General features: G+C 60.4%; 47 protein-coding genes and 1 pseudogene. 30 read left to right on the top strand and 18 right to left on the bottom strand.

Features of this window, described 5'->3' with window-relative positions; all coding sequences use genetic code 11:
- The first annotated feature begins 224 nt into the window (after window positions 1-224).
- Complete coding sequence (locus EN824_RS31925) at window positions 225-1,655, top strand: porin (protein ID WP_135933079.1); 1,431 nt, start codon at window positions 225-227, stop codon at window positions 1,653-1,655.
- A 328-nt stretch (window positions 1,656-1,983) separates the two neighbouring features.
- Here EN824_RS31925 and EN824_RS36325 read toward each other — a convergent pair whose 3' ends face one another.
- Both EN824_RS36325 and EN824_RS31915 read right to left on the bottom strand, forming a co-directional pair.
- On the bottom strand, window positions 1,984-2,256 hold the full coding sequence (locus tag EN824_RS36325) for a hypothetical protein (RefSeq protein WP_127275987.1): 273 nt from the start codon (window positions 2,254-2,256) through the stop codon (window positions 1,984-1,986).
- A gap of 93 nt (window positions 2,257-2,349) precedes the next feature.
- A complete protein-coding gene (locus EN824_RS31915; RefSeq protein ID WP_245521062.1) occupies window positions 2,350-2,934 on the bottom strand; it encodes an alpha/beta hydrolase in 585 nt (194 codons plus the stop codon).
- 50 nt (window positions 2,935-2,984) lie between these two features.
- On the opposite strand from EN824_RS31915, the gene EN824_RS36320 reads away from it, so the two are divergent.
- The 7 genes and pseudogenes from EN824_RS36320 to EN824_RS31885 all read left to right on the top strand — a co-directional run bounded on the left by EN824_RS36320 (window position 2,985) and on the right by EN824_RS31885 (window position 9,761).
- Entirely contained in the window at window positions 2,985-3,377 is a 393-nt protein-coding gene (locus EN824_RS36320) for a hypothetical protein (RefSeq protein WP_245521061.1), read from the top strand.
- Window positions 3,287-3,754, top strand: a complete 468-nt coding sequence (locus EN824_RS36315) for a DUF1214 domain-containing protein (RefSeq protein ID WP_245521060.1) — start codon at window positions 3,287-3,289, stop codon at window positions 3,752-3,754. Before EN824_RS36320 ends, EN824_RS36315 begins: the two co-directional genes overlap by 91 nt.
- Before the next feature lie 126 nt (window positions 3,755-3,880).
- Window positions 3,881-5,964, top strand: a pseudogene (locus tag EN824_RS31905) (mechanosensitive ion channel family protein); the annotation flags it as partial.
- Between the two features lie 128 nt (window positions 5,965-6,092).
- Entirely contained in the window at window positions 6,093-6,524 is a 432-nt protein-coding gene (locus EN824_RS31900) for a potassium channel family protein (RefSeq protein WP_127275975.1), read from the top strand.
- 208 nt (window positions 6,525-6,732) lie between these two features.
- The gene (locus tag EN824_RS31895) at window positions 6,733-7,701 is read left to right on the top strand and encodes a helix-turn-helix domain-containing protein (RefSeq protein WP_127275976.1); all 969 of its coding nucleotides are present in this window, start codon (window positions 6,733-6,735) and stop codon (window positions 7,699-7,701) included.
- A gap of 144 nt (window positions 7,702-7,845) precedes the next feature.
- Window positions 7,846-9,363, top strand: coding sequence for an aldehyde dehydrogenase (gene adh, locus EN824_RS31890; protein ID WP_127873536.1), 1,518 nt, complete (start codon window positions 7,846-7,848; stop codon window positions 9,361-9,363).
- 62 nt (window positions 9,364-9,425) lie between these two features.
- Window positions 9,426-9,761 (top strand): DUF779 domain-containing protein, encoded by a 336-nt coding sequence (locus EN824_RS31885; protein WP_127275978.1) that lies wholly within the window; start codon window positions 9,426-9,428, stop codon window positions 9,759-9,761.
- 103 nt (window positions 9,762-9,864) lie between these two features.
- On the opposite strand, the gene hemN is transcribed toward EN824_RS31885, so the two are convergent.
- Window positions 9,865-11,214: an oxygen-independent coproporphyrinogen III oxidase gene (gene hemN / locus EN824_RS31880; protein ID WP_127873535.1), complete on the bottom strand. Its 1,350-nt coding sequence runs from the start codon at window positions 11,212-11,214 to the stop codon at window positions 9,865-9,867.
- A gap of 162 nt (window positions 11,215-11,376) precedes the next feature.
- On the opposite strand from hemN, the gene EN824_RS31875 reads away from it, so the two are divergent.
- Window positions 11,377-12,105 carry a Crp/Fnr family transcriptional regulator gene (locus EN824_RS31875; RefSeq protein ID WP_127275980.1) on the top strand — a complete coding sequence of 243 codons (729 nt, stop codon included), beginning with the start codon at window positions 11,377-11,379 and terminating at the stop codon, window positions 12,103-12,105.
- A 2-nt stretch (window positions 12,106-12,107) separates the two neighbouring features.
- Here the strand turns inward: EN824_RS31875 and EN824_RS31870 are convergent, their stop codons facing one another.
- Window positions 12,108-12,518, bottom strand: a complete 411-nt coding sequence (locus EN824_RS31870; protein WP_127275988.1) for a hemerythrin domain-containing protein — start codon at window positions 12,516-12,518, stop codon at window positions 12,108-12,110.
- Between the two features lie 249 nt (window positions 12,519-12,767).
- On the opposite strand from EN824_RS31870, the gene ccoN reads away from it, so the two are divergent.
- The 10 genes from ccoN to EN824_RS31820 all read left to right on the top strand — a co-directional run bounded on the left by ccoN (window position 12,768) and on the right by EN824_RS31820 (window position 23,053).
- On the top strand, window positions 12,768-14,378 hold the full coding sequence (gene ccoN / locus EN824_RS31865) for a cytochrome-c oxidase, cbb3-type subunit I (protein ID WP_127275981.1): 1,611 nt from the start codon (window positions 12,768-12,770) through the stop codon (window positions 14,376-14,378).
- 11 nt (window positions 14,379-14,389) lie between these two features.
- Window positions 14,390-15,121, top strand: coding sequence for a cytochrome-c oxidase, cbb3-type subunit II (gene ccoO / locus EN824_RS31860; protein WP_127275982.1), 732 nt, complete (start codon window positions 14,390-14,392; stop codon window positions 15,119-15,121).
- A 12-nt stretch (window positions 15,122-15,133) separates the two neighbouring features.
- Complete coding sequence (locus EN824_RS31855) at window positions 15,134-15,283, top strand: cbb3-type cytochrome c oxidase subunit 3 (RefSeq protein WP_127275983.1); 150 nt, start codon at window positions 15,134-15,136, stop codon at window positions 15,281-15,283.
- A gap of 2 nt (window positions 15,284-15,285) precedes the next feature.
- Window positions 15,286-16,149, top strand: coding sequence for a cytochrome-c oxidase, cbb3-type subunit III (ccoP, locus tag EN824_RS31850; protein ID WP_127275984.1), 864 nt, complete (start codon window positions 15,286-15,288; stop codon window positions 16,147-16,149).
- A 178-nt stretch (window positions 16,150-16,327) separates the two neighbouring features.
- Complete coding sequence (ccoG, locus tag EN824_RS31845; protein ID WP_127873531.1) at window positions 16,328-17,887, top strand: cytochrome c oxidase accessory protein CcoG; 1,560 nt, start codon at window positions 16,328-16,330, stop codon at window positions 17,885-17,887.
- Window positions 17,884-18,381, top strand: coding sequence for a FixH family protein (locus tag EN824_RS31840; RefSeq protein ID WP_127275577.1), 498 nt, complete (start codon window positions 17,884-17,886; stop codon window positions 18,379-18,381). Before ccoG ends, EN824_RS31840 begins: the two co-directional genes overlap by 4 nt.
- Window positions 18,378-20,666: a cation-translocating P-type ATPase gene (locus tag EN824_RS31835; RefSeq protein ID WP_127275576.1), complete on the top strand. Its 2,289-nt coding sequence runs from the start codon at window positions 18,378-18,380 to the stop codon at window positions 20,664-20,666. The genes EN824_RS31840 and EN824_RS31835 overlap by 4 nt, the downstream gene beginning before the upstream one ends.
- The gene (gene ccoS / locus EN824_RS31830; RefSeq protein WP_127275575.1) at window positions 20,663-20,818 is read left to right on the top strand and encodes a cbb3-type cytochrome oxidase assembly protein CcoS; all 156 of its coding nucleotides are present in this window, start codon (window positions 20,663-20,665) and stop codon (window positions 20,816-20,818) included. Before EN824_RS31835 ends, ccoS begins: the two co-directional genes overlap by 4 nt.
- A gap of 205 nt (window positions 20,819-21,023) precedes the next feature.
- A complete protein-coding gene (gene nirK, locus EN824_RS31825) occupies window positions 21,024-22,130 on the top strand; it encodes a copper-containing nitrite reductase (RefSeq protein ID WP_127275574.1) in 1,107 nt (368 codons plus the stop codon).
- Window positions 22,131-22,183: 53 nt separating this feature from the next.
- Window positions 22,184-23,053, top strand: a complete 870-nt coding sequence (locus tag EN824_RS31820) for an SUMF1/EgtB/PvdO family nonheme iron enzyme (protein ID WP_127275573.1) — start codon at window positions 22,184-22,186, stop codon at window positions 23,051-23,053.
- Between the two features lie 57 nt (window positions 23,054-23,110).
- Here EN824_RS31820 and EN824_RS31815 read toward each other — a convergent pair whose 3' ends face one another.
- Both EN824_RS31815 and EN824_RS31810 read right to left on the bottom strand, forming a co-directional pair.
- Window positions 23,111-24,286: an NnrS family protein gene (locus tag EN824_RS31815; protein ID WP_127275572.1), complete on the bottom strand. Its 1,176-nt coding sequence runs from the start codon at window positions 24,284-24,286 to the stop codon at window positions 23,111-23,113.
- A gap of 99 nt (window positions 24,287-24,385) precedes the next feature.
- Entirely contained in the window at window positions 24,386-24,823 is a 438-nt protein-coding gene (locus EN824_RS31810) for a pseudoazurin (RefSeq protein ID WP_127275571.1), read from the bottom strand.
- A 150-nt stretch (window positions 24,824-24,973) separates the two neighbouring features.
- Here EN824_RS31810 and EN824_RS31805 point away from each other — a divergent pair, with 150 nt between their 5' ends.
- Window positions 24,974-25,675, top strand: coding sequence for a Crp/Fnr family transcriptional regulator (locus EN824_RS31805; RefSeq protein ID WP_127275570.1), 702 nt, complete (start codon window positions 24,974-24,976; stop codon window positions 25,673-25,675).
- A 3-nt stretch (window positions 25,676-25,678) separates the two neighbouring features.
- Here the strand turns inward: EN824_RS31805 and EN824_RS31800 are convergent, their stop codons facing one another.
- A complete protein-coding gene (locus tag EN824_RS31800; protein ID WP_127275569.1) occupies window positions 25,679-25,894 on the bottom strand; it encodes a DUF1858 domain-containing protein in 216 nt (71 codons plus the stop codon).
- Window positions 25,895-26,063: 169 nt separating this feature from the next.
- Entirely contained in the window at window positions 26,064-26,759 is a 696-nt protein-coding gene (locus EN824_RS31795; protein ID WP_127275568.1) for a VIT family protein, read from the bottom strand.
- Between the two features lie 331 nt (window positions 26,760-27,090).
- Here EN824_RS31795 and EN824_RS31785 point away from each other — a divergent pair, with 331 nt between their 5' ends.
- From EN824_RS31785 to EN824_RS31775, 3 genes are read left to right on the top strand one after another with little or no spacing between them, the layout of a single operon-like run.
- Window positions 27,091-27,852, top strand: a complete 762-nt coding sequence (locus EN824_RS31785) for an FMN-binding protein (protein ID WP_127275567.1) — start codon at window positions 27,091-27,093, stop codon at window positions 27,850-27,852.
- A gap of 25 nt (window positions 27,853-27,877) precedes the next feature.
- Window positions 27,878-28,600 (top strand): FAD:protein FMN transferase, encoded by a 723-nt coding sequence (locus EN824_RS31780; protein ID WP_245464236.1) that lies wholly within the window; start codon window positions 27,878-27,880, stop codon window positions 28,598-28,600.
- Window positions 28,597-30,108 (top strand): RnfABCDGE type electron transport complex subunit D, encoded by a 1,512-nt coding sequence (locus EN824_RS31775; protein ID WP_127275565.1) that lies wholly within the window; start codon window positions 28,597-28,599, stop codon window positions 30,106-30,108. Before EN824_RS31780 ends, EN824_RS31775 begins: the two co-directional genes overlap by 4 nt.
- A gap of 7 nt (window positions 30,109-30,115) precedes the next feature.
- Here EN824_RS31775 and EN824_RS31770 read toward each other — a convergent pair whose 3' ends face one another.
- The 3 genes from EN824_RS31770 to EN824_RS31760 are packed head-to-tail and all read right to left on the bottom strand — an operon-like array spanning window position 30,116 to window position 32,393.
- On the bottom strand, window positions 30,116-31,459 hold the full coding sequence (locus tag EN824_RS31770; protein ID WP_135918154.1) for a HAMP domain-containing sensor histidine kinase: 1,344 nt from the start codon (window positions 31,457-31,459) through the stop codon (window positions 30,116-30,118).
- Window positions 31,459-32,124 (bottom strand): response regulator transcription factor, encoded by a 666-nt coding sequence (locus EN824_RS31765; RefSeq protein ID WP_127275563.1) that lies wholly within the window; start codon window positions 32,122-32,124, stop codon window positions 31,459-31,461. Before EN824_RS31765 ends, EN824_RS31770 begins: the two co-directional genes overlap by 1 nt.
- A complete protein-coding gene (locus EN824_RS31760) occupies window positions 32,124-32,393 on the bottom strand; it encodes a hypothetical protein (RefSeq protein ID WP_245464237.1) in 270 nt (89 codons plus the stop codon). Before EN824_RS31760 ends, EN824_RS31765 begins: the two co-directional genes overlap by 1 nt.
- A 185-nt stretch (window positions 32,394-32,578) precedes the next feature.
- On the opposite strand from EN824_RS31760, the gene EN824_RS31755 reads away from it, so the two are divergent.
- From EN824_RS31755 to EN824_RS31745, 3 genes are all read left to right on the top strand, one after another.
- Window positions 32,579-32,812, top strand: a complete 234-nt coding sequence (locus tag EN824_RS31755) for a hypothetical protein (protein WP_127275561.1) — start codon at window positions 32,579-32,581, stop codon at window positions 32,810-32,812.
- A gap of 43 nt (window positions 32,813-32,855) precedes the next feature.
- Entirely contained in the window at window positions 32,856-33,395 is a 540-nt protein-coding gene (locus EN824_RS31750; protein WP_127275560.1) for a DUF2231 domain-containing protein, read from the top strand.
- 135 nt (window positions 33,396-33,530) lie between these two features.
- A complete protein-coding gene (locus EN824_RS31745) occupies window positions 33,531-34,229 on the top strand; it encodes a CBS domain-containing protein (RefSeq protein ID WP_127275581.1) in 699 nt (232 codons plus the stop codon).
- Window positions 34,230-34,960: 731 nt separating this feature from the next.
- Here the strand turns inward: EN824_RS31745 and EN824_RS31735 are convergent.
- The 3 genes from EN824_RS31735 to EN824_RS31725 form a co-directional block, all read right to left on the bottom strand.
- Window positions 34,961-35,230, bottom strand: coding sequence for a DUF6455 family protein (locus EN824_RS31735; protein WP_127275558.1), 270 nt, complete (start codon window positions 35,228-35,230; stop codon window positions 34,961-34,963).
- A 113-nt stretch (window positions 35,231-35,343) separates the two neighbouring features.
- Entirely contained in the window at window positions 35,344-37,962 is a 2,619-nt protein-coding gene (gene mgtA, locus EN824_RS31730; RefSeq protein ID WP_245521058.1) for a magnesium-translocating P-type ATPase, read from the bottom strand.
- Window positions 37,962-38,771 carry a universal stress protein gene (locus EN824_RS31725; protein WP_189343564.1) on the bottom strand — a complete coding sequence of 270 codons (810 nt, stop codon included), beginning with the start codon at window positions 38,769-38,771 and terminating at the stop codon, window positions 37,962-37,964. The genes mgtA and EN824_RS31725 overlap by 1 nt, the downstream gene beginning before the upstream one ends.
- Window positions 38,772-38,958: 187 nt before the next feature.
- Between EN824_RS31725 and EN824_RS31720 the strand changes: the two genes are divergently transcribed.
- Together EN824_RS31720 and fixJ are read left to right on the top strand one after the other, a co-directional pair.
- Window positions 38,959-40,515, top strand: coding sequence for a PAS domain S-box protein (locus EN824_RS31720; protein WP_127275556.1), 1,557 nt, complete (start codon window positions 38,959-38,961; stop codon window positions 40,513-40,515).
- Complete coding sequence (fixJ, locus tag EN824_RS31715) at window positions 40,502-41,116, top strand: response regulator FixJ (RefSeq protein ID WP_127275555.1); 615 nt, start codon at window positions 40,502-40,504, stop codon at window positions 41,114-41,116. The genes EN824_RS31720 and fixJ overlap by 14 nt, the downstream gene beginning before the upstream one ends.
- Here the strand turns inward: fixJ and EN824_RS31710 are convergent.
- On the bottom strand, window positions 41,113-41,337 hold the full coding sequence (locus EN824_RS31710; protein ID WP_127275579.1) for a hypothetical protein: 225 nt from the start codon (window positions 41,335-41,337) through the stop codon (window positions 41,113-41,115). The genes fixJ and EN824_RS31710 overlap by 4 nt on opposite strands.
- Window positions 41,338-41,341: 4 nt before the next feature.
- Window positions 41,342-41,596 (bottom strand): hypothetical protein, encoded by a 255-nt coding sequence (locus EN824_RS31705; protein ID WP_127275554.1) that lies wholly within the window; start codon window positions 41,594-41,596, stop codon window positions 41,342-41,344.
- A 34-nt stretch (window positions 41,597-41,630) separates the two neighbouring features.
- On the opposite strand from EN824_RS31705, the gene EN824_RS31700 reads away from it, so the two are divergent.
- Window positions 41,631-41,870 carry a lipoyl domain-containing protein gene (locus EN824_RS31700; RefSeq protein ID WP_127275553.1) on the top strand — a complete coding sequence of 80 codons (240 nt, stop codon included), beginning with the start codon at window positions 41,631-41,633 and terminating at the stop codon, window positions 41,868-41,870.
- Window positions 41,871-41,969: 99 nt separating this feature from the next.
- On the opposite strand, the gene EN824_RS31695 is transcribed toward EN824_RS31700, so the two are convergent.
- Complete coding sequence (locus EN824_RS31695) at window positions 41,970-42,260, bottom strand: cytochrome c (protein WP_127275552.1); 291 nt, start codon at window positions 42,258-42,260, stop codon at window positions 41,970-41,972.
- 76 nt (window positions 42,261-42,336) lie between these two features.
- Window positions 42,337-42,720: a phasin family protein gene (locus EN824_RS31690; RefSeq protein WP_127275551.1), complete on the bottom strand. Its 384-nt coding sequence runs from the start codon at window positions 42,718-42,720 to the stop codon at window positions 42,337-42,339.
- Window positions 42,721-42,933: 213 nt separating this feature from the next.
- On the opposite strand from EN824_RS31690, the gene EN824_RS31685 reads away from it, so the two are divergent.
- Window positions 42,934-43,758 carry a universal stress protein gene (locus EN824_RS31685; RefSeq protein ID WP_127275550.1) on the top strand — a complete coding sequence of 275 codons (825 nt, stop codon included), beginning with the start codon at window positions 42,934-42,936 and terminating at the stop codon, window positions 43,756-43,758.
- Window positions 43,759-44,019: the final 261 nt, after the last annotated feature.

Here is a 44,019-nt window from a genome sequence, read left to right as displayed (position 1 = left end):
AGAAACCGGAGATCCATCTCAAGACGCTCGGCAAGTCGGCCGAAGAGATGGTAGATACCCTGGAACACTGGCTGGACGAGCGTGACATTGCCGAAGAGCAATATGACAATGGCGGCGGCATCTGACGCTTTTTGCTTTAGAATACGAGTGACGCGTCGATTGAAGGAGAACGCTGGCATGGTTCGGGTCGTTGGCTTCCTGCACTGGCGTGTGCCAAGCCCGGCATGCTGATTGGCAAGCGGAACCCGTCGCCAGTTGCGCCCGTGGCACGGTCGTTCTCGAACGCTGCAAGCCTTTCGCAGGATGACAAAGAGGGCCGTCGGAAGCTGGGCGTGTTACGTGCGCCTGGCTCATCCGTTGACGCAAACAAGTCGCATGACGGTGTGTCGGGATCCATGGGACTGCGCCAAAACTCCGGCGAGGTAGTATTTGGGCGCCACGTTCGCCGCTTTTGCATGATCTGCTTGTGTCTCTTTCGCTTGTTGTCGCCGGCCTTCGCGCAGGACGATGGCGAGGACGAGGACGAAGAAGATAGCGCCGTGTGCGACATCGATGTCGGCGGGTCCGGCTCGGAAAGCAAACCGCTCAGCGCAACCGATGGCACGGGGTCGCATCGCTACCTCGTCAACGGCGTTTGCTACGATCTATCCGGAAGCCTGCAGGGCACCCTGCAACACACCAATGCTCCGGAGCCGCATTTGGGACCTGGTTCAAGAACCGCCCGGACTTTCAGCTCCGAAGCGGATTTGCGCCTTGCGGCTGCGCGGCTGACGGGATCCGGACCGTTCAAGTTCGTCTTCGGTACTTCCTGGAGCTATAACTCCGACGATGGTTTCGACGCAGCGCCCACCTTGTCCGAAGCAACAATCGAATACGCGGGGGTAAAAGTTGGCTACGCTGAATCCCTCATGAACGCCTGGTCGGGCGATTTCCAGTTCACCGCGTCGTCGCCGTCGCTGAGCAGTTATCTGGCTTCCTACAAATACGAGATCACCGACGATCTATCGTCCTCTGCGGCGGTTGAGGCCGGTCCTCCGACCAGCCGCGGTGCAACCACCTGGGAATTCCCCAAGACGCCGCCGTATTTCACGGCGCAGCTCCATTACGAAAAAGACGACTGGATCATGCAGGTTTCGGCGGCCGCTCGTCGGCAAGAGACGCCGGCCGCGCGCTTGCTCGATTTATCGGCCGGCAGCCGATTCGGTTGGGCAGCGGCAGCCGGCCTTACGGCGCCGGTTAGATTTGCCGGTGAAGACGATAATTTTAGCGCCGGCCTTGCCTATTCGGTAGACGCGCCTGCATTCCTTGGCACCGAAGCCGACGCCGCCGCTTTCGCCGCGCGCTTCCCCACCGTCGGCCCGATACAGGGTTGGAGCGCCGTGGCTTCGTACCATCATGAATGGTCGGACAAATGGGAGTCGAACGCGTTCGTAAGCTATGTCGCGGTGAATCTCGACCTGTTCGCGACCAACCCCTCGATCAGAACGAAGCGATACGGCGTAAATTTGATCTATCAGCCCGCGGAAAAGTGGACGATCGGCACGGAAGTGGATGCGCTTAGCACACATGTCGCGCTCAACGGCGCGGTCGGTCTTATTCCGGGTGCCGATTTGAAAGGGACGACTGACTTCCTGTGGGTTACACGTGAATTTTGATCGGTTCGATGTAAACACGATCATCAAAGCTGTTGCCTCGCGGGATCTTCGACTTTTCTCCGCGCTACGAGAGCAAGAAGCCCGACAAACCTATCGTGCTAATTAGTGGCCGTTTCGGATCGCCGGCTGAAGCTCCTGGGCGGCATCCCCGCCCAGGAGCGAAAGGCGCGCGTGAACGTCCCGTGATCAGCAACAGCGCTGCGCTCCGGAACAAATGGGGCTCCTTCGGCGCAAACTGGGACGGTGGGACCGCAGAAGGCTGGCACGGCCCCAACAGACAGGCGAATCGCGCCTGTCCGGGAGCACTATTGCCAGAAGCCACCCAAAGTCACTGTATGTTGACGACGACGTAGCGCCCGCTGGAGGCCTGATAATACCTGCCGCCACAGTGCCACAGTACGGGGCCGTAGACGGTGGTTTTCACGCATGCGGCCGGGAGGCTGTTCACGTAGACACTCGTCCGACGGATTGTTCGGCGGGTGGTGCGCCTCGCAACGCCAGCGACGCTGCCGGGCGTGAGCGGATGGCCAACTCGCGCCTGCGCGTCGCCGACGAAAGAGGGGAGCGGTACAACTGTGTCGATCAGTCCGCCAAAAATCATGGCGACGGCGATCGCAGCCGCACCACCGGCCAATCTCAAGCTAAGTCTTGTCATCGTTCATCCTCTCTATAAGTCAAATACCTGCGGCAAGCGCTACTTGGCCGTCAGGATCTTTATCGGCGCCGCGACGGGTAAAGTAAGAACGCGGGTCGTGGCGCCGGCCAGCCCGCCCTCTTCCTGATCTGGAATACCCTGCGCCAGGGCCTTGCGAAGATCCGGCGCAATTTCCGCGACTTGGGCGAACTTGCCGTGATTGGTCGCATCGTTGGCTTTCACATCAGGCAAGTCAACGACTATCGCGCCGAGTTCTGCGAGTTCCGCCGTGTTGCTGCTCGCCCCAATCCGATCTTTGCCGCCAGCGATAAGCCTCGACAGACCCAATGCTTTGTCGTCGCGCGAGACAATGATCAAAAACGGCTTTTTTGGTTTCCCAATTCGCTGCACTTCCGATTTGAATACGTCCTCGTCGATGTCGGGGGCGGCGAGTATCACCGTACCAAGCTTGCTGGCGGAAGTGAGGTTTCCCGATATCTTGATTTGCCGAAATGCCTCGACGGTCACCCAGTTGCCCATCGAATGCGCGAGGACGTTGATTTCATCGGCATCGCTGGCCAGCAAAAGGCGCAGCGTCCGCTCCAATCCGTCGCGAGCGATGGTCGCGCTGTTGTTGTCGTACACGCAGTCCAGCGTCTTGCCCCGCGAGGCCCAAACGCGATAACCCGCCGAAGATGGAATTCATCAGCGGATCGCGGAAGCCGGTGAACACCATCCACGCCATCGACTACGAGTTCTATGAAGAGCTCCACACGGTCATCGAGCGTGAGCCGAGGTCGATGCTCGATCCGGAAATGCTGGGCCTGTTTGCCTCCATCGGCATCCAGAAGGGCAAGCCCTTCGCGCCGGACGAGCGGATGAAGAAGCTGCTGGTCGAAGCGCTCGCTATCGGCAACGCAACCGCCCGCGCGCTGGCCTTCCGCCCTCGCCTCGACGGCGCCCAACTCTATCCAAACAGCTCCTGGAACGCGGCTTCGTGGACGGCAGCTATGAATGGCTCCGGGACGGCGGCGAGGGCGGCCGCAATCTCGACTCCAGGACCATGTTCTTCTACCAGGCGACGGTGAACACGCCCGCCATGGTGCAGAAAATGATCGGCGTCGGTTCCCAATACGCCTATGCCTCAACCGACGTGAACGGCGACGATCTGGACGGTGCCAAGACGTACAGCCTCCACATTCCCGCTAATCCGCCGGTCAAGGATTTCTGGTCCGTGGTGATCGGCGATCCGCAGACGCGCTCGGAGCTTGAGACGGGCCAGACCTTCCCGAGCAAGAACAACAAGCGCGACAAGCTCGCCGAGAACTCCGACGGTTCGGTCGATCTCTATTTCCGCCCGAAGGCCCCTGAAGGTAACGAGGCGAACTGGGTCAAGACCGTCGCCGGGAAGGGATGGATGGTATCCGATTCTTCGGCTTTATGGCCCGCTCGAACCCTGGTTTGACAAGACCTGGCGGCCGGGCGAGTTTGAGGTGGTCAAGTAGCAGGGTTCCGCGTTCGATCCGGCATGGTTCGTTCGATTGCGGGAACGTCTGGTCGTACTGTCGATCGAAACTTGCCGGAGCGCTCGATGAGCAATGCACTGCCCACTCGAATTGGTCTTCTACTGTCGGCCGTCATTCCGATTTTCCTTTGGGTGCTCCTTGGAGCTTCCTGGGCCCAGCAGCCTCCGGACGGCGTGCCGCCCGAAAAGGCACGGCAATTCCTCGACCTGCTGTCCGATCCGGAGGTCAAGGTATGGCTCGAAGGAAAGATACCGGTAGCCGCCGAGGAACCGTCTGCCGCATCGCTGGCCGACGCAATCTCGAACTGGGAGCTGGCCGTTCGCGCACGTCTCGTCGCGCTCACCGATGCCATTCCTCGCATCCCGCAGGAGGCAGCTAACGCCGCCGGCGTCGTCTCGCGCGACGTGAATTCAGGTAGGCCCGGGCTGGTGATCCTGATCCTGGCAGTGCTGACTGTCGTCGGCTTCGGCGCCGAGTGGCTGGTCCGCCGGGCTTTGTCGCCTGGCGGTTCTGACCCGACAATTGATCCCGGACAGGCAGCCCTGTCCGAGGTCGCTGCCTTGCTGACATTTGCTCTGGCAGCCATCGGCTCGTTCCTCGCGTTCGACTGGCCGCCTTTGCTGCGCCGCATCGTGCTGACTTTGCTGCTCGCCTTCATCGCCGTGCGTGTCGTCCGCGCAATTGTCAGGTTGCTGTTTGGACTCGCCGGCGCGGAGAGCAGGACGCCGGATGAGACGCTGACAACAGTTCCTGTTGCAAACTCGACCGCGCAGCGTTTCTGGCTTCGGCGCGTGAGCCTCATCGCCGGCTTTCTGCTGTTTGGCTGGGCCGTGGTCAGCCTCATGCCGAGCATCGGTTTCTCGGTCGACGTGGCGCGGGTGGTTGCCCTGCTTTGTGGCCTGGGCATGTTGGCCATCGCCATCGAAATCGTCTGGCGGCGGCCGGGCAGCGCAGCTTCCGCTGCCAGGCATTCGCTGCTGACGCTCTATCTGATCGCGCTTTGGCTGGCCTGGGTGGCAGGACTGCTCGGCGTGCTGTGGCTCGGCCTCTATGCGCTGCTATTGCCGGTGGCGGTGCGTGGGGTTGGCAACGTCGCACAGGCCTTCGCCAGCAGAGCGCAGCGCAGCGGCGCCCTCGGCATCATGCTGAACGTGCTGATCGTCAGGGGAGCCAGGGCAGCGATGATTGGCGCGGCGGTCGCTTGGCTCGCCTATATCTGGCGCATCACGGCTGCTGCCCTTGCCGGCAGTGAAACAGGCGCGATCGTGATTTCGGGCCTGCTCAATAGCATCATCATCCTCCTGGTAGCGGATCTGCTGTGGCAGCTGGCGAAGGCGCTGATCGCTTATCGGATGGAGCTCGCGTCAAAAGACGGGTCAAGCGCGGACGACCTTGCCCGCAGCGGCCGGCTGCGTACGCTGCTGCCAATATTCCGCAACGTGCTCGCCGTTTTCATAGCGGCCGTCACTTTGCTGACAATCCTGTCCGGACTCGGCGTGCAGATCGCGCCTTTGATCGCCGGCGCGGGCATTTTCGGCGTCGCCATCGGCTTTGGTTCGCAGACACTGGTCAAGGACGTGCTGAGCGGCGTTTTCTATATGCTCGACGACGCTTTCCGTGTCGGTGAGTATATCCAGAGCGGCAGCTATAAGGGCACCGTCGAATCGTTCAGCCTGCGATCAGTCAGGTTGCGGCATCACCGCGGCCCAATTTTCACCGTGCCGTTCGGCCAGCTCGGCGCCATCCAGAACATGAGCCGTGACTGGGTGATGGACAAGATGGCTCTCAGCATCACCTACGATTCTGACATAGACCTCGCTCGCAGGCTCATCAAGAAGATCGGTCAGGAGCTGGCCGCGGATCCTGAGTTCGCGGCCGATACGATCGAGCCGCTGAAAATGCAAGGTGTCGACAGTTTTGGCGACTCCGGGATCGACATCAGGATGAAGCTGATGACCAAGCCGGGAGGTCAGTTCGGCATCAAGCGGCGAGCCTTCATGATGATCAAGAAGGCATTCGACGAGAACGGCATCAAGCTCGCCGTTCCCACGGTGCATGTGGAGGGTGGCGGCGACAACGCGGCCGCCGCGCAGCAACTACTCAAGATGAAGCAGGCTAAGAGCTAGCGGCAAACCCGGCGCCTGATGGCACTTCCGAATCCGGCCCGCTTTGTGACAACGCCACTGCGAGACTTGGCGAAAAAGGCCGGGACACCCCCTGCACTGCAGATTTGATCTGGCACAAATTGAGTCGTGATTTCGATCGGTATGATTATCTATGGTTCTAAATCTGCTCATCGGCACAATCGTCATAAGCCTGACGGTGCTGGTTCATACCTTTGGCCTTATCGCCGTCACACATGCGATGGGATACCTTGTGTCCCGCTTTCGCATGCACGGGCGCCGCAGCCGCATCGTCGCGATGATCAGCGTGGTGATGGGTCTCTTTGCCGTCATGACCACGGAGGTCTGGCTTTGGGCTGGGCTATACCGGATGCTCGACATCTTCGCCGATTTCGAAACTGCCTTGTACTTTTCCACCATCACTTTCTCGACGGTTGGTTACGGCGACATCGTGCCCGCCCATGCGTGGCGCGTCCTGGCGGCACTCGAGGGCGTGAACGGGTTCCTGCTAATCGGCTGGTCGACAGCCTACCTGATAGCAGCAGGCACCCGCATCGGGCCCTTCAAGGCCGGCGAGCATTTTTGACCGCAGCAGATGCTCCCATTTGCTCCCGATCAATGAACGCGCGTCAATCTGTCGGTAGGCTTTCTGTCGATGGTAACCACGAATTGCTCAGAGACAGGCGAGAGGAAGACATCCGCTTTCTGCTTCTTTCGACGAATTGACTATGTGCTACGGGAACCGCAGACCGGTCAGATCGGGAGGAAAGACATCAGGTTGGGAGGATTTAAGCATGGGCGAGGATCTATACGGCCATCATGCCGACCGCATCCAGGCGGCGATTGCCTCGGACGCTGCAGCGAAGTCCGCACTGGTTGCTTCCTGGCGACGGTCTTCCAATTTGCATCGGCTCGATCCAGCCGACTGTAGCCCCCCACGCTATCTGACGGAGGCGGAACTGGGACAGGCCGGGCAACGCATCGAACCTCTCGTCCAAGCTGCCCAATCGAGTCTCGACCGGCTCTATCTCGCGGTTGGCGGCGTCGGGTGCTGTGTCCTGCTTGCCGATCGTGACGGGGTGCCGGTCGAACGGCGCGGTGCGCCCGTCGATGACGAGACGTTTCGTTCCTGGGGTTTGTGGACTGGCTCCGTCTGGAACGAGGAAAGCCAAGGCACCAACGGGATCGGCACCTGTCTGGTCGAGCGGCGCGCTCTCACAATTCACCGTGACCAGCATTTCCATACGCGCAACACGCTGCTCAGTTGCACCACCGCTCCTATCCACGATCATGAAGGGAATCTTGTAGCCGCGCTTGACGTGTCTTCCTGCCGGGCTGATCTGACCGAAGCCTTCGCCAATCTCATCTCGATGGCTGTGGTCGACGCGGTGCGTCGGATCGAAGGTGAAAACTTCAAGATGGCATTCCCAAAGGCGCGAATTCTGCTCGCCCCAGTGACTGACAAAGGCTCCGGAGCGCTGATCGCCGTTGACGCGGACGATCTCGTGGTCGGCGCGACCCGTTCGGCGCGCCTGGCGCTTGGCATTACCCAGCAGTGTCTCGACAAGCCGATGCCCGCCGCCGATTTGTTCGGCTGGGCTGAGCGCGGCTCCAAAATTCTCGCTGAGGCAGAGCGCGGGGCTCTCCAGCGTGCACTCGCGCGCGCTGACGGAAATGTCTCGGCTGCAGCTCAGGCGCTAGGGATCAGCCGCGCGACGCTCCACCGCAAGCTCAACCGCCTGGATGTCCATCGGTCTCACTGAACTCCCTTGGCGACCATGACTGTCGCAATTCTGCGACACATCATGTCCGACCGCGGTGACCAGTGCGGTGACAACTACGGGCGAAAATCGCAAGTCTCTTCCGAAGCGTCGCATCCCGCGACGTCAGCTTTGGGAGGAAGACACATGAACAAGGTTGAATTTTCACGCTCGGTCAAGGCGCCCTTCGACAAGCGCTATGGCAATTTCATCGGCGGCAAATGGGCCGAACCGCGGTCCGGCCGCTACTTCGAGAACCACTCGCCGGTAAACGGGCAGCTGCTATGCGAGGTGGCGCGCTCAGATGCCCAGGACATCGATGCGGCCCTGGACGCGGCCCATGCCGCCAAGGATGCCTGGGGACGGACCAGCGTGGCCGAGCGGTCGCTTATCCTCAACCGCATCGCCGACCGCATGGAGGAGAACCTCGATCTCCTCGCCTGTGCAGAAACCTGGGACAATGGCAAGCCGATCCGGGAAACGACCGCGGCCGACCTGCCTCTGGCCATCGACCATTTCCGCTATTTCGCCGGCGCCGTGCGCGGCCAGGAAGGCAGCCTTTCGCAGATCGACGACGACACCGTCGCCTATCACTTCCATGAGCCGCTCGGCGTGGTCGGTCAGATCATCCCGTGGAACTTCCCGTTGCTGATGGCATGCTGGAAACTTGCTCCCGCGCTTGCGGCCGGCAACTGCGTGGTGCTGAAGCCAGCCGAGCAGACCCCGGCCGCTATCCTGCTCTGGGCCGATCTTATCGGCGATCTGCTGCCGGCAGGCGTGCTCAACATCGTCAACGGTTTCGGCCTCGAGGCCGGCAAGCCGCTCGCTTCGTCACCGCGCATCGCCAAAATCGCCTTTACCGGCGAGACCACGACGGGTCGGCTGATCATGCAATATGCCAGCCAGAACCTCATTCCCGTCACGCTGGAACTGGGCGGCAAGTCACCCAACATCTTCTTCAAGGATGTCGTCGCCGAAGACGACGATTTCTTCGACAAGGCTATCGAAGGCTTCGTCATGTTCGCGCTGAACCAGGGCGAGGTCTGCACCTGCCCCAGCCGTGCGCTCATCCATGAATCGATCTACGACAGATTCATGGAACGCGCCCTCAAGCGCGTCGAGGCGATCGTGCAGGGCGACCCGCTCGATCCGGCGACGATGATCGGTGCTCAGGCCTCGTCTGAGCAGATGGAAAAGATCCTGTCCTACATCGACATCGGCCGCCAGGAAGGAGCGGAGTTGCTGACCGGTGGGGCGCGCAATCTTCTGCCGGGCGACCTCGCCGGCGGCTACTACGTCCAGCCCACGGTGTTCAAGGGTCACAACAAGATGCGCATCTTCCAGGAGGAAATATTTGGGCCGGTGGTATCGGTCACGACCTTCAAGGACGACGACGAAGCCCTCAGCATTGCCAACGATACGCTCTACGGTCTGGGCGCAGGCGTCTGGACACGCGATGCCAACCGCGCCTACCGCTTCGGCCGGGCAATCCAGGCTGGCCGCGTCTGGACCAATTGCTACCATGCCTACCCCGCGCATGCGGCCTTCGGCGGCTACAAGCAGTCCGGCATTGGCCGGGAGACCCACAAGATGATGCTCGACCACTACCAGCAGACCAAGAACATGCTGGTCAGCTACAGCCCGAAGAAGCTCGGCTTCTTCTGATCGCTGCGCCCATGCGCGCGGCCCCAAGGGACCGCGCGCATGACTGGAAACCGGATAAGACCATGCATGCAAAAGTCACAGCGACGCCGGCAGCCCTTGAACTGATCACGGAGATCGTCACCGATCATGGCCCGGTGCTGTTCCATCAGTCCGGTGGCTGCTGCGACGGCTCTTCGCCAATGTGCTATCCGGTGGCTGGCTTCATCATCGGTGACCAGGATGTGTTACTCGGCCACATCGGTGAGGCGCCATTCTACATCGGGGCCTCGCAATTCGAAGCCTGGAAGCACACCGATCTCATTATCGACGTGGTGGCTGGTCGCGGCGGCATGTTCTCGCTCGACAATGGACGCGAGAAGCGATTCCTGACGCGGTCGACCATTTGCGCTGTCAGATGAGGATGTGGGTCATCCATCGGGTCATGGACACGGCCGTCATAGGCTTGACGGCCCTGACACAACGTTCGGTCCCATCGCATTCAGTTCGCGACCAAGCCGCCGCTCAGACCGCTACCGAATGTCTCGCCTTGCCGGTTTCGAAATACTTGTCGAACTTCGCGGCGACGCTTCTGACAAAGGGCCGGCTTTCCACCGGCACGACGAAGTGGTCACCGTTCAATTCAAGCATCGGCGCTGGATCAAGCAGGGCGGTCGAGCTTGCCTTGCTGAGAAGCTTTTGGCCGGCTTCGCCGAAGCGCTCGACCAAGTCGATCGCGGAAAAGGCGAAATCGCACATCAGCCGTTCGATGATCCAGCCGCGAACGCGATCATCCACGGAGAACGCGATGCCTCTGACGGTCGCCAGCCCGCCGTCAGCCACCATGCGGCCATACTCTGTGGTCGAAGGCATGTTCTGTGCATAGCCTTGCCGATACTGGCTGATGGATGACGGACCGAGGCCGATCAAGGTTTCGCAGCGATCCTCGGTATAGCCCTGGAAGTTGCGGTGCAACGTCCCTGAGCGCGCGGCCAGCGCCAGCGCATCGCCTGGTTTTGCGAAATGGTCGAGCCCAATTGCTTCATATCCTTGGTCGAGGATGGCGCGCGCTGCCAGTTGCGATTGGGCGAACCGCTCCTCCGGGCCTGGCAACCAGGCGTCGTCGATCATTGTCTGATGTTTCTTGAACCATGGCACATGAGCATAGCCAAAAAGCGCGATCCGGTCCGGCTCCAGCGACAGCGCCTGTTGGACCGTGGATAGGACACTCTCCCTGGTCTGGTGCGGCAAACCGTAGAGCAGGTCCAGGTTGACCGATTCGACACCGCGCGAGCGAACGCCGTCGACGACGGCTTTGGTCTGCAAAAAGGTCTGCTCGCGATTGATGGCCTTCTGGACCTTGGGGTCGAAATCCTGGACGCCGAGGCTCGCTCTCGTCATGCCTATTTCGGCAAGCGCGTCGAGGCGGGCTTCGTCCATGTCGTTGGGTTCGATTTCGACGCTGATCTTGGCGCCGGGGAGGAATGCAAAGCTGTTGCGCAGCACTGTTGCCAGCGCCACTATGTCCTGCGGTTTGAGCATCGTCGGCGAACCGCCGCCGAAATGGACGGCATGCACGCGGCCCTTGCCTCCGACAAGACTGGCAACGGTAGAGATCTCGGCATGCAGTGAGCGAAGATAGGCCGTCACGGGCTCGTAGTGGCGCGTCTGCTTGGTATGGCAGGCACAGAACCAGCAAAGCTTGTCGCAATAGGGGATGTGCAAATAGAGCGAGATCTCGTCGCCCTCGTTGAGCGCCTGCAGCCAGCCACGACAAGCGGCAGCATCGACGCCCGGATGAAAATGCGGCGCCGTTGGGTAGCTGGTATAGCGCGGCACGTTCTCACCAAGTCTGGCAACTAGATCTGGCCGCATGTCGCAATCAACTCCGGGCTGTGTCGCGCGATACTGCTCACCAGGGGCGACAACCGCCTTGATCTCGGTCAATGCCCATCGGCTGCGGACAAACTGCCGCAAGGCTTTTTGCTGGGCCGATGCTATATCCTGACGGGACCTTTGGTTCCGCGGACGACCACGATGACAGTGCGCCAGGATGTACACAGCGCCGGCATTCCCGTGCTTTGCCAATCATGCGAAGCGCGGCACCACGGTGTTTGCGGAGCGCTCGATCCCGAACAATTGGTCGGCCTCGCCAAGACCTCGTCGAAGCATACCGTTGAACCGGGCGTGGAATTGATTGGCGACGCCGAAACCGTCGACAGTTACTCGAACGTGCTTTCCGGCGTGGTCAAGCTTACAAAGAGCCTTTCGGACGGGCGCCAGCAGATTGTCGGGCTTCAATTTGCTCCCGATTTTCTGGGCCGGCCCTTCAAGGTGGAAAGCGCGATCAACGCCGAAGCCGCAACGGCAGTCTCCCTGTGCTCGTTTCCGAAGGCCGCCATCGAACGGATGATGAAGGAATCGCCGGAACTGGAGCACCGTCTCTTCAAGCAGACGCTGAATGAACTCGATGACGCCCGCGATTGGATGGTGACGCTGGGCCGCAAGAGTGCTTCGGAAAAGGTGGCGAGCTTTCTTCTCATGATCGCCAGAAACATCGACCCCACGCTTGACCCGGCCGCCCAGTCGACAAGTTTCGATCTGCCTTTGACCCGCGCCGACATCGCCGATTTCCTTGGTCTGACCATCGAGACCGTCAGCCGCCAGTTGACCAGGCTGCGATCAGATAGCGTAATCCGGATAGAGAACAATCGGCATGTTGTCGTGGATAGCTTGGACCGGCTGCAGCGACGCTCCGGCGCCTAGGATCAATCGACGATCCCGATCATAGGGAGGACGTGCTCGCGTTCAAACGCTATGTGCCGGCGCAAGTTCTCGAACAGGCCGCGTAACATGAAACCGATGGCCTCGGGGTTCTCGACTGTCTCGCCATGACCGATGGCCAGCAGAATTTCGGTCACCTCACCGGCAAAGCACTCATCTTCCACATGTTCAGCCCGCAGTCGCCGGGTTGAAGCAAGGTTCGCATTACTGCCCACCACGGCCTCCTCGTAGGCGGGGAAGATGACTGTCTCTTCATATCGATGGATGTCGCGCAGCAGCGGGACGATGGCGTTGGCCGTGCCGAGGCACTTCAGACGATCGACGCTGGGCAATGCATCCGCGATTCTCTCCAAGGCATCGCAGAGTTGCAACTTTTCCCTGTGCGCGCGCTTCATCACCGCGGCCGGGACCACTTCTGTGGATCGGTCAACTGGTGCCGCATCTCCATCGCGTACTTCGAACAGCGACGATCCTGGCCCTTTCTTCCGGCTCAACGGCGACCCTCCAGTCATTTGCAGACCAACGCTGCCCAATCCGAAAGCACTGAGCTTTGACATGGATCAAGGCGGCGACAACGCAACTGCTGAATTGGTGTCCACGCGGATTGGCGTCCGCGCATCGGTATACAAGGTCGGGGGCATCTCATGAAGTTCGGCACACCAATCTTCGCTTTGGGCCTGTTCACATTTGCGGCTCTGGTGGCCGCCGGCTTCGGTGCAGATGAGCCTTTCCGACAGCATATGTGGGTGCTTTTTTTCGTGCTGCTCGGTTTTGTCGCCATCCTCCTCCGCAACACGAAATTCGACGTGGCCGCGCCGGTCGACCCCTCCGCTTACATGGACGGACCCATCCGCTACGGCGCCATCGCTACAATGTTCTGGGGGGTGGTCGGCATGCTGGTCGGCGTTGTCATCGCGCTGCAGCTTGCCTACCCTGATCTCAATATCCAGCCCTGGTTCAATTTCGGCCGCCTGCGGCCGCTGCATACGTCGGGCGTCGTCTTCGCCTTCGGCGGCAATGCGCTGCTGTGCACATCATTATACGTCGTGCAACGCACCTGTCGCGCCCGGCTCTTCGGTGGCGATCTCGCCTGGTTCGTGTTCTGGGGTTACCAGCTCTTCATCGTGATGGCCGCGACCGGCTACCTGCTCGGTATCACCGAAAGCCGCGAATACGCCGAACCCGAATGGTATGTCGACATCTGGCTGACAATCGTCTGGGTTGCCTACCTCATCCTGTTCCTTGGCACGATCCTGAAGCGCAAGGAACCGCATATCTATGTCGCCAACTGGTTCTATCTGTCCTTCATCGTCACCATCGCGATGCTGCACGTCGTCAACAATCTGTCGATGCCGGCTTCTTTCCTTGGATCGAAGAGCTACTCGGCGTTCTCGGGTGTCCAGGACGCCCTGACGCAATGGTGGTACGGCCACAATGCCGTCGGCTTCTTCCTCACGGCCGGCTTCCTCGGCATGATGTATTATTTCGTTCCCAAGCAGGCGAACCGGCCGATTTATTCCTACCGGCTGTCGATCATTCACTTCTGGGCGCTGATCTTCCTCTACATCTGGGCCGGTCCGCACCACCTCCACTACACGGCCCTGCCCGACTGGGCGCAGACATTGGGCATGGTGTTTTCGATCATGCTTTGGATGCCGTCATGGGGCGGCATGATCAACGGCCTGATGACGCTCTCGGGCGCCTGGGATAAGATCCGCACGGATCCAATCATCCGCATGATGGTGATGGCCATCGCCTTCTACGGCATGTCCACCTTCGAGGGACCGATGATGTCGATCAAGACGGTCAACTCACTGTCGCACTATACCGACTGGACCGTCGGCCACGTCCATTCCGGTGCGCTCGGCTGGGTCGGCATGATCTCGTTCGGCGCGATCTACTACATGGTGCCGAAGCTCTGGAACCGTGAACGTCTTTATTCGCTGCGGCTGGTCACCTGGCACTTCTGGCTGGCGACGCTCGGCATCGTTGTCTACGCGGCGGTGATGTGGGTATCCGGCATCATGCAGGGCCTGATGTGGCGTGAATACGACGAGCAGGGTTTCCTGGTCTACTCCTTTGCTGAAACCGTCGCCGCCATGCACCCATACTATGTCATGCGTGCCATCGGCGGGGCCATGTACCTCTCCGGCGCCCTGATCATGGCCTGGAACATCACCATGACCATCCTTGGATACAAGCGCGCGGAAGAGCCGATGCCGGGCTCCGCACCCTCCCTGCAGCCTGCCGAATAAGGAGCCAGAGAATGAGCCTGATGGACAGACACGCACTCATCGAGAAGAACGCCACGCTTCTTCTCGTTGGCTCGCTTCTTGTGGTGACCGTCGGCGGCATCGTCGAGATCGCGCCGCTCTTCTACCTCGACAACACGATCGAGAAGGTGGAAGGCATGCGCCCCTATTCGCCGCTCGAACTTGTCGGGCGCAACATCTACGTGCGCGAAGGTTGCTACCTCTGCCACAGCCAGATGATCAGGCCGTTTCGCGACGAGGTCGAGCGTTACGGCCACTACAGCCTGGCTGCGGAGTCGATGTACGACCACCCCTTCCAGTGGGGATCCAAACGCACCGGGCCAGATCTCGCCCGGGTTGGTGACCGTTATTCGAATGCCTGGCACGTCGCGCACCTTGCCGACCCACGCTCGGTGGTGCCGGAATCGGTCATGCCGAGCTATGCCTTCCTGAAGGACGCGCAGATCGAGGTGAAGGATTTCTCTACGCACCTGATCGCCAACAGGCGTGTCGGTGTCCCCTATAGCGATGACATGATCGCCAACGCCAACGCCGATCTGATGGCGCAGGCCGACCCGAATGCCGACCCCTCCGGCCTTCAGAAAAGATATCCCAAAGCCAAGGTCGGCGACTTCGACGGCAATCCGCAAAAGGTGACCGAAATGGATGCCCTCGTTGCGTATCTGCAGATGCTCGGCACATTGGTCGATTTCAAGAATTACGACGAAGCCGCCGGCTACCGCTGAGGAGAGTTATCCATGCAATACAATTTGATGCGGGAGTTTGCTGACAGTTGGGGCCTGGTCGCCATGGCGCTTTTCTTTGTCGGGGCAATTGTCTTCTCCCTCCGCCCTGGCAGTCGCAAGCTGGCCGACGAGGCTGCCCGGATTCCCCTTGAGGACGAGTAATCATGAGCGACGAGCACATCGACGAAATCTCTGGCGTCTCAACCACGGGCCACGAATGGGACGGCATCAGGGAGCTGAACAATCCGCTTCCGCGCTGGTGGGTCATGACTTTCTACCTCACCATCGTCTGGGCGATCGGCTACACGATCGCCTATCCGGCATGGCCACTGCTGCACTCGGCGACGAAGGGTGTGCTCGGCTATTCCAGCCGCGGCGAGGTCAAGAACGAGCTGACCACGGCTGAAGCCGCCAAAGGCAAATATGTCGCGGCGGTGCAATCCAAGACCGTCTCGGAGATAGCCGCGGACGATGCCTTGCGCGAATTCGCAGTCGCTGCAGGTGGCGCCGCATTCAAGGTCAATTGCGTGCAATGTCACGGCTCCGGTGCCCAGGGCTCCAAGGGCTTTCCCAATCTCAACGACGACGACTGGCTTTGGGGTGGCAAGGCTGAGCAGATCCAGCAGACGATCACGCATGGTATCCGCTTCGCGTCCGATCCGGACACGCGCTTGTCGGAAATGCCTGCCTTTGGCGACATCATAACCGCCGACCAGATCGCCCAAGTCAGCGCCTACGTTGCCAGCCTGTCCGGCAAGGTCCACGATGCTAGTCTGATCCAGCCCGGGGCCAAGGTCTTCGCAGAAAACTGCGTTGCCTGTCATGGTGACAACGCGAAAGGCAACAAGGAGCTCGGCGCCCCCGACCTAACCGACGCGATCTGGCTCTATGGCTCAGGCGAGACGGCAATCGCCGACCAGGTTCGCGCACCCAAGCAGGGCGTCATGCCAGCCTGGGGAGCGCGTCTTGGCGAAACCAAGGTCAAGGAACTGGCCGTCTACATCCATTCGCTTGGCGGTGGGGAATAGGAAGCGGGGACCTGTTCTCGACCCTTCACCTTCCAGGCGACGAGGCCCGGCCCAGCCGGGCCTCGACTCTTTTCCGCAACGCCAAGATTGACTTGCATCAACGCGGGCAGGTCCACCGGGCGGCATTGTTGCCCGGCGCATTCAAATCGCCGTCTGCGTGTAGAGCGGAGAAAAGTCGTTGCTGGACAATACGCAGGTAGAGCGGTTGGAAGCCGAGGCGGTCAATTCCGCCAAGATCCGTCAGCCTCTTTATGCGCCGCGCAAGAAGATCTTTCCAAAGCGCGCCTCAGGCAGCTTTCGCCGCTTCAAATGGCTGGTGATGGCGATCACGCTTGGCATCTACTATCTGACGCCGTGGCTGCGTTGGGACCGTGGTCCGTTTGCACCCGACCAGGCGGTGCTGCTCGATGTCGCCAATCGGCGCTTCTACTTGTTCTTCATCGAGATATGGCCGCAGGAATTCTTCTATGTGGCGGGCCTCCTGGTCATGGCCGGCGTCGGTCTTTTCCTGATCACCTCGACTGTCGGCCGTGCCTGGTGTGGCTATGCGTGCCCTCAGACGGTGTGGGTCGATCTGTTCCTCGTCGTCGAACGCGCGATAGAAGGCGACCGCAATGCCCGCATGAAGCTCGATACGGGTCCCTGGACCGCCCGCAAACTGGTGCTGCGCGTATCAAAGCACGCGATCTGGCTGGTCATCGGCGCGGCGACTGGAGGCGCCTGGATTTTTTACTTTGCTGACGCACCGACACTGCTCGGCCAGCTCTGGACCGGCAGCGCCGCACCCGTGGCCTACATCACCATCGCCGTGCTGACGGCAACCACCTACACGTTCGGCGGCCTGATGCGTGAACAGGTCTGCACCTATATGTGCCCATGGCCGCGCATTCAGGCGGCCATGCTTGACGAAAATTCTCTCACCGTCACCTACAACGACTGGCGCGGCGAACCGCGTTCGCGTCACGCCAAGAAAGTGCTGGCGGTTGGCCAGCCCGCAGGTGACTGTGTCGACTGCAACGCCTGTGTCGCGGTCTGCCCGATGGGGATCGACATTCGCGATGGCCAGCAGCTCGAATGCATCACCTGCGCGCTTTGCATCGACGCCTGCGACGGTGTCATGGACAAGCTCGGCAGGGAGCATGGGCTGATCGCTTATGCGACGCTGTCCGACTACAACGCCAATATGATGCTGGCGACAGCAGGCGGCTCCAGCCCAGTCAATCCATCGCTCGTCAGGACCGCTGGCGGCGCTTTCTCCGACAAGGTAGCGCATTTTCACATTCGCAAGATCTTTCGGCCGCGCACCTATGTCTACATGGGCTTGTGGTCGCTGATCGGCCTTGGCCTGCTCTATTCCCTGCTGACGCGCGATCGGCTCGAACTAAACGTGCTGCATGATCGCAATCCTCAGTTCGTCACGCTTTCCGACGGGTCTATCCGCAATGGCTACACCGTCAAACTGCTCAACATGATCCCCGAGCCGAGGACGATCGTCGTCACGATTCAAGGCTTGTATGGAGCTGACATGAGCGTGGTCGGCGAAGACATCCCGGCAGGCCGCTCCTTTGCCATTCCGGTCGAACCCGACCGCCTGAAAATGCTGAAGGTCTTCGTCCGCCAGCCGGCGGACCAGATCCGCGCCCCGGCGCAGACCTTCAAATTCCGCGTCGAGGACAAGGCCAGCTTCGAGTCCAACGAATACACCGCCACTTTCAACGCTCCAGAGGCCGCCAGATGACCGCCAATGCCCAGAAGCCTCGGGAATTCACGGGCCGGCACATGCTGGTCATTGTCCTCGCCTTTTTCGGGGTGGTGATCGCGGTCAACCTGACCATGGCAACGCTTGCCAACACCAGTTGGACCGGCCTCGTCGTCGAAAATACCTATGTTGCGAGCCAGCAATTCAACAAGCAGGCGCAGGAGGGCCGGGCGCAAGCGGCACTCGGCTGGACAGGCAAGCTAACCATCGCATGGGGCGAAGTCCGCTACAGCATCGCCGACGCAGCCGGCAAGCCGGTTCCTCTGCACGGCGTGAAGATGCTGTTTCGTCATCCCGCATACGAGAAGGAGGACAAGTCGGTCACGCTGGCCCTTGCTTCAGGCCAGGAATTCGCGGCGCAGCATATGCCAAAGGACGGCGTCTGGATCGTCGAGGTCGACGCCGATGCCGGCCTGGACAGGCCGTACCGAGACGTCCGTCGAATCATGATTTCCCATGGAACGCTGCAATGAGTTGTTGTGCACCGGGCGCCGAAATGGCGCTGGACCTGGGCAGCTCCGCATCGACGCTGCCATCCAGCCAGGAGATCCGGCTCGCCAGCCGCTCGCTTGGCGACAATCTTCGGCAGACCGATCTTTCAGTGCCGACGGTTCATTGCGCCGCCTGCATCCAGACGATCGAGACGGCGCTGGGAAAGCTCGGCAATGTCGAAGGCTCGCGTGTCAACCTTTCGACGAAACGCGTCGCGATCCGGTGGCGTGGGGACGAGGTGCCACCCTTCGTCGCCGCGCTTGGCAGGCTAGGCTACGAGGCGCACCTGTTCGAAGCCGACGCTGATAGGAGAGACAGAACGCTTGCCGAACTGATCCGCGCCGTCGCCGTTGCCGGCTTCGCGGCCGGAAACATCATGCTGTTGTCGGTCTCGGTCTGGTCAGGCGCCGAAGGGGCCACCCGCGACCTGTTTCACTGGGTCTCCGCGCTGATCGCCATTCCGGCGCTCGCCTTCGCCGGCGGTATCTTTTTCCGATCGGCCTGGAATGCGCTGCGCCATGGCCGCATGAACATGGACGTTCCGATCGCGGTCGGTGTTTCACTTGCCTACGCGATGAGCCTCTATGAGACGATCAACCATGGCGAGCACGCCTATTTCGATGCTTCGGTATCGCTGCTGTTTTTCCTGTTGGTCGGCCGCACGCTGGATCACGTAATGCGGGAACGTGCCCGCACCGCGGTGAAAGGCCTGTCGCAGCTGGCCTCGCGTGGCGCCATGGTGGTTCGCGGCGATGGTGCGCGCGACTATCTACCAGTCGGCGAGATCGAACCGGGCATGCGGTTGTTGATCGCAGCTGGCGAAAGAATCCCCGTCGACGGCAAGATCATCCAGGGAGCGTCGGATCTCGACTGCTCGCTGGCTTCAGGCGAAAGCACGCCAAAAAACGTAGGGCCCGGTGAAGCCGTGCAGGCCGGCGTGCTCAATATCACCGGCCCGCTGACCATCGAAGCCACTGCCGCCGCAAGGGATTCGTTCCTGGCGGAGATGGTGCGGCTGATGGAGGCCGCGGAGGGCGGCCGCGCGCACTATCGCCGCATCGCCGACCGCGTCTCGGCGCTCTACGCCCCCGTGGTGCATCTCACCGCCTTCTTGACATTCCTTGGCTGGGTGGCGGCGACCGGCGACTGGCACCGGGCCATGACGATCGCTATCGCTGTTCTCATCATCACGTGCCCCTGCGCGCTTGGCCTGGCAGTGCCGATCGTTCAGGTGGTCGCCGCGCGGCGCCTGTTCGAGAACGGCATCATGGTCAGGGACGGCTCGGCCATGGAGCGCCTGGCAACAATCGACACGGCTGTGTTCGACAAGACCGGCACGCTGACGCTCGGCCAGCCCCGACTCGTCAACGCGCCATCGGTCAACCCAGATATGCTGGCCCTGGCAGCCGACCTGGCCACGCATTCGCGCCATCCGTTCTCAAAGGCCATAGCCGGCTTTGCCACTCTGGGCGGCCGGTTCAAATTCGAGGCCGTCACCGAGCATCCTGGGTTCGGAATCGAGGCCACTGCAGCCGGGAGCACATGGCGCCTGGGCCGACGCGGATGGGCCGGCTGGAAGGCTCGAACTGGCGGCGAAGGCAAACACGGATACGGTGGAACGGTCCTGACAAAGAATGGGATGATTGTCGCATCCTTCATTTTCGACGATGTGCTTCGCGCCGATGCCACACCAGCCATCGATCGGTTACACGACGCCGGGGTATCTGTCGAAATGCTGTCAGGGGATACAGCGGCAGCCTGCGCCGACGTTGCGAAGGTGCTTGGTGTCGAAGACTTTGTCCCCTGCCTGCTGCCATCCGGCAAGGTCGAACGCATCGAGACCTTGGCGAAAGACGGACACAGGGTTCTGATGGTTGGCGACGGTCTCAACGACACGCCGGCACTAAGCGCTGCGCATGTATCGATTGCACCGGCGACCGCCGCTGATATTGGCCGCAACGCTGCTGACTTCGTCTTCCTGCGCGAGAGCCTTATGGCCGTCCCGCTGGCGTTGGACGTCTCGCGCCAGGCAGGACGCCTGATCCGGCAGAACATCGTCATCGCGATCGTCTACAATGCGGTCGCAGTACCGATAGCGATCCTCGGGCACGTTACGCCCCTGATCGCGGCGATCGCCATGTCCGCCTCATCGCTGCTTGTCATTGGCAATGCTCTACGCCTGCGATCGTCGCAACCGTTCTCAACGGCCAAGGATGTTCGCCGCAACAGGGTGTCCAACTTCAACAACCTGGTCCGATCGTCATGACCACTCTCACCTACCTCATACCCGTCGCTCTCTTTCTTGGTGCACTTGGCTTGGGGGGATTCCTGTGGGCATTGAAGAGTGGCCAATACGAAGATCTCGACGGAGCCGCCGAGCGAATCCTGATTGATCTGGAAGACAAAAGCGGCGACTGATATTCAGAAAGACGCTGGTGGCAGCGCACCGTTACTGAAAACCGCGACACCGAACTTTCACATGTCAAATCGTGACCCACAAGACCTCTGCATCCGAGCTGTTGTTCCTGCGATTAACAACACAGTTTGAGCCAGCGCAAAGAGGGCTAGCGTCAGGTCATGTACCTTCTGCTCATCCGCAACGGTCGAGAGACAGGAGATTGACATGATTACGCGACGCGAAGCCCTCTTTGGAGCCGCGCTTGGCGCTGTTGCTGTTGCAGCACTGCCCGCATTGTCGGCCACGGTTACAAAGGCAGAGATTCGCGGGCTGCCCCGCGAGAAGATCACGCTCGTAGCACCACCGTTCGTGCATCCGCATGATCAGATCGCCAAGGGCGGTCCGAAGATCGTCGAATTTACCATGACGATCGAAGAAAAGCCTGTCGTCATCGATGCCGAAGGCACGAAGCTCAATGCGATGACCTACAACGGCTCGATCCCTGGCCCACTGATGGTCGTGCATCAGGACGACTATATCGAGCTGACGCTCATCAATCCCGATACCAACTCGCTAGCCCACAATATCGATTTCCACGCGGCTACCGGCGCGCTGGGTGGCGGCGGCTTGACCTTGATCAATCCCGGTGAACAGGTGACCCTTCGCTTCAAGGCGACGCGGACGGGAACGTTTGTCTATCACTGCGCACCTGGGGGCGCGATGATCCCATGGCATGTCGTTTCCGGCATGAACGGCGCCATCATGGTGCTGCCGCGTGACGGGCTCAGGAACGACAAGGGCGAACCGGTCAAGTACGACAAGATCTTCTACATCGGCGAGAGTGATTTCTATATTCCGCGCGACGAGAAGGGCAATTTCAAGAGCTACGAATCCGCCGGCGACGGCTACGACGACACCGTCAAGGTCATGCGCGGTCTCGTTCCGACGCATGTGGTGTTCAACGGCAAGGTCGGATCCCTGACCGGCGACAACGCCATGAAGTCGAAGGTCGGCGAAACGGTGCTTATCGTCCATTCACAGGCCAACCGCGATACGCGGCCGCACCTGATCGGCGGCCACGGCGATTACGTCTGGGAACAGGGCAAATTCGCCAACCCGCCGTCCAAGGATCTCGAGACATGGTTCATCCGTGGCGGTTCTGCCGGCTCGGCGCTCTACACCTTCCTGCAACCGGGCGTCTACGCCTACGTCAACCACAATCTGATCGAGGCCGTCGAACTTGGAGCCACCGCTCATTTCAAGGTCGAGGGCGAGTGGGATGACGACCTGATGACGCAGGTCGAAGCGCCCAAACCCATCGCCACCAATTGAATGGCACTCCGATATGCCCGGACAGAGACACTCTCCGGGCATGGAGAAAACACATGCCGCCTCTCATAATGAAGCTCGTTCCGATCGCTGTGGCAGCCTTAGCCTTGCCGGTTTGGCTCTCGATGCAGGCAGCCGGCGGTCATCGGCCGCCCGACGCCGTTGCCAGGACGATCAGCATTGATCCCCATTCGATCGTCTATCCGATGCCGGGCGAGTATCTTAAGGACGGACGCCCTCAGGCCAATCCCAAGGTTGAGCGGCACCTGGAAGGCCCCCTGGAGATCATGGCGTACCAAGTCAGCGCGGCCGATTACGCAGCTTGTGTGTCGGCCGGCGCCTGTCGGCCGGCGGAGGAAACCCGCTCAGTCCCGCGTGACGCACCCGCAACCGGCGTGAGTTACCTCGACGCCGTTGCCTACGCCCGGTGGTATACTGAAGCAACCGGCAGTCAGTGGCGGTTGCCATCCGACGAAGAATGGGCCCTTGCGGCAGCCGAGCGGTTCGCTGGCGAATTCGAGGGTGTCGAAAACGATGCCAACAACCCCGCCAGGCGTTGGCTTACCAGCTATCAGGCGGAGGTCGAACTCAATCGCAAACCGGACCCGTTGCCCAGGAGCCGCGGCTCTTTCGGACTGAATTCGCGCGGTCTTGCCGACTTTTCCGGCAACGTCTGGGAGTGGACTTCAACCTGCTATGTCCGCACGACGCTCGCCGAAGACGGCAGCGATGTTGCGAGCTCGGTCAACAATTGCGGGGTTCACGTCCTGGAAGGCCTGCACAGAGCCTATATGTCGAATTTCGTCAGCGACGGGAAAAGCGGAGGTTGCGCCGTTGGTTTGCCTCCCGACAATCTGGGGTTCAGGTTGGTCTTGGACCATCGGGGGTGGGTGGGCCGTATCCTCGCCCACCTCAGCTTCGGCTGACAAAATCAGGAATAGCTCCGCTCCGTTCTCGTCTTGGGGGTCGCCTGCTCTGCCGCCTCACCGCGCCTTGGGCGTCATCAATGCCATCCCGTAGACCAGGATGAAGCCGGCAAATGCCGCGACCCATGCGACGCCCGCCATGTCGATTACCGCGCCATAGGGGACGAAGGCGGCCAGAATTCTCAATAATCCCGCGAGAAGGATGGCTACGAAGATAAACAAGGCGCCTTTTCCAGCCTTCAGCTCTCGGCCGGTGTGCCCGAGCGTCGCGCGGGTCATGACAGCAAGCGTCATGGCGCCGACCGCACCAGTTCCAAGCGCGTGGAGCCCTGCAGCGGCCGGCACGATAACAGGAAAGAAAATCGCCGCCGAAACCAAGGCGAGACCGATCGGCACAAAGGCGTATGCAAGATGGAGCATGAGCACCAGCGGATCCGGCAAGGTGCGCTCGCCAGCCCAGCGCGACAAACGCCACACCTGGCAGGTTGCGGCAATGGCCATGAGCGTTCCTGAGGTGGCGCTGTCGGGGGCGAACGTCCATGTTGCCAATGCGATGGCCGAGATGGCTATCGAAGCGATGTCGAATCGGTCAAATGGCGCCGGCAGCCTGCCGGGATTTTCGCGCACGAGCCAGTTGCGTGTGAAGCTCGGAATAATTCGCCCGCCGATCAGCGAGATGAGCAGGATCGCCGCAGCCATGCCGAGTCTTCGGCTGATGTCCGACACGCCCTCAACATGGGCCTCGATGTGGAACGCGCCGTTCGCGGACGCCAGCACGACGAGCGGCAGCAGCACCTTGAGGTTTCGCCAGTTGCGTCCCGCGACGATTTCGCGGGCTGCCGCGGCAGCCACCGCAAGCAGAAATGAGCCATCGACCATAGCTGCTGCTTCCCAGCCAATGTCTGCCGAGAAGAAGACAGCGGCGCGGCCGGCAAGCCATAGGACGACCAGCGCCAGCAGCGGCAGTCCTTGCACGGGAAGCCGGCCGGTCCAGTTGGGGATGGCTGTCAGCAGAAACCCGGTCACGATCGCCGGCAGATAGCCGAACAGCATCTCGTGGACATGCCAGTCGACCGGAACAAACACACTATGGGCTTCGAGGCCGCCCGCATACATCGGCAGCCAGAGCAGAATGGAGAGCCCCGCATAAAGCGACCCGAGAAAGAAGAAGGGTCTGAACCCATAGGAGAGAAAAGCCGGACCGGAATAGTCCCGCAGACGTGGAATTGCCATGACCTACATCCTGAAATGAACAGGGCCGGATGAACCGCCGCCCTCGGTCCGTCCGGCCCATGCCCGCCCGTTTGTGGCAGGCAGGCTATCTCATGCCGATCAGTTGGCGGGAATCTGGGTGAACAGATCCGCGAACACCGTCTTTGCCTTGCCAGGATGTTTGACCGCTTTCGCGGTATCGAGATTGACCGGCTTGCCGACGACGATCATCGCGACCATGCCCATGCCGTAGTGGGGCGCGCATTTGACGCCATAGACACCCTCCTTGGTCAGCGTGACGGTGATTTCCTCACTGGGCTTGCCCTTGAAAGGCTCGGCGCCATCCGGGATCATGCCCTTGATCGACTCGGCGTCGTGGCTCTTGTCGGTCGGCACGAACTTGACGGTGTCGCCGGGTGCGGCCTTGACGAAAGCCGGCTGGAAAACCATTGCGCCCTTTTCGCCCTTGTTGAGCATCTGCACGACGTGCTCTTCGGCGCTTGCGCCGCCAGCGAGCGCGAGAAGGGAGATTGCGGCGGCGAAGATAGTGCGTTTCATCGAATTGTCCTTTGTCTCATGTTCGCGGCGTTGCGCCGTTCCCTCTCATTTAGCCTGATCCCCCCGCGAACAATTTGCGCTGGCGCAAACTCGCGATAAGAATGGTTGGCGCGTCCTGGCGCGGTGTCTTGGGGTCGTGAGGAGATACGTTTGGCTGCTCTGGACCGATCTCTGATATCGCAGCTGCCGCTCTTCCAGGGGATGACTGCGGAAGAACAAAGCGAAATCCTGCGAAGCGCACGGTCGTCACGCTATGCCAAGGAATCCGCGATCTTCGAGCAGGAGACAGAGGCTCATTCGTTTTTTGTGCTGATTTCTGGCCATATCCGCGTCGTTCGCACTACGCCGGACGGACAACAGGTCATTGCCAGATACATCAGTGAAGGCGAAATCTTTGGTGTCGCCGCGGCGCTCGGCCGAACGACCTATCCCGCCAGCGCCCTCGCGGCCGTCGACTGCGTGGTACTGACGTGGCCCAACGCTCTGTGGGCGGAGATGGCGCGACGATTCCCGGCATTTGGGGCAACCACCTACAGAACCGTCGGTACCCGGCTGCAGGAGACCCAGACGCGGGTGGTGGAGATGTCGACCGAACAGGTCGAGCAAAGGATCGCGCATGCCTTGTTGCGGCTGGCAAACCAGACCGGCCGAAAGACCGAAAGCGGTATCGAAATCGACTTCCCGATTTCGAGACAGGACATCGCCGAGATGACAGGCACGACGCTGCACACCGTCAGCCGGGTGCTCAGCAGGTGGGAAGACATCGGAATAATCGCCAGCGGCCGCCAGAAAGTCACGGTCAAGGATGCCCATCGCCTTGTGGTTCTCGCCGAGAACCCGGGCAAACACTGACGATCACCGTTCGCCCCGGATAGTCGCGTCCAGATCGGCCAGGAAACGCGCCTCATCCACGCAGTGCTCATGGCACGCCTCGGCCACGGTGTGGAACGTGCCGATCGGACAGCCGACACAAAGCATCCTGTAGCTGAGCAGCACGGCCACGCTTGCCGGCCATTTCCTCATCATCTCGTCAACCACCGTATTGGGAGTGATAGACTTGGGTTTCTTCACGACGCAGTCCTCCGCGATTTGCGAAGCCCTCGTCATAGTTCGCTCAGGGGACGGCTTCGTTGCGCTTTCGCAACTTCATGGAACCAGCGCTGAAACGTCTTGAGGCAATACTATCTTGCGTGACGAAAAAGTACTCGCAGCCATCGGAGCGGATATGGCTGCCGCGCCGTCATATGGCAGTGCCGACGAGCGCGCCGATACCGGCGGTCAGCGCCATTGCCGCCGCGCCCCAAAAGGTGACGCGAATCGTTGCTTTCAGCACATTGGCTCCGCCGGCTTTGGCTCCGATGGCGCCCAGGACCGCCAGGAACAGGAGTGAGGCAACAGACACCGTTGCGGCAAGCCAGGCGGCCGGCGAAACAAGCACCATCGCCAAAGGCATGGCCGCGCCAACCGAAAATGCTGCCGCCGAGGTCAGCGCGGCCTGGATTGGTCTGGCCGTGGTGACTTCGGAGATGCCGAGTTCGTCGCGAGCGTGGGCGCCGAGCCCATCCTTCGCCATCAATTGGTCGGCGACCTGCGAGGCAAGGGTCGGCTCGACGCCTCGTCTGACATAGATCTCTGCAAGTTCCTGCCGCTCGAAATCTGGTTGTGTCGCCAATTCCTCTCTCTCACGCGCAAGGTCGGCTCGTTCGGTGTCGGACTGCGAACTGACCGAGACATACTCGCCTGCCGCCATCGACATCGCACCGGCGACCAGTCCGGCGACGCCGGCCACCAGAACATTGGAGGCCGCGGCATCGGCTGCCGCCACGCCAACGATCAGGCTTGCCGTCGACACGATGCCGTCATTGGCGCCGAGCACGGCAGCGCGCAACCAGCCGACGCGGGATACAAGATGGTTTTCATTGTGCAGCCGGCTCATGATATCACGGCGCCCCGCCGTTCAGGTCGCAGCATCCTGACCAGCGCCGCAATTGTCCAATGCAGCAATATCTGGGTTCCGGTGTATCCGGCTGGCTTGTTGGCAACAATCATAGGCAGTTTACCTGGTTTGAGAGAACCTTCCTACATCGCCGCTCATGCGGCAATCTTGATCTAGGACAAGCCAATCTACCGTCCCCCTAGAGCTTTCACTGTCCCCTCGCAGTTCGACCTCGGCTGACAGCCAGTTGTCAGCTTGGTTGTGGGATATTGCCTCCGAAGCGGACCAGACGGGTCGCGTTTGCAAGGTTCAATGTGGAAGCACAATTCCGATGAAAGAGATTGCCCTGTCACTTTTGGTGATCGCCGCCTCGGGCGTTTATGTCTGGGATCAGGCCGGCAAGGATTCGGCAAACGATATGCTCGGCGAGGCGCTGCCGGCCGACGCAGCCGAAGCGCCTTCCGTGCAGCCAAAAGAACCCGCATCCGCTGCGGCTTTGCAGCTGCTTCGCACCTCGCCGGCGCCCCTCGATCTCCGGTTTAGAACAAGGTTCCCGATTTCCGGGGAAACGACAGCTGGCATAGGAACGCCTGCCGAACGCCCCAATGATCCAGTCAAGCCGACAGTGGTTCCGGTGGCGCCACAACCGTCCCCAACGCCAGTGGCGCCGTCTGTCGCCGATCCTGCCTCGTCAGCGCCTTCCTTCGCCGTTACGCCCGCCGTCTACATACCAGTCCCGCAGCCGAGGCCGGCATATCCGGATGCACCAGCACGGGTCGTCCGGGTGGGCATGAAGCTCGCCGCAAAGAGCTATGCCGACGGCGTCTACACCGGCCCGACGGCCGATGCCTATTACGGCATCATCCAGATTCAGGCCCTCGTACAGGGCGGGCAACTGACGGCGCTGAAAGTGCTGAAATATCCCTCCGACCGCCGCACCTCCGTCAACATCAACAGGCAGGCGCTCCCCATGCTGCGCGACGAAGCGATCAGCGCCCAGAGCGCCGATGTCGATATTATTTCGGGCGCGACGCTAACCAGCAGGGCTTTCATCCAGTCGCTGCGCGGCGCGCTGAAGAAAGCGTCGTCGTAGGTCCATGCGCGACACGCGAATTTTGATGGGCATGCCCATTGCCGTCGACCTCGGCGGCGCGTCGAATGCTGAACTGATCGAAGCCGTCTTCGGCTATTTCGAGCACATCGACCGGCGCTTCAGCACCTACCGGGCCGACAGTGAAATCACGGCCATCAACCGAGGCGACGTTCCGGTCGTCGACTGGAGCGGCGAGATGATGGAAGTGTTCGCTCTCGCCCGACAGACGAAAGACGAGACGGACGGATACTTCGATATTCGCAAGCCCGACGGGTCGCTCGATCCTTCCGGCATCGTGAAGGGCTGGGCCATTCGCAATGCAGCGGAGATTGTTCAGCGAGCCGGCATCAGCGATTTCTTCATCGAGGCGGGAGGCGATATCCAGTCCTGCGGCAAGAATGCATCGGGCCATGACTGGAGCGTCGGCATCCGCAATCCCTTCAATGCGGACGAGATCATAAAGATCGTCTATCCCCGCGGTCGCGGCGTCGCAACCTCCGGCACCTATGTCCGCGGTCAACACATCTACAATCCGCATGGAATTGGCAGTCAGATACAGGACATCGTCAGCCTGACCGTGATCGGCGCCGATGTGCTCGAAGCCGATCGTTTCGCCACCGCGGCCTTCGCCATGGGACGTGACGGCATTCTCTTCATCGAGCAGACGCCTGGCCTGGAAGGCTATCTCGTCGACGCCAATGGCCGCGCCACGCCGACAACCGGGTTCGGAGCCCTTTGCCTGCCATGATCAAGACCATCGACCGATTTCTCGATCACCTGACCATGTACAGGCTGGTCCTCTACTATCTGATGACGCTGGTCGGCGCAGCGTTCGTGCTCGGCTTCGTCAAGCTGGTGCCACACGATCCGATTGCGCTTGCCTTCACCACAACGCTTGCGCTGGCCGCCTGCTGGATCACCAACAAGGTTTTTGCGCATGTCTTCGCAGTTCCGGCCAACAACGAGTCCGTCTACATCACCGCGCTCATCCTGACGCTTATCCTCGATCCGGTTGCGGTCACGGACATCATGGGGATTGCGGCAGTGGTATTCACATCCGTCTGGGCGATTTCATCCAAATTCATTCTCGCCATCGGCCGGAAGCACCTTTTCAACCCGGCTGCGCTGGGCGTGGCGCTGTCCGCGCTGCTGCTCGACCAGCCAGCCACCTGGTGGGTGGGCGGCAATCTGCCATTGCTTCCGATCGTGCTCGTCGGCGGCATGCTCATTGTCCGGAAACTGCGCCGGCTTGACCTTGTCTCGACCTTCGTTGTCGTGGCGCTGGCGACCATTCTGGCAACCACGGACCCATCGCAATACTGGACCGCGCTTGCAGAGACACTGGGTTCATCGCCGTTGCTGTTCTTTGCCTTCGTGATGCTGACCGAGCCGCTGACCGCGCCGACGATGCGTTGGCCGCGTATCGCCTTTGCCGCCATTGTCGGCTTTCTGTTTGCTCCCAACATCCATATCGGCTCGTTCTATTTCACGCCGGAACTGGCGCTGCTTGCCGGCAACGTGTTTGCCTATGCGGCTGGCCCCAAGGCACGCTTCGTGCTGACCTTGGAACGCATTGAGCAATCGGCCGTCGACAGTTTTGACTTCGTCTTCCGGTCGCCACGCAAGCTCGCATTCGAGGCCGGCCAGTACCTCGAATGGACGCTTGGCCTCGATCGTGCCGACAATCGCGGCAACCGCCGCTATTTCACAGTCGCCTCGGCGCCGACGGAGGAAACAGTCCGCCTCGGCGTCAAGTTCTATCCGCAATCAAGTGCCTTCAAGCGCGAGCTGATGACCATGAAGCCAGGCAGCACGATCCATGCCGCGCAACTGGCCGGCAATTTCACGCTGCCCGCCCGGCGTGAAACCAAGATCGCGTTCCTGGCCGGAGGCATCGGCATCACGCCGTTCCGCTCGATGCTGCAATATCTCATCGACCGCAAGGAGTGGCGACCGATCGTCATCCTCTACGCAACAGAGAGACAGCAGGACATCGCTTATCGCGACGTGCTTGGCGCGGCCAGGCAGGAGCTTGGCATCAAGACGATCCACGCTGTGGCGCACGGTGGCGAGCGCGGGCAATATCCCGGATATATCGACGAGCGCCTGATCCGTCTGGCCATACCCGACTACCTCGAGCGCACTTTCTACATTTCCGGCCCGCAAGCGATGGTCAAGGCGCTGCGCCAGAAACTGCTGGCCATGGGCGTTCGCCGCTCGAAGATAAAGGTCGACTATTTCCCGGGTTTTGCCTGAAGCAGGCTCAACTGTGTCGCGGCAAGGAAATGGTCACCACAAGGCCCGGATCGGCGTTAGCCATGGCAAGGCGTCCGCCATAGGCTTCGACGATGTCGGAAACGATGGCCAGGCCAAGACCGCTGCTGCCTCCCTTGCTGTCGAGCTGGACACCACGTGACATCGCGGACTCCCGATCGGCATCCGGTATACCTGGGCCATCATCAGCAACACTGACGGTCACCTCGTCCCAGGCAGTGGATGCACCGACACGGACTGACGATTTTGCATAGCGCGCGGCATTCTCGACCAGATTGCCGAGAACTTCTGACAAGTCGCCTTCGTCGATTGGGGCCGTCAAATCTTCGGCGATATCCAGCTTGAAAGAAAGCTGCTTGCCGCTTGGTGTCCGTTTGACGACGGCAATGACGCCAGCCGCGACGTCCGACACAAGGCAGGATGCCTTGCCGGAAACGCCGGGGGCGAGGCGCGCTCGCGCGAGCTCCCGCTCGACATGGCGCCGGATCGCTCCGGCGCTCTTTTCAATCTCGTCAGCCAGAACCGTCTCGCCTTTCTTGCGCAAGGCCCGGATGTCGGCCGACAGCACTTGCAGCGGTGTCTTGAGGCCATGCGCCAAATCGGTGGCGCGCGAGCGGGCTCGCGCAAGCGCCTTCTCCTGGGCATCGAGAAGACGATTGATTTCGTCCGCGAGCGGCTGCACCTCGCTCGGCGCCACCACATCGAGCCGTGCTGATCGCTGCGCAATCACGTTTCTGACCGAAACCCGCAAGGTCTCCAGAGGCGCAAGACCGACGGTGATCTGGATGAAGAAGGCGGCCATGAGGGCAATGGCGAGCAGAACAAGGGCTGGCGCAAGGTCGCGGACATACCCATCGATGGATTCCTTCACCGTTTGATGGTCTTCCGCCACGACGGCGCGAAACGATCGCCCACTGGCGTCGATGATCGTGCGCTCGACGGCGATGGTGAGCTCCCCTTGTGGCCCCTTGAATTCCTTGATCTCCCTGAATTCGCCGTTGGTTGCGCGATCAGGCAAGGCAAGCGTCGCGTCCCATAGTGAACGCGAGCGGACAAGGTTGCCGGATCCGGTATCCTGCACCTGCCAGTAGTGGCCGGAAAAGGGAATGGAGAAACGTGGGTCGGCCAAGGTCGCCTGGACCGAAAGACGGCCATCGGCGGCAAAATTGGTCGCGCCAATAAGATCGTTCAGGTCGACTGTCAGCTCGCTGACAACGCGCCGCTCGACGTTAAGTTCGAACAGATAGCGCAATCCAACGCCGGCGATGGCAAGAGCAACCAGGATCGAGATCGTTGCCGCCAACCAGAGCCTGAACCGGATCGAGTTGCCCATCAGCGGGAATCGTCGGGCATCAGATACCCGAATCCGCGCCTCGTTTCGATGACGTCGCTCCCGAGCTTGCGACGCAGGCGCGCGACGATCACCTCGATCGTGTTCGGATCGCGGTCGTTGCCTGAATCGTACAAATGCTCGGCAAGTTCGGTCGGCGCCACCACCCGGCCGGCGTGGTGCATCAGAAACGCCAGGAGCCGGTATTCCAGCGGCGAAAGCGCAACGGGAATGCCGCGAAGCGAAATGCGCATCTGGCGTGTGTCCAAGAGCAACGGCCCGGACCTCAACACGGGTGCCGCCTGCCCGGCCGAGCGACGCAGGATTGCCCGTAACCGGGCGAGCAGTTCTTCCATTTCAAAAGGTTTGGGAAGATAGTCGTCGGCACCGGAATTGATGCCGTCGACGCGTTCGGTCCACATGCCTCTTGCGGTCAGGATGAGAACCGGGAACCTGCGCGCATTCGCCCGCCAACGTTTCAAGACCGTAAGACCATCGAGCTTGGGCAAGCCGAGATCCAGAATCGCGGCGTCATAATTCTCGACATCGCCTGCGAACCAGGCAGCTTCACCATCCTTTACGATATCGACCGCCATTCCCGATGCTTTGAGGGCGGTCGCGATATCGGCAGCGATACGGGGCTCGTCTTCGGCCAGGAGGATCTTCATCAGTCACCCTCCCCATCGCGCATGATGACACCGGCACCGGCGTCGACGTCGACGGTCTTTCGCCGGCCATCGGCACCCACGACCTGAAAACGGTAGACCCATCTGTCGGCCTTGCGGATGAGATCGACCGCAACAACATCGCCGGGAGCTTTGGTGCGGACAACGTCCAGTATATTGGCAAGGCCCTTGATTTCGCCGCGTTCGTACAAATCCCGCGCCCGGTCATGGTCGCCGTCATCGTCCTCGTCGGCACGGGCAGCGAGAGGCATGGCCAAGACAAGTCCCGCGAGAACCAGCACCGCCAAACGCTTCCATTGTCTTTTCATCGGCAAGGCATGTCGCACGTTGCAGCTTTCAATTTGCTGTCAGTTATCCTCAGCCCACAGCAAGCAAGGGGACCATATCAGGGCATCATCGCGTCCAATCATGGCCGCGCCAAGAAGGATACGAGACCATGCGCAATTCCATGCTTGTCCTTGCAGCACTTGCAAGCCTCACGATCTTCGCGCTGCCGGCGGCCGCTGAATCGGACGAAGGATCATGTGGGGCGTCATCGTCTGTTGTCCCATCCGGTCCGATCGATCTGCAGGCCATCCCGATGCAGGACGCCTCCACCCCGAAAGCCATCAAGGGTGGCGACGATGCGTGTGACGACCAACAAGGCGATGAGGCCGACGAAAACGACTAGGTCTCCCACGGCGCGTGGCCGCCACCGCATATGACGGTTGCCAATGTCGTGGGCCAAGGCTCGCTGCAAAGTCGGCAAATTATCCAAGCTCCTTGCCAATTTCTGGAGAGTTTTCGTGATCCCTATTCAACATATCCACCCAATTCTTGTTCATTTCCCTATTGTTCTGATCTACATGCTTGTGGCTATCGACCTTGTGGCGCTGGTTGGCGGCAGCGCCGTTACCAAGAGATCTGGCGCCGGTACGATCTCTACTTTCGTAGCCCTGTCTGCCGGAGTGTTCGCCATTGGGACCTGGTTCTTTGGAGGTCTTGCCCTGGATCATGCCGAAGCGGCCGGCTTCAGCAGCGATATCGCGGAGATCCACGAAAGCCTGGGAGGTATCACTGCCTTTGCCTTCCTGGTCTGGGGACTTGTGCGGTTCGCGCTTTGGATGCGGAACCGTGACATGCGGGCTGTAACGATCGCCATTCCTTTGATTGAAATTTGCGGTGCATTCCTGGTCACTGCGACAGCCTACTATGGTGGGCTGCTTGTCTACGAACTTGGTGTCAACGTCGCCAAGACCGCGGTCGCTGGTTGACCGGTTCGCGCCCAGTCATTCAAGGTTGCAATTTTGGATGACCATTTGCCTCGACCGAAAAATGATTCAGATCAAGGCGCTTCGTGCATGTGCAATCTAAGAAGCCGGAGGTTGGAAAAACTCCGGAGAACGACCATGCAAGCCGAAGCCATAATGAGCAGGCCAGTCGTCGGCATAGACCCGTCCGCATCGATCGCCGAGGCTGCCGGGTTGATGCTCTCCAAAAAGGTCAGCGGCCTCCCCGTCATTCGCAACGACGGCAGGCTGGTGGGGATCGTCAGCGAGGGCGATTTCCTGCGACGCGGGGAACTGGGCACGGAGCGCAAGCGCTCGCGCTGGCTGGAGTTTCTCGTCAGCCCCGGAAAGGCCGCCGACGAATATGTCCGCGCCAATGGTCGACGGGTTGAAGAGGTGATGTCGCAAGATGTCGTGACGGCATCCCCTGCAGCATCACTCGCGAAAGTCGTCGAGCTCATGACGCGTCACCATGTCAAACGCATTCCGGTCGTCGAAGCTGGGAAAGTCGTTGGCATCATCACCCGCTCTGATCTTCTGCGGGCATTGCTCGGCGTCCTTCCGGATGGAGCCGCTACGGTCATCGATGACGAACAGATTCGGCAGAACATCGCTACCGAGCTTGCGAGGCAGAGATGGGCCGGCAACGATTTGATCAACGTGACGGTGGACAAGGGTGTGGTGACACTGAGCGGCGCCATCTTCGACGAACGCGAGCGCCAGGCAGCGACAGTCGCCGCCGAAAACGTCGCCGGCGTCAATGCTGTCAAGGACAATCTCTTCTGCGCCGATCCCGTGTCGGTCATCCTTGTTTCGTAGCGGAGTAGACATTGATCCGCAGCGAGGCACCACTGCCTCTCTGCGTTGCTGGTCCTTGCCCAAGGCTTCGCCATGCTTAGGGCGCGACCAGGGGCTCAATGGTCGAAGGAGTAACAGGGCAAAGCCAATAAGCGCCGCGCCCGCAACTTTTTCTGCCAGTGTTTTGCCTCCGCAGAAGCGCCGCCCCAGCAAAAGCCACACCGATCCGCTGGCAGCTGTCATCACCAGAAGCGCAATCCAGAAGATCCCCAGTTCGCGCGGTTCGATGTTCATCGGCACGATAGACAGGCAATAGATGAAGGCCTTCGGATTGAGAGCACTGGTCACCGCAACAGAAATGGCGTCGCCGCTTTTGGCAGCGTTGATCCGGGCGCTTGCCGTCAGACGCAGGCCAAGAATGACGAGCCACCCGGCCGCTACCAGCCTGAGTATTTGAATGGCGTCAGGCGACATGAAGGGACGCAGTGAAAACCAGCACGCGGATGCGATCCCGTATCCGCATGCCTGAGCGGCCAAGAGCTTGACCGCTTTCTCCCGCTTGACCGACCCTGTCAGCAAAAGAGCGTTGGTTGGCCCTGGTGCGACAAAGAGCAGGAATGCTTCCAGAAAAAATAGGGTGTCCAACTGCCTGGTCCCGTGGAATGCAAACCTGTCAACTGCAAGACTCGGTTTGCGTTGACTCTGTCAAAACACGGACAGCACGACATCGTCCAGGCTGAGTACTCGAATGACTAGCGTTGGCCGGCCGCATGCTGCAGTCGAGCGATCAGGTCGCCGTTGCGGCAATAGTCTGGCGGGTTATTGGCTTGCTGATGTTCGTCGAGCCAGACCGAGCATTCATCCTGATGTCCGCAGGAACGGCAGCGATCCACTGCCCTGCTGGTGACGGCGGCATGGTCGGCTACGACTTTCAACTGTCTGTCGACGCCGAGCTTCCGCATCATGCGATCCATCAAGGTGGTTCTGGCATCAACTGAAATCAGGTAATCGAGAAAGGTCATGGTAATCACTCCTGCCTGCTGGCCATCATGGCATGTTGGCGGCAAGCGGCGTTGATCTCGATCAACAGGCGGTATCGTTGCCGATCCCTGAGCCTCAAACAGGGAGCATGGCGCTAAACCTTGGCCACAAGGCGATCGAGAAAGGACCGCTGACCGGCAAGCAACTTCTTGCGGGCCCGGCTCTCTTGTCCGAAGAACCAGCGCTTGGTCGCCTCCGAGGCGCATAGGTAGAGTGCGGTAATCGCGACAAGCGCGACAAGTACGGGCAGAGGCAAGGGCACGAAGCCGAACCAGGCTGCAAACGGCAGATAGGGGATCATGATCGCCATAATCCCGACGGCCAATGTAAGCCAGGCAAGCAACGGGCTTGGACGGCTCGCCCAGAAAGCCCTGTGCGTGCGCACGATGAGCACGATGGCAAGCTCCGTCAGCAACGACTCGACAAACCAGGCGGTCTGGAATGCGGCCTCCGTGGCGTGCGCAAAAACCAGAAGGAAAACGAAGGTCGCGAAGTCGAACAGCGAACTGACCAGGCCAAAGCTGATCATGAACCGCCGCACAAAACGGATATCCCAGTGGCGAGGCCGGCGCAGTCGGTCGGGATCGACGTTGTCGCTTGCAATGGCGAGTGAAGGAACGTCAGAGAGGAAATTGTTGAGCAGGATCTGCTTGGCAAGAAGCGGAAGGAAAGGCAGGAACAGCGAGGCGACAGCCATGCTGATCATGTTGCCGAAATTGGCGCTGGTGGTGATTGAAATGTACTTCATCGTATTCGCGAAGGTCTTGCGGCCATCGTCGACGCCGCGCACCAATACGCCGAGGTCCTGCTTGAGAAGGATGATATCGGCCGCCTCGCGCGCGACATCGACAGCGGTGTCGACCGAGATGCCTATGTCTGCCTCATGAAGGGCAGGCGCATCATTGATGCCGTCGCCAAGGTAACCAACGACATGGCTCCTGCTCCGCAAGGCCTGAACGATGCGCTCCTTCTGGTTGGGGTCGATCTCGACGAAGAGGTCGGTGTGCTGCACGCCCGCGAAGAGCGCGCTCTTCGTCAATTTCGAAAGCTCCTCGCCGGTCATGATCCTGTCGGCGCGCAAGCCGATCGCCTGGGCGAGATGCGCGGCAACGTAACGGTTGTCGCCAGAAATGACCTTTACCGCGATGCCGCGGTGGGCGAGTTCGGCAAGCGTCTCCTTGACGCCCTTCTTTGGAGGGTCGAGGAAAAGCAGGAAGCCAGCGAAGGCGAGATCGATCTCGTCTTTCCTGCTGAACGTTTTCTGGCTCTCGAACTGACGGATTGCCAGGCCCAGAACGCGGTAGCCGTCCGCGCTCCAGCGCCGGAATTTTTCGTCGATTGCCGCACGGTGCGTTTCATCGAGGGGTTCCAGCCCGGTGGCTGCTCGGGCGAAGCTGCAGGTTTCGAGGACATTTTGTACGGCACCTTTGGTAATCAGAAGGTTCTGGGCGTCCTTGGTCCGGACCACAACGGATAGCCGCTTGCGAATGAAATCATAGGGGATTTCGTCGACTTTCGTGAAGGCCGCCAATAATGCGCCTTCGCCCGGCGCACCGGCGATTGCTTCGTCCAGCGGGTTCTTCAGTCCGGTCTGCAGGGTCGCGTTGAGACGTGCCCAGAGCAGGATATCGGTTGACGGATTGCCGTCGACATCGAGCCATCCATCCAGGTGGATAACGCCTTCCGTCAGCGTCCCCGTCTTGTCGGTGCACAGCAAATCCATGCTGCCCAGATTCTCGATGGCATCGAGACGGCGCACGATGACGCCATTGGCTGCCATCGCGCGAGCCCCTCGAGCCAGCGTCACGCTGATGATGGCCGGGAGAAGTTCGGGCGTAAGGCCAACCGCCAGTGCCAGCGAAAACAGCAGCGATTCAATCAGCGGTCGATGCAGCAGCAGATTGGCGAAGAACACCAGGATGACGATTGCCAGCATGATCTCGGTCATCAGATAGCCAAACAGCCTGATACCCCGGGCAAACCCTGTTTCGGGGATTTGTCGCTCCAGGGCGGCGGCGATCGATGCGAATTCAGTGCTGGCGCCGGTCGCTGCCGCAAGCACGGTTGCAGTGCCGCTGCGGACCGACGTGCCCGTGAAAACGGCATTGCTGCGCTGTGCTATGGAGGCCTCGGGCGCCGACCGCCCCGGTGCCTTCACGACGGGAAAGGTTTCGCCGGTCAGTACAGCCTCGCTGACATTGAAATCGCGCGCGTCCAGAATGATACCGTCCGCGGGAATGAGGTTTCCGGCCGAAAGCCGGATCACGTCGCCCGGCACGATATCTTCGGCGGCGACCGAGCACTCGGCGCCGTCGCGCAACACAATAGCCTTGCGCGAAATGCGCTGTTTCAGTGCTTCGGTCGCCAGCGACGCACCGTACTCTTGGGTGAAGCTCAGGACGCAGCTTGCCAGCACGATCGCGCCGATGATCGCAGCCTCCTGGCCCTCCCCGACGAAGGCTGATACGCAGGCCGCGAAAATGAGGATCAGGACCAGCGGGCTGCGGAACTGGCGGGCAAACACTGCCAGGGCCGACGCGCCTGACGTCGACGCGGGTGTGTTTCGGCCGAATTTTGCGAGCCTCGATGCCGCTTCGGACGAAGCAAGCCCCGAGACTGAGGTCTCAAGACCTAACAAGAGGTCATTGGTCTCGATCGACCAATAGGCACCGTCCTCTGGCGAGACGGATTGCTGGCCAGCTTCGCCTATCATCAATACGACATGAAGCGGTTGATGCCGCTCTCTTCGATCAGCGTGCGGGTGACGCCGCCGAACGCCCATTCCCGCAAGCGGCTATGGCCATAGGCGCCCGAGACGATGAGATCCGCATGGATCGAGCGTGCGAATGTCAGCAACCGGTCGCCATCAGCCTTACCGGCGATCAGCTCGGTTCGCGCCTTGATGCCATGGTGCTCGAGAAAGACCGCGACATCGGCGAGGCTGTCGCGAATGCTTTCGTCGCGCTCGGTGTCGATCGTGGCAATCACGACTTCGCTGGCTTTGGCCAGGAAAGGCAATGCGTCAGTCATCGCTCGCCGAGCCTCCCTAGTGTCCTTCCACGCTACGAGAACAGTTTTTGCAAGGACGTGCTCGACGTTGGTTGCGGCGACCAGAACCGGACGCCCGGCGCCCAGTGTCAGACTGCCGACATCCACGGCGCGAAACACATTGTCTCCTGCCTGGCCGGTAACGATAAGGTCGGCTGCTCTGGCCGAAACGCTGAGGAACCGGGTCGGGCTGCAAACGGCTTGGCCCCATTCGCTAAAGATCGAAGCAGGAACCAGCCTCTCGAACTCGGCACGCAGTTCGGCAAGCCGCTTTTCGATTTCTGTTCGCTGGATCTGCATGATCTCGCCTTCGTAGACCATGCCTTGGCCGGTCGCGACCAAGGGCGGAACATCGGCTGCCGCCAAGCCGATAAGACGGGCTCCGAACCGTTCCGCGAGTTCGACCCCCACCTTTACAATAGGTGCAGGAGGCGCATCGATGGCGAGGTTGACGATGATTGACTTGTAAGACATTGCGGACGCCTTTCGCTGAACTATGGAATGCGTGATGAATTGCATTCGCCAGCGTCCAATGCCTTGACGCGCGTCAAAGATCGCCAACTGCGCCTGCGCACGAAAACGTCGGCTCGATCCGTTTTGCGTGAGCGGCGAGAAGTGATAATTAGCCCCGGTAGCACCGTCTCGAACTCAGGAACCTCAGGTGATCAAAGACGAAGCGCTCAGTTTGTCGCCCGGCGGGACGACACTCAAATCACTGCTGTCGCGAATGTTCGATCAGGCTCCGGGATTTATAGCGCTCATGCGCGAGCCAGGTCACGTTTTCGAACTGACCAATGCCGCCTACCAGCAATTGATCGGCAACAGGCAAGTGATCGGAAAGTCCGTGCAGGATGCCTTTCCCGAGCTCGAAGGATATGAGTTTTTCGACCATCTGGACCAAGTCTACACGACCGGCGAGCCCTATAGGGGCTACGGGGTGAAGGTTGGCCTTCGCAACACAGCCGACGGCCCGGTCGAAGAGCGCATCCTTGATTTTGTCTATCAGCCGATCAAGGCTGACGATGGCCGTATCACCGCGATCTTCATTGAAGGCACGGATGTCAGCGAACTCTCCTTTGCAAACGCCGCACTTCGGCTGCGCGAGGACCATTTGCGATCCATCCTGGCAACAGTTCCGGACGCAATGGTCGTCATTGACGAACAGGGCCGGATCCAGTCCTTCAGCACCGCTGCCGAAACGCTGTTCGGCTATCAGTCAAGCGACGTCATTGGTCAAAACGTGAGAATGCTGATGCCCTCGCCCTACCGCGACGAGCATGATGCCTATCTGCTTCGCTATCTGACGACGGGAGAGCACCGGATCATCGGACTCGGCCGCACCGTTACCGGCGCGCGCAAGGATGGCACGACATTCCCAATGGAGCTTTCCGTCGGCGAGATGCATCCGGGAACCGGACGTTTCTTTACCGGCTTCTGCCGCGACCTCACCGAACGCCACCGGGCAGAAGCAAGAATCCAGGAGCAGCAGCAGGAACTGCTGCACATGGCGCGGTTTACAGCACTCGGCGAAATGGCTTCGACGCTTGCTCATGAGATCAACCAGCCACTGACGGCGATCACGAACTACCTCAAAGGCAGTCGTCGACTGCTCGAGAAAAGCCAGGACGAGAATGCGCCTATGCTTCGGGATGCTGTCGAAAAGGCAGCTGAGCAGGCATTGCGAGCAGGCGACGTCATCCGTCATCTGAGGGATTTTGTGGCCAGGGGCGAAAGCGAGCGCCAGGTCGAACGACTGCCGGTTCTCATCGAGGAAGCCGCGTCCCTGGCCCTGGTCGGCGCAAGGGAGATAAATCTCCTTGTCAGCTACAAGCTTGACCCTGCCGCCGAACTGGTCTTGACCGATCGCATCCAGATTCAGCAGGTTCTGCTCAACCTGATGCGCAACGCGGTGGAGGCTATGCAGGACGCGACGCGACGCGAATTGAAAGTCACAACCGTTGCCCGGGATGATGGGATGGCCGAGGTAAGCGTAATCGATACAGGTCCGGGTCTCGCGCCGGAGGTCTCGGCCCAGCTCTTCCAGCCGTTCGTAACGACCAAGAAGCAAGGCATGGGTGTTGGCCTTTCCATTTGCCGTACCATCGTTGAATCGCACGGTGGCCATATATGGGCCGAGGTAACGCCGGCCGGCGGAACCGCTTTCCGGTTCACCTTGCGCATCGTAGAGAAGGAAGAGGTCACAAATGGCCGACAGTGATCTGGTGCACGTGGTCGACGACGATGTCGACGTCCGCAAGTCGCTCGGTTTTCTTCTGGCCACAGCGGACTTCGCCGTACGCCTGCACGAATCGGCCACGGCATTTCTTTCGACGGCAAAAGGCAACCTCGAGGGCTGCATTGTCACCGACGTACGCATGCCGGGCATAGACGGTATTGAGTTCCTGCGGCAACTCAGGGCGGGCGGGCATACAATTCCCGTCATTGTCATGACGGGCCATGCCGATGTGGCGCTTGCCGTTCAGGCAATGAAGGAAGGCGCTGCCGATTTCATCGAGAAGCCGTTCGACGACGAAATGCTGATCGAAGCGATTCGCTCCGCGCTGGCCAATCGGAACCAAGCAAACGCGGCGCATCCCCAGTCTGCGGATATCCGCACGCGTCTGTCGGCCTTGTCAGAGCGCGAGCGGCAGGTGCTGGATGGACTTGTTTCGGGTCTGCCTAACAAGACGATCGCCTACGATCTGGGCATCAGCCCGCGCACGGTCGAGATCCATCGCGCCAATGTCATGAGCAAAATGGGCGCAAGCAGCTTGTCACATCTTGTGCGCATGGCGCTGATCGTGGAATCCCGACCCTAGGAAGAGTTTTCAAGAGGTTTGCGAATTCCGACCTGGGCCCGCTCCAAGTCCCAATCGCGCCAGTGGGTCGGCCGGATGTCGACACGGGCACCGCTGGCAGCATTCTTCCAACCCTCCGTCACCCTTCTGCAGGCAAACACAAGCGCGTGCTCGCCGTCTTCGTCGAAGACGGCGAGTTCGAGATCGCGACCAAACGGAGCGCTTAGGATTGGTTTCCACATCGCATCAAAATCTTCGCAAACGGTGCGTTGCGCATTGATCTGCATCATTTTCTGGAATCGCCGAATAGGCATGCGCGTTGCCGGGCGTCGAGCTGATCTGGCTAATAGCTGCTGCGGCAGACGCCATATCGTCATCGGTGCCAATCACATGCATGGCGCGGGCAGCCCAATTGATTGCCAACGCAGCGCTGATACCTGATCCGGCGCCCATCGCGACGCTGGACGCCGATTGATCGGGATCAAGGACCGTGCTGCGCAAGCGCATATCATCAGACGGTATAGGGAGAATTGGGATGCACTATATCAAGGCCGATGAAGCCCTGTGGGCCTCCAGCATGTTGCCGGAAGGCATCCTGGAGCGCTGGTTCATTACGAGCGGCGACACAATCAAGGCCGGCGAGCGAATAGCCGAAGTTCGCGTTGAAGACGCGCTGCACGAGATTGTAGCGCCGGTAGGTGGCCGCGCGACGATTGTCGCCACCGCGAATACCGTCATCGAACCAGGCTCGATTCTGGCAACGCTGGAGTCTTAGCCCTGTGAGGACGCCTCACCGGGCTGATTGCGCTCATTCCTCACTTGTAGTCTCAAGGAGAGTATCAGGCTTGGTCGCCAGCTGCGTCCGCAGCTCCGATCACGGTTTCTGCAAGGTGTTGATGTAAGCGATTATTGCATCGATCTGGTCGGGGCTGGCGATCCACTCAGGCATGTCCGGATGGCCCGTCGAAATCCCCTCGGCGAGGGCTTCCTCGAGATCGGTGATCGGATAGCGCTTTGACAAGGTGCGAAACGCCGGGGCGTCGGGATGACTGCTCTTGTCGGTTTTTCCAATGGCGTGGCAGCGGGCGCAATTGACTTCCACCAACGCCTTCCCGTGATCCGTTAGGCTATCGGCACGGGCTGGGTGCACATATCCGAGCAGCATCAGTGCAAGGACGGAAGCCGGCAGACGACGATGCCCACAAAAGCTGTTCATGTCTGACGACCTCTGCATTGCCGATCTACGCGACTGTCTTCGCCGCTGCGTCCTCGATCGCGGTTCTGGCTTCCTCGCGGACCCGTTTGGCCGTTTCCGAAGCAAGCCTGGAGGTCAGTGCGGCGACCTTGCCGGCTTCGCTGACGTATTGCGATGTCGCATTCTGCAGAAAAGCAGAGAAGATGTCGAAAGCGTCATTGAACTCCGGACAGGTGATGAGATCGTCGGCCAGCTTGATGTCCTGTTCGCAACGATGCTTCAGAAATGCCAGCGTTTCGACGTTATAGCGCATCATCACCTTGAAGGCGTGGACTTGAAGAGACGCGGCAGCAAGGAAGAACGTCTGGCCATTTCCCGCAATCGGCAACAATTGTGTGCCGAATGAGGATGGCTCGGGCTGAGTGTGCATTATCGACTACTCCATCCTGAGGCATGCGAACATAATCTCCACAGCGCAACGTTGACGCCATTCGTCGCCGTGTCCTTGATCAGGATCAACCCTCTGACCTTGCGGACTGTACGAGCGCCCCGGCACCAACCGGTCTCGTTGCGTTTGACCCGCATCAAGGTGCTTGCCTCTATTTGATGGCCAAGTCGCGTCAACCGCAGATGGAATGACGCGATGGCTTTCAAGACGATCATGGTTCAACTGGACGTGGACGCAATCGCAGCGCCACGCATCGCGATGGCGTGGGATCTTGCTCAACGGATCGAGGCCGACCTGATCGGCTTCTGCGCCGCCGAGCCGCATTTTGTCCTCCCAACCAGCACTGATGACCAGGCCGCGACCAAGGCGTTGTGGCGCCAGGTAGAGGAGATAGAAGGTCGCCTCGACTGCCTGAGGGAGGAATTCCTGAGCATCGTCAACGGCAGCAATCGTGCCTCGTGGCGCGGAGAGGTAGGCAATCCCACGCGCCAACTTGCACTCAATGCGCGTGCCGCCGACTTGATCCTCGCTGGCCCGCCGACGGCCGATCTGGTGGTCGACCGTCATCGTGTGCTTGATCCGGCAAGTCTCATCCTTGCGGCGGGCCGTCCGATACTCGTGGCATCGGAACCCCTTGCGCCGATAAGAGCCGAAAGCATCCTGATTGCGTGGAATGACACGCGGGAAGCGCGACGTGCCGTCGTCGACGCTATGCCTTTCCTGATCACCGCCAGGGATGTCGTGATCGCCACCGTGGACAATGGGAATACTGGACCCAGGGAAAATGCAGCGGATGTCGAACTCTTTCTGACGCGCCACGGTGTGAAGGCGCGATCCGAAATCTTGGATGCGTGCCGCTCCGAACCGGCGGAAATCCTCCTCCAGATCGGACAGGATATTGCGGCCGATCTCATCGTTCTCGGTGGCTACGGTCATAGCCGGGTACTGGAGAGGACCTTTGGCGGCGTGACGCGTTCTGTGCTGCGCAGCGGATCATTGCATCGGTTCATATCGAACTGAGGAGGTGACACCTCCAAATCGTGGTTTTGACATAAATCAAGGTCTTCCGCTCCCGCAAACGGTTACGTCTAACCTTGCCAAGTTCGGTGTAGCTGATGCCCGCAGCGCAACCGCGAGCAAATAAGGAAATTCGGACATGAATTACCAGCGGTTCTTCGAGGACGCGATCGACCAGCTCCATGCCGAGCGTCGCTACCGCGTCTTCGCCGATCTAGAGCGCATCGCGGGCAAGTTTCCGCGCGCCATCTGGCGTTCCAACGG

The sequence above is a fragment of the Mesorhizobium sp. M8A.F.Ca.ET.181.01.1.1 genome, from assembly GCF_004792025.1.
Taxonomy (GTDB): domain Bacteria; phylum Pseudomonadota; class Alphaproteobacteria; order Rhizobiales; family Rhizobiaceae; genus Mesorhizobium.
Note: the sequence above shows the minus strand (reverse complement) of the source record. Positions and strands in the feature narration are given on the sequence as shown.

Excerpts from the sequence above, each read along its gene's own strand:
- EN824_RS31925 (WP_135933079.1), top strand. The coding sequence starts at position 225 with ATGCTGATTGGCAAGCGGAACCCGTCGCCAGTTGCGCCCGTGGCACGG.
- EN824_RS36325 (WP_127275987.1), bottom strand. The coding sequence starts at position 2,256 with ATGATTTTTGGCGGACTGATCGACACAGTTGTACCGCTCCCCTCTTTC.
- EN824_RS36320 (WP_245521061.1), top strand. The coding sequence starts at position 2,985 with ATGGAATTCATCAGCGGATCGCGGAAGCCGGTGAACACCATCCACGCC.
- EN824_RS31900 (WP_127275975.1), top strand. The coding sequence starts at position 6,093 with ATGGTTCTAAATCTGCTCATCGGCACAATCGTCATAAGCCTGACGGTG.
- EN824_RS31895 (WP_127275976.1), top strand. The coding sequence starts at position 6,733 with ATGGGCGAGGATCTATACGGCCATCATGCCGACCGCATCCAGGCGGCG.
- adh (WP_127873536.1), top strand. The coding sequence starts at position 7,846 with ATGAACAAGGTTGAATTTTCACGCTCGGTCAAGGCGCCCTTCGACAAG.
- EN824_RS31885 (WP_127275978.1), top strand. The coding sequence starts at position 9,426 with ATGCATGCAAAAGTCACAGCGACGCCGGCAGCCCTTGAACTGATCACG.
- hemN (WP_127873535.1), bottom strand. The coding sequence starts at position 11,214 with ATGCGGCCAGATCTAGTTGCCAGACTTGGTGAGAACGTGCCGCGCTAT.
- EN824_RS31875 (WP_127275980.1), top strand. The coding sequence starts at position 11,377 with ATGACAGTGCGCCAGGATGTACACAGCGCCGGCATTCCCGTGCTTTGC.
- EN824_RS31870 (WP_127275988.1), bottom strand. The coding sequence starts at position 12,518 with ATGAAGCGCGCGCACAGGGAAAAGTTGCAACTCTGCGATGCCTTGGAG.
- ccoN (WP_127275981.1), top strand. The coding sequence starts at position 12,768 with ATGAAGTTCGGCACACCAATCTTCGCTTTGGGCCTGTTCACATTTGCG.
- ccoO (WP_127275982.1), top strand. The coding sequence starts at position 14,390 with ATGAGCCTGATGGACAGACACGCACTCATCGAGAAGAACGCCACGCTT.
- EN824_RS31855 (WP_127275983.1), top strand. The coding sequence starts at position 15,134 with ATGCAATACAATTTGATGCGGGAGTTTGCTGACAGTTGGGGCCTGGTC.
- ccoP (WP_127275984.1), top strand. The coding sequence starts at position 15,286 with ATGAGCGACGAGCACATCGACGAAATCTCTGGCGTCTCAACCACGGGC.
- EN824_RS31840 (WP_127275577.1), top strand. The coding sequence starts at position 17,884 with ATGACCGCCAATGCCCAGAAGCCTCGGGAATTCACGGGCCGGCACATG.
- EN824_RS31835 (WP_127275576.1), top strand. The coding sequence starts at position 18,378 with ATGAGTTGTTGTGCACCGGGCGCCGAAATGGCGCTGGACCTGGGCAGC.
- ccoS (WP_127275575.1), top strand. The coding sequence starts at position 20,663 with ATGACCACTCTCACCTACCTCATACCCGTCGCTCTCTTTCTTGGTGCA.
- nirK (WP_127275574.1), top strand. The coding sequence starts at position 21,024 with ATGATTACGCGACGCGAAGCCCTCTTTGGAGCCGCGCTTGGCGCTGTT.
- EN824_RS31820 (WP_127275573.1), top strand. The coding sequence starts at position 22,184 with ATGCCGCCTCTCATAATGAAGCTCGTTCCGATCGCTGTGGCAGCCTTA.
- EN824_RS31815 (WP_127275572.1), bottom strand. The coding sequence starts at position 24,286 with ATGGCAATTCCACGTCTGCGGGACTATTCCGGTCCGGCTTTTCTCTCC.
- EN824_RS31810 (WP_127275571.1), bottom strand. The coding sequence starts at position 24,823 with ATGAAACGCACTATCTTCGCCGCCGCAATCTCCCTTCTCGCGCTCGCT.
- EN824_RS31795 (WP_127275568.1), bottom strand. The coding sequence starts at position 26,759 with ATGAGCCGGCTGCACAATGAAAACCATCTTGTATCCCGCGTCGGCTGG.
- EN824_RS31785 (WP_127275567.1), top strand. The coding sequence starts at position 27,091 with ATGAAAGAGATTGCCCTGTCACTTTTGGTGATCGCCGCCTCGGGCGTT.
- EN824_RS31780 (WP_245464236.1), top strand. The coding sequence starts at position 27,878 with ATGGGCATGCCCATTGCCGTCGACCTCGGCGGCGCGTCGAATGCTGAA.
- EN824_RS31775 (WP_127275565.1), top strand. The coding sequence starts at position 28,597 with ATGATCAAGACCATCGACCGATTTCTCGATCACCTGACCATGTACAGG.
- EN824_RS31770 (WP_135918154.1), bottom strand. The coding sequence starts at position 31,459 with ATGGGCAACTCGATCCGGTTCAGGCTCTGGTTGGCGGCAACGATCTCG.
- EN824_RS31765 (WP_127275563.1), bottom strand. The coding sequence starts at position 32,124 with ATGAAGATCCTCCTGGCCGAAGACGAGCCCCGTATCGCTGCCGATATC.
- EN824_RS31760 (WP_245464237.1), bottom strand. The coding sequence starts at position 32,393 with ATGCCTCTCGCTGCCCGTGCCGACGAGGACGATGACGGCGACCATGAC.
- EN824_RS31755 (WP_127275561.1), top strand. The coding sequence starts at position 32,579 with ATGCGCAATTCCATGCTTGTCCTTGCAGCACTTGCAAGCCTCACGATC.
- EN824_RS31750 (WP_127275560.1), top strand. The coding sequence starts at position 32,856 with ATGTCGTGGGCCAAGGCTCGCTGCAAAGTCGGCAAATTATCCAAGCTC.
- EN824_RS31745 (WP_127275581.1), top strand. The coding sequence starts at position 33,531 with ATGCAAGCCGAAGCCATAATGAGCAGGCCAGTCGTCGGCATAGACCCG.
- EN824_RS31735 (WP_127275558.1), bottom strand. The coding sequence starts at position 35,230 with ATGACCTTTCTCGATTACCTGATTTCAGTTGATGCCAGAACCACCTTG.
- mgtA (WP_245521058.1), bottom strand. The coding sequence starts at position 37,962 with ATGATAGGCGAAGCTGGCCAGCAATCCGTCTCGCCAGAGGACGGTGCC.
- EN824_RS31725 (WP_189343564.1), bottom strand. The coding sequence starts at position 38,771 with ATGTCTTACAAGTCAATCATCGTCAACCTCGCCATCGATGCGCCTCCT.
- fixJ (WP_127275555.1), top strand. The coding sequence starts at position 40,502 with ATGGCCGACAGTGATCTGGTGCACGTGGTCGACGACGATGTCGACGTC.
- EN824_RS31710 (WP_127275579.1), bottom strand. The coding sequence starts at position 41,337 with ATGTGGAAACCAATCCTAAGCGCTCCGTTTGGTCGCGATCTCGAACTC.
- EN824_RS31700 (WP_127275553.1), top strand. The coding sequence starts at position 41,631 with ATGCACTATATCAAGGCCGATGAAGCCCTGTGGGCCTCCAGCATGTTG.
- EN824_RS31695 (WP_127275552.1), bottom strand. The coding sequence starts at position 42,260 with ATGCTGCTCGGATATGTGCACCCAGCCCGTGCCGATAGCCTAACGGAT.
- EN824_RS31690 (WP_127275551.1), bottom strand. The coding sequence starts at position 42,720 with ATGCACACTCAGCCCGAGCCATCCTCATTCGGCACACAATTGTTGCCG.
- EN824_RS31685 (WP_127275550.1), top strand. The coding sequence starts at position 42,934 with ATGGCTTTCAAGACGATCATGGTTCAACTGGACGTGGACGCAATCGCA.